This is a genomic window from Streptomyces phaeoluteigriseus, from assembly GCF_001896135.2.
GTDB classification, from domain to species: Bacteria; Actinomycetota; Actinomycetes; order Streptomycetales; family Streptomycetaceae; genus Streptomyces; species Streptomyces phaeoluteigriseus.
This window is the reverse complement of the sequence record NZ_MPOH02000005.1, coordinates 380,887-437,886: the sequence shown is the minus strand read 5'-3', so window position 1 is coordinate 437,886 and position 57,000 is coordinate 380,887. Positions and strand designations below refer to the sequence as shown.

The window sequence follows — 57,000 nt, the reverse complement described above, 5'->3', positions numbered from 1 at the left end:
TCCGCTGACGCTCACGGGGCCCACGCCCGTCACGGCCCGCCGACCGTCACGCCGGCCGCGGCCGGCGTGGGTGCCGTTCTGTCCAGGGCGTAGGTGCTGCGCGAGTCCGGATCGCCAAAGAAGAAGTAGACGTGAGGGCCGTGATGGTGGGCACCCGAAGAAGCCCGGCCGGTCGGCAACAGCGCCTCAGGGAAGTCGTCCGTCGCGGCCGGCCTGCGTGAGCGGTTCGGGCACGGCCTGGCCCTGGTCGGCCAGGACAACCTCCGCCGCGCCGGGAGTGCGACCGGCCCGGTGCCACGCACATCGGCCTGAACGCCCGCTACGCCCTGGACGCCGGATTCCACGTCGTGGTCGAAGGCATACTCGTGTCGTAGCGGCGGCCCCTGCGGAAGGCGAAGTCGTCGACACCGAGGATCTCCACCTGGCCGATCTCCGGCTCGGGCAGAGACCTGACCGGCCGCAACAGCGTGTCCTTACCTACGGTGAGGCCGACCGCGGCCGCCAGTCGGGCTCCTGCCCGGCCGGCCAGGGCCAGCCCGATTCCGGTCAACACCCCGCGCAGCAGCGGGGTGTGCCGATTGTGCGGGGTTGTCGGTCCCGAAAGCTGTTCGGCGAACGTCACCGCCGAGCAGGCAGGGTTCTCGCAGCGGAAGCGACGCACGCATAACTCGATCACGACACCGAGCCCGCCACAGCGACATCACGCAGCCTGCGTACGTACCGACCGTGCACCCGGGCCGAGCTCTGACCGCACAGACAGGACCCAGTCGCCGCCCGCACCCGCGTTCTCAGCACTACTTGGTCCGGTCGCCTCTCCACCTCGTCGATCAGCAACGCGGACAGGTACGGAAACAGCTCGAGGAGCACATCACGAGAGCACGCGATGCATGATCGCGAACAGACGGAGCAACGTGCCCAGCCGTCCGGATCACGAGATCGTCGACAGAACCAAGATCCGCGACGGTGCCGTGGCGAACCGGCCGATCTATGTGGCCCTCACCGTCACCGTCGAGAGCCGGCGGGACATCCTGGGCCTGTGGGCAGGCGACGGCGGAGAGGGCGCCAAGCACTGGATGCACATCCTCACCGAGATCAAGAACCGCGGCGTGAACGACGTCCTCATGCTCGTCTGCGACGGCCTCAAGGGCCTGCCCGACGCGGTGGAGACCGTCTGGCCGCGCACTACCGTCCAGACCTGCGTGGTCCACCTGTTGCGGAACTCCTTTTGCTATGCCGCCCGCCAGGACTGGGACAAGATCACCAAGCTCCTCAAGCCCGTCTACACCGCTGCGACCGAGGAGGCCGCACTCGAGCGGTTCGGTCGACGACCCGAACCTGCCGGTACCTAAGCGGGGGTTACCGGTTGCGGGCTCACGGAGGACGTTGAGTAAGGCGTTGAGGAGGGATTCGGTGAAGGTGGTGCCGCGGTGGTCGATGCTGGCGCCGGGAGTCAGGGCTGCTAGGTAGGCGTCGCGGTCGGCGTCGGTCAGGTGGGCGAGGCACGCGGTGTGGCCGGGGACGTGGATGCCGCGGCAACCAACGGGGTTGGCAGCAGGGTCTGCACCGTGTGCGCAGTGCGGCCAGAACGGCGGTTCGGATGTGCTCATGGTGCGGCGGCTCCACGGTGTCAGGTGCCCGTATGGACGCCCTAGGGACGGGAACGGTTCACGCTCGACGGTGACGGGCAGCATCGGGGATCGGCCTCCCACCTTGCGCACATGCCGTACGTGCCTGAACAACCTGCAGATATCTGTCAGGCACAGTGCACTGAGGGACACATGCCTGTCGCCCGCACTGCGCAATCGCGGTGCTCGTGCCGGGCGGGGGTGTGTTCAGCCGATCCGTCCCCCGCGAGGCGCTGACCTTCCGTGGTCGGGCCTGTGTCCGTCCTGTCTGCCAGTTCTCCGCAGCGTGGGGGGCGACGCCTGGATGGCTGGCCACGTCCACGGCGAGGACGGCTGCAGGGGATGGGACGCCCAGCCGCGCTGACGCTGGGCACGGCTGGGCGGTCCAGATGCGCTCGATCACCGAGGTGCACGCCCCGCGTGGTGAGGGCACAGCCTTCCCTCAGTGCCGTCACCCTTGCACGGAAGACCTCATCCGGGCCGCGCGCCGGCTGCCCCATCGCTGCGAGTGGTAGACCACGGCACACGCCCCCCGTCATGCAAGGTGATGTGTCCCGCACTGTGCGAAACCGGTACGGTCACCGCATGTCTGGGGATCACAGCACAGAAGGCGCTGCTCGCACGGGAGTTGGCGTGGGCGTGGTCGGCGCCGAACTGCCGGCACAGAGCGGACCGCCGCTGACGGAGTTCGAGCTCTCGGTCGGCGAGCGCAAGATCCTCCAGTTCAAGAGGAAGCCCCAGATCACGGCGGTCGCCGAACTGGTGTGGAACGCCGTGGACGCCAACGCCACCGAGGGCGACGTCGAACTACGTCGCTCCAGCATGCAGGCGATCACTGAGGTCGTGGTGACCGACAACGGTCATGGCATGACACCCGGGCGGGCGCGCACCGCCTTCCAGGCGTACGGCACTACCTGGAAGACGACCAGGACGCATACCGAGGGTGGGGAGCGCATCCTGCACGGCCGCAACGGTGAAGGCCGTCTCTTCGCCTTCGCCCTGGGCGACCAGCTCACCTGGGAGTCCGCTGCCTGGGAGTCCAACGATTTTGGGGAGCTACGACCCGAGCCAGGGTGATGGCGGCGCCGCTGGCCTGACCGGCAATGTCGGCCTCCGTAGATCTATCGGCGTTGTGTGTCGTCGCGATCACGCCGGATCGTGCACGAGAGCGTACGGCTGCGGATGGAGACCGACGCCGGGTACGCGAGGCGGATCCCGGACGAGGTGACCTGGACGGACAAGGAGTGGCTCACTCCGCATCCCCGCGCGAGGGCTGCGTGAGTGCGAGGGGACAGACGCGGCAGGGAGGGCTGCGTGAAGGGACGCGCGCGACGCAACGGCGTGTGCGCCCGCCTCACGTCTGGTTCTCGAAGTGCTCCAGAAGCGTCCGCTGAAGCGACTGAAGCACGAGCGTGTGCTGTTTGAGCATCGCCAGCCGGTTCGCCGCGGTGGCGGCGTAGGACGCGTCCGCCCGCCTGTGCGTCGTCGCCGCGGTGAGGAGGTAGCCGTTGAGGGCATCCATGGCCGACGCCTCGTCGACGACCTGTCCCCTCCGCATCAGATAGCGGTCCAGGGACGTTTCGTCGTCGGCGATCACGTTCGCGATGACGGACGGCTGCCAGTCGTCCGCGTTGGTCAGCGAGTAATGCGTGTCGAACCCTATGGTGACCAGTTCACCTTCGGTGATCTCCACCTCGTACCGGCCTTCCTCATCGGTGTAGGCCCGGTCGATCAGAGACAGATCACCGCGGTAGACACTGACCTTGATCATGAAGATCGGCTTCTTGTCGTCGATCGCTCTCACATGCCCGAACATGAAAGTCTCCTCTCGGCGGGATCCCTGGGCCGGTCGATGCTCGTCGGAGCGCGAGAAAGCGTCATTCACCCACCCTTCCTCCAGTCTGTCCGCGCCCAACTCCCACCGCCACTCGGCATGTTCTTGCTGTGACGCGTCGCGGTCCTACGGGCCCCGCGCTCGGTGGCACCGGTTTCGAGGCTGAGGGACCATGGTGCTGTGGCTCCGAGCTCTCGACTCCGGGAGCGTCATCAACGGATGCCTCCCCTCCTTCGGTTTCGCGCGACACGGACAGGAGACGGAAAATGCCCAATCCACTGCTCAGACAGGGCGACACCGGCCCATTCGTCACTCGCCTGCAAGAAGACCTCAAGATCCATGGGTACGACGTCGGCCAAGTAGACGGAATATTCGGCCCCAAGACCGACGCCGCCGTTCGTCAATTCCAGTCCGATCAGGGCCTGGTCGTCGACGGAATCGTGGGACCGGCCACCTGGGAAGCGCTCGAAGGACCTGTTCCGACCGAGGCCGTCAGCTTCGACCTGTCCGATTTCCCATCACTCGCGCACATGTTCCGCTGCGCTGGCGACAAGGACGTGGACGGCTACGTGGCGGAGTTCGGGATCGATCTTTCATGAACATTTACCAGGATTCGGGCCAACCCATAGACATGACAACCCGACAGGCATTCGGCATCCGTCGCTGAACGCAGCCGAGAAGGAGCGCCACCATGGCATGCGAAGTGCAGAAGGTCGCAGTAGCCGTCGCTTTCGGAAACGCCGTCGCCTCGACGCCGGGGGTCGCGTTCGGCGCTGTCGCACCCCCCTTGGAACCGTTGATCGCCGCCAAGATGTGGCTTTCCTGGGTCGGCGTAGTGGTCGCTCTCGGATTCCTCAGCAAGTGCCTCGACGAGGCCGGCCGGCATCAGGATGCCGAAACGCTGAGGCAGGAGATCAACAAGCTGAAGAGCGAGATGGAGTCCATCAAGAACAGCGTTCCCCACTGAGGCGGCGTTCCCCACTCAGGCGACCTCGCCCTCGCCGAAGCGGCCATGAGCCGACCTTGATACCGGCTGGCCCTAGGGTGATACGAGGGGGCTGGGGGGGCTTGCCCTCGGGTCAGGCTTGAGGGTGATACGAGGGCGGCTGGGGGCTTGCCCTCGGGTCAGGGCCGCCCGGCCTCCGCCCGCCCGGCCTCCGCCAGAACGGTGAGGACCCTGCGGGTCTTGCTCTCCGGGAGGTCCGCGATGACGACCCCGCGCTCCTTCACCGTCTCGTCCAGCCTCCGCTGCTTGCGCTCGGCCCGCGCCTTCAACTCCTCGGCGCTCTCTCCCTCCTTGGGATTCACCCGGAGCGAGACCTCCAGGAACTCCAGGCCGGCGACCCTCCATGCCTCCAGATCGACCTTCAGGTCGTCGATCTCGACGTCGTCGGCCTTCGTGGAGAGGACCGGACCGAGCGCGACCAGCCCGTCGAGCCGGATGTCGGGTGCGCAGACATCCAGGAACTGGTCCTGCACCGCGTCGATCCGCGCTGCGGGATCGCCTCCGGGCTGGACGGCGCCCAACAGCGCGCCCTGGGGATGGTCGTGGACCAGCGAGGCGGCCAGCATCCGGCGGTCCGCCGACCAGTCCTCCTCGATCCGGAACGTGAACGGCGTGGCGTCGAAGGGGTTTTCGAAGCGGCCGATCAACTGCTCCCGGGTGGACGGCCGCAACTTCACGGTCAAGTCGTCCGGGCCGCTGCCGATCCTGAACCGTACGATCACACCCCCGTCCAGCAGGGGCACCCGGCCCTCGGCGACACCGGCCCGGTCCTCGGCGAACCAGATCCGGCGCGTCATCAGCGCACCGCCCGTTCCGCGGAGGGCCGAGAGCGCCGCTGCGACGTCGCCCTCGACATTGACCTTGATCTCGATCGGCAGCAGGTCCATGGCATCGCTCCCGCTCGCTTCCCAATGGGGCCATTCCATGGTATGCACACCGCCCTGCGAGCCGCAGCGCGACTCCCGAGCAGCGTGTGCCTGTTCAACTACGGTCGCCATGTCACCGGTTGCAGGCCCATGCCGGCAGGTGTGTTCTGGAATCGCGGGAGTTGACAGCCCGTGCCCGAAGCCCGCACCGAAAGGAACCTTCTCATGATGAGCACACGCCGTCCGGCGGGGGCACTCGCCGCTGTACTGATCACAGCGGCGGCCACCTCGGTCCTCTCCACCCCCGCGCATTCCGCGCCGCCGGAGGCGACGTCGAAGCCTCCGGCGCGAGCGCCGGTGACGTGCTTCGCCACCACGTGTGACGGCCTCGATCCCATCGCGACCCATTGCGTCGACGACGCCGTGACGATCGACGACGCTACGGTCGACGGTCGCATCATCCGCCTGCGGTACAGCGCGGAGTGCAGGGCCGCCTGGGCACAGCTCTGGTTCGGGAAGCCGGGCGACAAGGCGTGGGTGCGGGCCGAGGACGACGACGGCAACACCGTCGCCAAACGGATCATCACGGTCAGGCCGGGGGACGAGAACAGCGTGTACACGCTGATGGTGAACGACAAGGACCTCAGGGCCCACGCGTGTGCGGAGCTGCCTCCCGACTCCAACACCGCGTGCACGTTCTACTACTGATGCCGAGGCCTACCACTGATGCCGAGGCGGAGGCGCCGACGGCGATCGTGTTGCGGCCCGCCGCACCCGTGACATGCTGGAATTCGGAGACGTGAGCAGATCGACGCACGCCGTCGGCGCCGTCACCGCCTCGCCTCCTGAGGCCGGGCACAGAGCTGTGACGCGGGTGCGACGACCGCGAGTGAAGAGCCACGACGTCGACTCCTGAACCCCGAATCCATGAGCCCGGACCCCATAGGTTCTTCCGGCACGCACGGAGGTCCAGGAACTCGCTCCGGACGGTCAGAGCCTCCAGGGAAAAGACATGGCCGAGATCAGAATCGACAGCAGTGGTCTCACCTTCACCAAGTTCTCCGTCTCAGGGCACAGTCCGGATCTCGTGGACGGGGCGACGGCTCCGGCGGTGTAGCTCGACCCGGGCATCTACGGAATCGAGCAGACCCCCGGCCGGCCGGCGAGTTTCGAATTCCGTGTTACGCAGAAGGGCTTGGTGGACTTCGGCGCGGCCCACGACGCCTTCCTCGGAGGGCGCGGAACTTCCTCACTCGTGTGTGGCGGATCGCGGGCCGGTCGCGGACTTCGCCGGGGCTGGCCCAGTAGGCGTCCAGCAGGGCGCGGGCGGTCTGCTCGGGCCGTTGCCAGGCCCACCGGGTGCGCGCCATGTCGGTGCCCAGGCGGGCCTTGCGCTCGGCAGTCGGGAACTGCTCGGGCCGAAGGTTCTTCCCGGCGTCCAGGGCGGCGCCGGCGTCGCCGAGTGCCCAGTGCACGCCTGTGAAGGATTTGGTGATGCGGTTGTCGTTCGGATGATCTAGGGTCGCGCTGCTCTCAGGGGAGGGGATGGCGCATGGGGCGTATGGGCCGGTGGACTGTTGTGTGTGCGGCTGCGGTACTGGTGATGGCGGGGTGCGGGCAGCGCCAGGCGCAGTACGGCCCTGACTTCACCAGCGCCGAGGAACTGCCGGAAAAGCTCAGTACGAACGGCACCACCATTACGGTCGGTGATCCCGACGCGCCGGTGACAGTGCACCTGTATGAGGACCCCCGCTGCCCGTACTGCGAGGAGTTCGAGACCACCGGCGGCGGCCCGCAACTGCGAGAAGCGATGCTCGACCGCTGGGCCAGAGTCGAGTACACCCTGGCCTCCTTCCTGGACGACCGGGTCGGCGGCACCGGGCCGAAGAAGGCCGTCAACGCGCTGCGCGCCGCGCTGGAGGAAGGCAAATTCGTGGAGTACCACGAGGTGCTCTACGCCAACCAGCCCGATGAGAGCGTCGACGGCTACACCGACGCCTACCTGCTGGAACTGGCCGGCCAGGTGGAAGGCCTGCGCGGTTCGGAGTTCGACGCAGCCGTGAGATCCATGAAATACCGCTCCTTCGTGACTTCCTCTCAGAAGGCCTACGAGAAGGCCGGGGGAACGCAGGAGCCCGAAGGCCCCGGTACGCCCACCGCGGTGATCAACAGCAAGCGGATCCCGTCGGAGTACAACGCCCTGCTCCAGGAGAGCGACGCTTTCGCCGAACTGCTGCAGGAGATCCACGACGAGCCCGGAGAGTGGCAGGACACCAAACTCTGAACCACCGGGCCAGGCGCCGCAAGCACGGTCGAACCCGCCCCGCGCCCGGAGGGCGACGAGGCGCCAGCGGCGCTGGTGACCCACCACTGCCGCCGCATCAGCGCCTACCTCACCCGCGCAAAGCACCTGAAGACCCTGCACGGCGACAGCACGAAGCGGTGGGAGCGCCTGGCCCTGCACGCCCTAACCGACGCACTTGCCCACGACCTTCCTGGTGGGCACCCTCGCCGCTTCTGCAGCGCCAGGACCTCGACGCCGTCCTGCAGCCTCCTGGTTCGGGCGACCCCGTACGCCCGGCACACCGTCGCAGCCGTCGCAGGCTGGATCCCTTGCTCGCGCTCGGGCGTACGTGTGCTGCTCAGCCTGATGTCTCCCAGACGGTGATGAACAGGGCTTATTCGAGCAGGTCGGGCGATGCGCCGGACGGCCAGCTGTCGCCGGCGCTGTGGCTGTTCGGCGAGGACTGGCACATGACCAGGAGCGAACTCGGACGCGAGGCTCGATGAGGTACAGGGCCCCCCTAATCGTTAGGCCGTTTCCTTCGGATCATCTGATCGTTGCTACCTGACAGGTCGTGGAAGCGGGGCGGGCGGTGGCATCGATCACCGACAGGTGATCGACGCGATCGCGGTCTGGATGGACCTGCCGAGCACTTCGGCTCGTGGCCGATCGGTGCCGGGGGCGTCGTATTCAACGACCGAGCGGCAGGCTTGAAGGCGGTCTGTGTGCGGCCGGGCTAGGACACGGAGCTGAGGTCGTGCGGTGGCAGGGGGGTGATGGTGCGGCGCAGCCCTTCGGCGAGCCTCGCGCGGGAGTACACGACCTTGACGGCGTCGTGGTCGGTGACATCGCTCGTGTCGAGGACGGTGACGTCGATGACGGCGTTGATGTTCCATGGGGCGGTGTAGTGGCGGTCGATCCGCTGTTCACCGCCCTGGTGGGGCTTGCCGTGTCCGGCGGTGGCCCTCAGCGCGTCTGGCCGGCCCAGGGTGCGAGCGCCGTCAGTGCGCTGCACGAGCACGGTTCACGACAGGCCTACGCGGTACTCCACCGGCGCGTTCCCGGGCTGGGGGCCTTCCTTCTTCACCAAGTTCCTGTACTTCGTCGGCAAGACAGTCTTGCCGGCAACCGGCCTCCAGCCGTTCGTCCTCGACCATGTCCCGGTCAGACGCCTGCGGCAGATGGCCACTGCAGTGGTCCGGGCCAGCGGGCACGACCCGGACGGCTCCTATGTTGGGGCCGCCGTCGTGCTCAATGTTGGCAGTGATCACCGTGGTGACGGGTTCGCCGTATGTGTTGCGCGTCCTGGCCACGTGTTTTCCGTGAAGCGGGATGATCGGCACGGCACAAGAGTGCCGCTTGGGGGTTCTTTCATCGGCTTCTCAGGAGGCGTCGGAATCCTTTTTCCTTTCCTTCGCTCACGGATTTCACCGACCAGGAACGCCGGCCAGAGGAGGACCGTGACGATGTGAGTGCGCATCGCCTGGGCTCAGCATTCCGTGCTGCGTGGCCTGCAGTTGGTCGGTATGGACACCGTCATCCAATGCCGGCCCACCACCGAAGGAATTCTGATCGCCTAGTCCGCGGCTCCGAGCAGCAGCAGTGTGTGCGGCCACAGGCTGTCCAGGACAGTGGGGTCGTTCTTGAGCTTGGCGAACATGACCAGACCTTCGAGGTGGGCGACCACGGCTCGCGCGGTGGCCGTTGTGGCCCGTTCGCGGGGGACGGTTCCTTCGTCGGCGGCGTCATTGAGGGTGGCGGTGACGAGTGCGATCTGCTCGTCGAAGATCTCTTCCAGCCGGGCCCGCACGGCGGGCTCCTGCGTGGCCAGCTCCAGTGTGAGGTTGCCCAGAAGGCAACCGTCCACCGTTCCCGAAGTCTCCTTTTTCCGGTGTTGCACCTGCGCCGTGGTGTCCAGAAGTCGCTGCAGGCGGTCGAGGGCAGGGGCGGTGGAGGACAGCTCGGTGGTCCAGCAGCTGCGCTCGGCGTTCCAGTAGGCGTTGACGGCCTCGACCGTCAGTGCCTGCTTGGATTCGAAGAAGTGGTAGAAGCTGCCCTTCTTCACCTCCGCCTTGGCGCAGATCTCGGCGACGCCGAGGCTGCTGTAGCCGCGGCTCTGCATGAGTTCACCGGTGGCGTCGAGAAGGCGGTCGCGTGCCGTGCTGGTACGTCCCATGCGAGGAGTATACGTCCGGTCAACTATGATTCCGAGTGGGGTGGTGAGTAGTTGACCAACCGTCTAGTGTCGGATTCGTCGATCCGCGCACCAACGCAACACAGACAACCAAGGGGACACTCATGTCCATGCCACTTTCCGTCGTCATTGCTCACTACAGCGGCTACGGCCACACCAGACGCCAGGCCGCCGCCGTCGCGGCCGGCGTCGATTCGGTCCCCGGTGTGCGCGCCGACCTGCGGGACGTCGCCGCTCTGGACGACACCCTCTGGGAGGCTCTCGAGGGCGCTGACGCGATCATCTTCGGCTCACCCACCTACATGGGGTCCACCTCCGCCGTCTTCCAGCAGTTTGCCGAGGCCAGCGGCAAGGTGTGGGCCGAGCAGGGCTGGCAGGGCAAGCTCGCGGCCGGTTTCACCAACTCCGCCGGCATCAACGGCAACAAGGACAACGCCCTGCTCTCCCTTGTCGTCCTCGCCGCGCAGCACGGTATGACCTGGGTCCCGCTCGGCCTGCTGCCCGGCTGGGCCTACACCTCCACCGGCAGCCCGGACGATCTCAACCGTCTTGGCGGTTTCGTCGGTGCCATGGCCCAGTCCTCCTCCGACCTCGGCCCCGAGCACGCCCCCACCGACTCGGACCTGCGCACCGCCCACCACCTCGGCGCCCGCGTCGCCCGCAGCGCGCTCCAGTTCGCCCACGGCCGCGAGGCCGCCGCCCCGGCGGTGACCGCGTGAGCGGCCCCGGCCGGCTCGGCGACCTGCTGGGCATCGACCACCCCATCGTCCAGGGCCCCTTCGGCGGCGGACTCTCCTCCGTGGCCCTCGCCGCCGCGGTCAGTGACGGCGGTGGCCTCGGCTCCTACGGCGCGCACATCCTCACCCCCGACGCGATCACCGGGCTCGTCACCGAACTGAAGGCCGCCACGACCCGGCCGTTCGCCGTGAACCTCTGGGTGCCGCTGGAGGGCGAGCGCTCCGCACTGCCGGACAACGCCGCGTTCACCGCCCACACCGAGCGGCTCCGCTCCTACTACGACGAACTCGGCGTCGCCGCCCCCGCCTACGAGGACGTCGAAGCCCTGCCTGCCTTCGACGACCAGATCGACGCGCTCCTCGCCGCCGCGCCGCCTGTCATCAGCTTCGTCATGGGCATCCCGCCCCGCCGCGTCGTCGACGAGGCACGCGGCCGGGGCATCGCCCTGATCGGTACGGCGACAACAGTGGACGAGGCCGTCGCCCTCGAGGACGCGGGCCTCGACGCGATCGTGGCCTCGGGCAGCGACGCGGGCGGGCACCGAGGGGCGTTCCTGGCGCCCGTACGGGAATCGCTGGTCGGCACCTTCTCGCTGGTGCCGCAGATCGCCGACGCCGTCACCGCGCCCGTCATCGCCGCGGGCGGCATCGCCGACGGCCGCGGCATCCGGGCCGCCCTCACCCTCGGCGCCGACGCCGTGCAGATCGGCACCGCGTTCCTCGCCACACGGGAATCCGGCGCGAGCGACACCCACAAGCGCCGGCTCGGAACCCCGGCGGCACGTACGACCGTCCTCACCCGACTCTTCTCCGGCCGCACCGCCCGCGGCATACCCAACAGGTTCGTGCACGAGATGGCGGCGTACGAGGACGCCGTGCCCCCCTACCCCGTCCAGAACGCCCTGATGCAGCCCATCCGCCGGGCCGCCGCCGCCCAGGGAAGGTCGGAGTACACGAATCTGTGGGCCGGACAGGCCGCGGCGCTGGCCGACGAGGGCCTGGCGGCAGGGGAGTACCTGGCCCACTTGGTCAAGGAACTCCCACGCCAGGAGGTTCCCTTCGGATCACGTGGCACCCACTGAACGCAGCCCACGTGGTGAGCGCGCCACGCGACCATGATCGAGTGCCGATGCTATGTCGCCAGCACTCGATCACGGCGTCGGCGCTACGCAATCTACTAGGGTCCGTCTGCAAAGATCATCGGTGGTGGATCATGGTGGCGTGATACGTCGCCATGAACTCACCGATCAGGAATGGGAGTTACTCGCTCCTCTCATACCGCGTCATACCGCGGGCCGCGACCGGCCGTCCGCGCGTGGAGGATCGGCAGGTCATCAACGCAATGGGGCGTCGCCCGGCTGCAACGCATAAGCAGCACCTGCGGCGCCTGCCGCAGGATGCGGCCTTGCCGCTCGGTGCCCCCATGCGCCCCTGATCACTTGCTCGACAGCCGGAGAACGGACCACGTCTCGCACCGGACACCGCCAGAGTCGAAGGTGATCTCCAGCGCGAGTCGCCCACTGTCCGGATCCCCTTCTTCGACGACTGCCAGGACCGTCTCTCCGAGGTGTCTGGCGAAAGGCGTCTCCGCCGGATCTGCCGGTCCGACCCGGGGACGCCATCACCAGGCAGGTGTGGTCGCAAATCATCCCTGGCCGGCGACGAGCCGTCTCCCGGACATGAAGATCACGTGCCATGGCTGGAGTGCTGCCTCTTCTGCGCCCTGCCCGTGCCCTCGACCCGTGTCAGGTCGTGTCGAGGCGGCGTCGATCAGCGGCGAGCCGAACAGGGGTGGGCGAGTGCCCGTTGCACGGGGTCGGCGTGCGTCCTCACCACTTGTGCCGACGCCCCCTGCCCGGTCAGGGAGGCACTGTCCGTGTTTCCCTGACCGGGGCTGCCTTGGTTCCATACGGTGTGACGCATGTCGGACAGTGGCGGGTGAACTTCAGAGCGTCATCTTGTCCAGGAGCCAGGTCATCACGGCGCGGGCGGCGCCACTGATGGCGGCGTGGAGCCCAGTGGCGGCCAGAGCGCACCAGATGCGTCGAGGCCGGCGAGGTGCGGGCATTGTCGTCTCCTTCCGGGAACGTGCGCCGGGGCTGTGGTGCCGACCGGCGGAACCGAGGATGGGTTCGGCGGACGACCAGCCGTGTGGATCAGGGACGATCCGGGACGCTTTCGGCATCAGTGCTGTTCCCGGCCTCGGGGTGAGGGGAGGTCGGGGACGATCGAGGAGACAAGCGACACGGAGGGGGGCGTCCGATGACGTCGGCGGCGCAGAAGGCCCGGGAACGATTCGCCGACGGGCTGCGGGAGGTGCGCCGGAATGCCGGGAGCCCTTCTTACAGCGCACTGGTGAAGCACAGCGGGAATCGGCGCAACACCACCGGCATCGGCAAGATGCTCAATGCCCAGTTCACCGCGCCTGGCGATCTGGATTTCGTCTATGCGTTCCTGAGCGCATGTGAGGCGTACGCCAAGGAGAAGAAGACGACCATCTTCGGCAAGCTGTTCGACCGCGAGTTGTGGAAGATGCGTCATTCGCAGTTGACCGAGGTGCTCGAACTGCTCGGTGAGGATCGGCCGGCGGCGACGCCCGCGTCGTTCCGAGTGGAACCCTTTCCGCTCACCGAGGGCTCAACAAGGCTCGAGGCGTGGCGCGACCAGCCCAGTCAATTGCTCCTGGCCCGGCACCAGGTTGTGCCGTTCACCGGGCGGGGGCAGGATCTGACTCGCCTGGAACGGTGGCGGGACGAAGGCGAACCCGCTGTTGCGGTCACCCTGTTGTACGGCCCTGGCGGCCGGGGCAAGACCCGCTTTGGGCCCTTGTGGAGTCCGGGTCCTGGATGGCGCTGCCCCGACTGCGGAGGACGAGCTCGCCATGGCCCTGAAACGGCCCATCGGGCGCGACGTAGCGACTCCCTGGCAGGTTGGGGACGGTTGTGAGGCGTACAGGGAGGCCTCGGCGTCTCTACGCAACCGCGGGTGCTGTTGGGGCCTCCGGCGAGCCCGTTGGAGCGTGTGAGTCCGGGGCCGACAGCCATGCTGCGCAGCCTCAGCCCTGCGACGTCGGCGCTTCGCTGCAGGGCGCGGAAATTGCCCCACTTGGCGAGCGCGTGGGCGAACGCCGCTCGGTAAAGGTGCTCAGTATCGAAGTTGGCCATGTTGGATCGGGGGGAGGGCGGCGGGAGCGCATGTGCCGAGGTGATCGATCCCAACTTGGGGCTCCAAGCCCTCGGTGGCCCGGGAGAACGGCACCACGGCGACGTCGGCCGTGGTTTTGCTAAGGGTTGGAGACATGACGTGGGTGATCTCCTGGTCAACAACGCCGAGGCACCGGTGGCGCCAACCAATCGCGCGACTGGTCCGGAATGGAATCCGGTGTCCAACTCATGCGCGGAACCTGACTGTTCGCCGAGCGATGACCGGTCAGGCGAGGGCCGTAGTCAACGCAGCATGAGGCTGTGTCGCCTGGGTCTCGCACCGAGGCTCGGGCGGTTGCCTGCGAGTCACCGGTCATGGAGCCCCAGTCCGTGGGCCAGGAGGGTCTGCGGCCCGACAGCGCAGCCTATTGCAACTCACCGGTGCGTAGGCGCACCTGGGTCTACCGCGACGGTGATGCGCGGCTCGCCGGGTCAGCGTGCCTCGGCGAGTTCCCCGATCTGGTGGGCGAGGCACAAGTCGGGGCGCTGTGCAGGGCCGCCTGATATGGATCTGCGTATGGGCGACCGGAGCCTGGCAAGTGAAGATCTGCTGACCGCGCGACTGTCACCGCGGCGTCCGACCCAAGCCGACAGCGAAGCGATTTTCGCGATTCACAGTGACCCCGCAACCTACCGGCACACCCCCTCCGACGCCCTCGCCTCGTTCGAAGAGGCCGGGGAGTTCTATCAACGCTGGAACAACCAATGGCAGCGCTACGGAATCGGGTACTGGGTTGTCCGACGCGACGACTCTGCCCTGCAACTGGGGTTCTGCGGGGCAAGCCCATGGAACTGAATGGCTTGAAGGTTCTCAACCTCTTCTACCGTTTCGCCACCACGGCATGGGGCCTGGGCTTCGCCGGCGAGGCCGCGATCGGCAGTCACCAACTGGGCGTCCCGACACGTTCCCGACCTCCCGCTGATCGCCCGAGTGCGGCCGGCCAATGTTGCCTTCCAGCGCGTGGCGGTACGTGCCGGTCTGACCCGGGCCGAGTACCTCGACGGCACCGGATACGACGGCTTCGATTGGATCTACGCAGCGAAGCTGCCGAACTGAGCACACTCCGAGCATGGAGCATGTGAACCCTCGCCGAAGGCGGTCCAGCGTCCGAGCCAGACGACGTACAGACGGAGCGCGCCTCGTCGCGCGGTTCGCCAAGACGACGACGCCGTCTCGAGGATGCGGTCCTTGAGCAGGGACGCGTACATCCCGTCGCCTCCTGGATTGCTGAGCTGGCTCCAACGGAACCTGGTCGGCATGCCCTCCTGAGCCGGACACCAGCAGGCCCGGCATGAAGACGCGCAGGGCACTGCCCGCCCAAGCCATGACCCTCGTCATGGCCATCGGCGGTGTGCCCTCCCGAGAGGGAGGCGGCGTCGTTACGCGCCCGCGCCCGCACAGTGGAGTCATCGACGTGGCGTCTTGGCCGCCAGTCAGCCGCTGCCGCCCGCCACCGGCCCAAGGGCGTACGCCTGCGGGTCAACTCCCGCCGCTTGCCTGCCGCCCGCGCCTCCTACCCGGACGACGTCACGTACCGGCGGCTTCCGGCCAACCTGATCGGCTCTGAGTACGCGTACTCAGGTCCGGGGACGATCACGCGGACAGACTGTGGCGTCCATGACGGATCAGCAAGGAGCGAGTGTGCACCGAACGAGAAAAGTGTTGACCATGACCGTGCTGACCGCCTGTGCCGTGGCAGGTGCTGGAGCGGGGCCCGCCGCCGCGGTCGGAGGTCCTCTGCTGCCCCACCCCGGTCCGGAGGGTCTGGTGTGGGTGGAGGAGCAGATCGGTGACGGCGGGGTCGCGTCGGGAGGCGCGTGGGCGGGGCTGCCGACCGTCCTCACGGTGGCGTGCGTGGGCGGCGGTGATGTGCGGGTGACGATGCAGTCGCAGGAGTCGGAGGTCGCGGCGTTGTCGGTCGACTGTCCGGCGGGGACCGCCGGAGTGGGCTCGGTGACGATGGGCGCCGGCGTGGTGCGGTCGGGCTCCTTCACTATCGGGGTCGACGCCTCGTCGGAGGAGATCCGGTGGTCGCTGACGGTGACGCAGCCGGAGTAGCGGAGGTTGTGCGGTATTGCTGAGCGCTCATCTCCGCTTGCTCTCTGCCACATGACTTGGGCACGCGGGGCTGAGCTGCTGCTGCGGGGGCGGCGTCAGATTCTGAGTGGTCGCGGCCCGCACGCACCGGGGACAAACTGCAACGACTACACAACAAGGAACACCGCATCTGGTAAGCGCCACTGTCGACTGTCCCAACCGCCCGCTACCTCGCGAATGGCCCGCCTGGCGCTTGACGCTTTCGTATCTGGCGCCGACCTGAGCGTCAGAATTGGCCGGGTGGCGTTTCCGGGGCCCGCGGCGGCGGTGGCGACGACGAACCCGACGGCCGAGAACGCCCCGGTGGCCAGGGCGGTCACCGCCCGGGCGACGAGGACGACCGTGAACGAGGCGCTCAGCGCGGCGACGATGTGCCCGAGCGAGAATACGACCGGACCCAGCACCAACGTCCGGCGCTGTGGCAGAGTCGCAGGGTGGCGATGGCCGGCCCGCCGATGATCACGCCGCTGGCGAACGCCGTGATCAGCAAACCGGCGTGCGAGACGCCGGTGTCGGGATCGCCGGCGGTCTTCCGGCAGCAGCCCGGCGATGACGAGCTCGGTGGTTCTCGTCAAGACGTGCCGGCGGCGAGCACGGCGGCAGCTACAGCCGACGCATGATCGCAGCAGAGCAGAGCAGAGCAGAGCAGAACGAGGGCGGCCCCGCTCTGGGCAGCTTCTACCTGTACAACCGCATCATCGAGAAGGACCGGTTCCTGATGTGGATCAAGTAGACCCGTAGCAACCGGAGCAAGGACAACGAGATGAGCCACGAGGTCGAAGTGCGCCATGATCGAGCACGGCCCCGGTTCTCGCGCAGCCAGCGGCGTCACCGGCGGTCGGCGCTGCGCTCGTTGGAGATTCGGATGCAGCAGCAGACCCACCGCCGCGGATCTCCCGATTGGCGAACGGCCGTCCAAGGGAGCGTCTTCCGCGTCGCCGACGGAGGAGGGGCAAGTCGCCTTCGCTGCATTCGAGCGTGTCGTTCTCGTCGCGCACCGGCGCTCGACCACGCCGGCAGCGTGGCCATGCGGACGGCCTACGACGATCTGATCGCTCCGTTCGAGCGCGCCCTGATGCCGCTGCGCCGGGACGGGGCCGACGCACTCGATCCGCGGGCGAAGGTCTGGAAGTGGGATGAGAACCTCCTGGTCGGCACGTTTGATCTGTGGCTGTGCAACGATCCGGACCGCCCACACACCTGGCTCGTCGTCACCGTCGGCCTGTGGACCGAGCCGCAGCTCTTCGACGAAGAGCCCGTTGCCCGCCTGGGCCACTTCGACTTCACCCCGCACCACCCCTTGCTGTTTCTGCCCCGCCCACCCGGTCCGGTGACCTTCACCGCCCGCGTGCCATCCGGCCCGCTCCCCGGCAGGAGCAGTTCCAGGACGAAGGCCCCCGACGCCATCGGGACAGCTCACCAGTGGACGGCCAACGACCCCGATGTCCTGGCCGAGCGGGTCACCCACGACCTCAAGCTGCTGTGGCCGCACCTCACCCGGCCCGAACGAGAGCTGACGATGGCCTCGTACGCGAAGGACCCGCGCTGCGCCGCCATGACCGAAGCCCTCGTACCCCTCCTGCGCCGCAACTGCCCGGAAGGCGCCGGCGGATACGGCGGCTACTACCAGGTGAACCTAGAGCGACTGTGCGGAGTGGGAGGGGGTGGCGGACGTGCGTGTACTCATGGCTCACCTCTCGGGTCGGAGGGGAAGGTACCGCTCCCGGTTCGTCTGGCTCCTGTGGCATGTGCGGTGAAGAAGCCCGTGGGACCGGCCGCGGGTCCTCGAAGGAGACGAGACCTGGCCATGAAGTGCCACGCGAAGTGCGAGTTCGGCCTGCGCTAGGGGTCCTTCCCGGTCCGTCGCAGGCGGACGCGACCGTCCGGGTGAGCATACGAAACGGAAGTTGACGCACGCCAGGCGTGCGCCCGCGCCTACCGGATTTCGGCGGACGATCTTCAAGGAGCCGTGCACGGCCGGAGGGAGGTGACTGCGGCGCCGGGCACGGCCAGGACCAGCCCGGAACCCCGGCCTGACGCTTCAGGGAGCCCCTGCATGCCCCCTGCGGCTCACCGCACTTGCGGCATATGCCGTCGTAAATATTCTGATTAGTGGCAATAGGGGTGGTTCGGCGTGTGGCTTCGCTGGACCACCCGTTTCTGTGCGACTGGAGGAGTTCCCAAGATGCAGCAGCCTCACCCGGCGGACCTGCGCGCGGTGGCGACCTACCGCGATGACGGTGATGTCAAGCTTGAAGGCATCTCACTCACCTGGCGGATCGGCGCAAACGCCCCCGACCAGGGCACCACAGAGCCGTCCGACTGGAACAACGGGCGCCCGGACTATCCCCACCACTATGAGGTGTGGTTGGACGGGCGTCCCGCGCAGACGGTGGACCTGTACTGGGCGAACTGGTACCCGCACTGGCAGTCGGCCAACCGGCACTGGGTGTCCCTCGGAGAGAGCCCCGCCCGCGAGTACCGGGTCAAGATCCGCGCCCGGCACGCCGACGGCGTCTGGGGGCCGTTCACGGATGAGGTCACGGTCGACATGTCCACGTCCACGCCCTACAACGCGCACATCCCCGCGCGCACCGAGGAGCGCGGAGGGGGCGGCCGGGAGAGGCACGGGAGTCTGGAGTTCCCGGCCAGCCGGGCAATCCGGGCGATCCGTGACGAGGACGACGCGCCGATCTGCCGGAAGGCGCGCGAGTTGAACACCTCGACCACCTGGCAGGAAGTGGTGCCTGCCGGCACAGCCGGCAACCCACCGTGGAACGAGGCCCGCGGGTACCTGGAATACCGCAAGTTCTTCCAGGGCGCCAACGTGGCATCAGCAGCGAATCCCGCCTTCAAAGGCCTGGACCTGGCCGGCGGAGACGGCCTGGGCGACTGGCCGACCAGCACGCTGGAGGCCGTCGACGGCCGGCACACCTTCACCTACAACTACCGGCAGAACCACATGGGCCCGAAGTGGACACACCAGTGGTTCATCACCACAGAGGGCTGGGACCCGGCCCAGGGAATCTCCTGGGACGTGCTGGAGCCGACGCCCTTCATGGTCGAGTACCACGGCAGCGGCACACACGCCGACCAGCAACTCCAGTACACCACCGAGCTACTGGCATCCCGGCAGGGACGACACGCCATCGTCAACATCTGGGGCGGCGGCGACGCCGGACACGACTTCAAGGGCGAGTTCTTCGTCAGCGTCTCCGACGTCGAATTCCGTTAGGCCTCCAAGCGCGGTGGCTACTGGCCGGGGTGAACAACCTGGACGCCGGTGCCCGCGTACGCCTTGGGCGTCAGCGTGAGCAGAAACCGCCCGGCCGGATGGGCGGCCGAGGGCCTGGAAGCTCGGATGGCATGGACGGCGGCCCAGGAGTGCCCGAAGCGCAGCAGTTCGGTGGCGCTGACCGCGGCGTCGGTGTCGAACGCCTCGATCCGGATGAACCGCAGCCTCTTGATGTAACTGAGCAGGCCGGGCCGCTCGGCGTCACCGGCGGTCAGGGACAGCACCGGCGCGTACAGGCTGCCCAGTCCGCCGGAGGCCTGGACATAGAACGCGGCGACCGCTTCGTTGAACGGGTCCTTCGGGTCGTACAGAGCGGTAGCGGTGGTGTGGTCAAAAACGACCGAGATCGCCGCCACTACGCGGCCGTCTGCGAGCCGTGCTGCGCCCCGCCCAGCCGCTCCAGCAGCGCACGGGCCTTCGCCTCCGCCTCCGGACTCGGCGCACTGCCGAGGGCGGAGGCCGGCTCATTCGGCCTGTGTCGGCGTGCTCTGCGCCAGCTCCAAGGGTTCGGCCGGTGGTTGGCCCTGTGCTGCGGGATCCGGTGCCGGTGCGGAGGGTTACGCGGCGACGGTCTGTCGGACGCGGGCGATGTGGTCCCGGTCGACTCGGTAGCGGTCGTGTCGGTCCCACATGGCGCGGGGTGCGGGCGGTGATGAGCGTGCTGATGCCCGAGGCGATGACGGGAAGCGCCGGGAGTCGGAAGACGAACGTGATCCAGCATGGGGAGTCGGCGAGGGTGCCATCCACAAACACATCCGCAGCATCTTCGCCAAGCTCGACCTGTCCCCCTACCGACCAAGGTGGACCGACGGGTCGCTGCCGTCCTGCACTACTTGGAGCAGGAACGGCGTCTGGCCTGACTGCGGGGCACGGCAGAGAGGCTTCGTTGGTGTCGCCCCATCGATGGGCGAGCAGTGGCAGGTGTTCGTCCTCGATGTCGGCGCGTCGCGATCCACTCGTCGGGCAGTTACTGACGGAACAAACCGCTCCCCAGAAAGACGTCCCCCCGGCCTTACCTCTCCTCGCGGCCACAACCTCTCGTCGCCTGCGGCGGAGTGTGCACGTCTGGCCTCGGCTTGCCCGTGCAGGAAGATCGCCTTCAGGGGCAGATCGGTTCACGAGCAGCGGCCGGTTCGAGGCCGGACGGGACTACTCCTGCTTCGGCCGAGCGCGGTTCAGCTGTTGGCGACTTGTTCGGGGTGCCTGTCCGTGGCGAAGCGCGCTTGCACGTCGGGGCTGTCGAGGAGCCTGGCCGGGTAGCCGGGTCCCGTCCGCACCGCGACGTCTTGGCGGTCAAGTGGCTCGCCGCAGGAGGAGCAGACGACCTCGGCCTGGGTGTCGTGGCCGCAAGCGGTGTGGTGCATGACCACGGGAACACCGTCGTCATCGGCCAGCCACCGGTCGCCCCAGGTGTTGATGGCGGCGAGGACGCCGAAGAAGTCGCGGCCCTTGTCTGTCAGCAGGTACTCGTGGCGGACCGGCTCGCTCTGATACGGGCGTCGCCGCAACAGGCCCGCGTTCTCCAGGCGCCGGAGCCGGTCGGTGAGGGTGTTGCGCGCGATGCCGAGCGAGTCGATGAAGCCGTCGAAACGTGACTCGCCGTAGAAGATCTCGCGCAGGACCAGCAAGGTCCAGCCGTCGCCCAGGATGTCCACGGTGCGGGCGATCGAGCATGGCCAGCTGTCGAAGGAGGTCCGTCTCATGCCAACGAGCTTATCAGTTTCATGATGAGATTCACTTGCCCTCGGCGACTCGGTCCCGCTAGCGTCCAGTGAGTCTCAGTATGCAACTTACGAGGAGGAGTGAGTGATGAGCTCCATGCCTGCGAGCACATCCACGGTCACCGTGGAACGGGACGGCCACGTGCTGCTGATGGGCCTGAACCGGCCCGCCAAGCGCAACGCCTTCACCAAGCAGATGCTCAGCGAGCTGTCGGCCGCCTATGGACTACTGGAAGCCGACGACGACCTTCGGTGCGGGGTCCTGTTCGCCCATGGCGACCACTTCACCGGCGGCCTGGACATGCTTGACGTCGGCGCCGAGCTCACGTCGGGGAAGTTCGACGCCCCCAAGGGCGGGCGCGATCCCTGGCGTCTGGACGGACCGTGGTCGAAGCCCGTCGTAGCGGCCGCACACGGCTGGGTGATGACGCTCGGCATCGAACTGCTCCTGGCCGCTGACATCCGCGTGGCCGCCCAGGACACACAGTTTGCCCAGTACGAGATCCGCCGCGGCATCTACCCCTTCGGCGGGGCCACCTTCCGCTTCCCCCAGCAGGCCGGATGGGGCAACGCCATGCGCTGGATCCTGACCGGCGAGGAGTTCGACGCGGCCGAAGCCCACCGCATCGGCCTGGTGCAGGAACTCGCCGCCGACTGGCCGTCCGCCATCGACCGCGCCACCGAGATCGCCACCCTCATCGCCGAAAAGTCCGCCCCCCTGGGGGTGCGCACCGTATTCGCCTCCGCCCAGCTGGCCCACGAGTACGGCGAGAGCGCCGCGATCGAGCGACTGCGCCCGGACATCGCACGGCTGCTCTCGACCGCCGACGGCGCCGAGGGAATCCAGTCGTTCATCGAGCGCCGCGACGCCGTCTTCACCGGCCGCTGACCAGAGCGCCCCGCCACCCCGTCAGGAGCTTTCCTATGGCCACTACGAAGACGCCTTCCCTCTTCGACCTGCCGCCCGAGATTGCCGAGGCCCGTGAGTGGGCCCACGGCTTTGCCGAGAAGTACGTACGCCCGGTGGCCGCCGAGTACGACGAGCGGGAGGAGATGCCCTGGGCGGTGATCGAGGAAGCCGCCAACGTCGGCCTGTACACCCCGGAGTTCGCGCTGCAGATGATCGCCGACCCCACCGGGCTGTTGCAGCCTGGGGTCGCCGAGGAGATCTTCTGGGGTGACGGCGGCATGGGCCAGGCCCTGCTGGGCACCTTGCTTCCCGCTGCGGCCCTGTTCGGCGCCGCCACCAAGAAGCAGATCGACACCTGGCTGCCCGCCTTCTTCGGCACCCCCGGCGACCTGGCCGTCGCCGCCCCGTGCGCCAGCGAACCGGACGCCGGCAGCGACGCCGCCGCAATCCGCCCAGAGTGGCGTGCACTCGGTGGGCATGCCGTCTTCAATGCAGGCGACCGGATTCACGTACACATTGGGAACGTCGAGATCATGACCGCTCTGGCTGCCTTCTCCGGAGTGACAGTGACGGCAGCGGTCCTACCGTTCCTGCCATCCATCGCCGCTCAGGCCGGGCAGCAAGCGTTCGAAGTCGCCCGGGCAACCACTCGCGTTCGGCCGTTGCTCCCGCCTGGCGGGACGTGCCGCTGATCGGGATTTTGTTGCAGGTCAGAGCCGTGTGGCGTGGTCTGCATGACAGTGGATATCAGGGTGATCCGGGCCGGTCAGATGTACCGGTACTACCTGCGCGAGACGGTTGTCGGTGACGGTCGGCGCCTGGCCCGTACGCCGCTGCTCGAAGTCCAGAAGCAAGCCGGTGTCCCGGTCGGGCGATGGATGGGGCGCGGCCTGGCCGTGCTCGGGTCGAGTGGTGCTGGTCAGTGGGCTGTGTGGGTGAGGAAGGCCTGGAGGGGATCGTTTCGCGTTGAGGGGAGGGCGGGGCAGTCCGAGTCGGTGGGCGATGAGGTTGAGGGCCTTGCCGGTGTCGCGGTGTGGCCGGTCGGGGGGGCGAGTGCGCGGGCGAGGATGACGCGTCATGTGGGGGAGTGGGATGCGTGTGAGGGTGGCGAGGTGGCGAGGTGGCGGGCGGCGGTGTGGCGCTGGCCGAGCCGCAGCCCAGCCGCCCGCTCACCGCTGGGGAGCCCTGGCCGGAACAGCGGTGTCAGCGAACGTGGAACACGGGCTTGATCGGCAGGCCTCTTCTCCATGGCCAGGCTGACGGTCCACCGTAGTGTTCTCGCACATCACCCTGTGATCAACTCCGTCTATTTCATTGACATTTAATGCAGAAGCCCTACCGTTGGGAGCGCTCCCATGACTGCTTCGCAACTGGAAGGAGTTCCCCCCACATGCGCAATCAGAGTCCCTTAACCGGGCATTCTCGGTCGACCCCCCGCCGGCCTCTCCAAGCGCTCGTCATGCTGTTCGCCGTGGTTGCCGGCGCACTGACCTGGTCGACCCCCGCCCAGGCTCACGGCACCGTCATCGGCCCCGCCACCCGCGCCTACCAGTGCTGGAAGACGTGGGGCAGCAACCACACGAACCCGGCCATGCAAACCCAAGACCCCATGTGTTGGCAGGCCTTCCAGGCCAACCCCGACACTATGTGGAACTGGATGAGCGCGCTCCGCGACGGCCTCGGTGGCCAGTTCCAGGCGCGGACCCCCGACGGGACGCTCTGCAGCAACAACCTCTCGAGGAACGCCAGCCTGGACAAGCCCGGGCAGTGGAAGACCACCACCGTCGGCAACAACTTCTCGGTCCACCTGTACGACCAGGCGTCCCACGGTGCCGACTACTTCAAGGTCTACGTGAGCAAACAGGGCTTCGACCCCAAGACCCAGACCCTGGGCTGGGGCAACCTCGACTTCATCACGCAGACCGGCCGCTTCGCCCCGGCGCAAAACATCACGTTCCCCGTTCAGACCTCCGGCTACACCGGACACCACATCGTGTTCGTGATCTGGCAGGCCTCGCACCTCGACCAGGCCTACATGTGGTGCAGCGACGTGAACTTCGGCTGAGCCGGAGAGTGCCGCACACGGCACCGGCCGCGCCGCGCCGGTAACCCGCCGCCCGGCCGACGGAGTTCCGCCGGGCAGGGGGCGTATTCGGTCACCCTGCCCCGACAGGGCTTCCTGCGCTCCTGGGGCCAGTCCGGTCGGTCTCGGGTTGTGGGAGGCTGAGTTCACCTGCCCTTGTTGAGGCGACGGCTGGGCCAGGGACAAGCTGCAAGAGGTTCTGTACATGCCTCCGCCAAGGGCCGCTGCCGAGCTCCGGGTGCGGGTGGAGCGCCTGGACGCGGTGCTCCTCGGGCGAACGCATCACGAGCCGACGACAGAACCGTAGTTGGCTTGGCGGCATCGCAGATGCTGACCCACAGCCAGACGATGCCGGCGACGACGTTGGAGACGAATGGTGAAACTCAGATAGATTCCGCGCAGCGTCGGCCAGAGGAGAAACACACCGGAGTGGTCCCGGCGCACCGCGGGGAACTTCTTTCCGCTGTCGATCGCCGTGAAGTCGGCCAGCAGCTGAAAATCTGCCGACGCCGGGTCGATGCCGGGCCGACGAAGTCCGGGGTCGCCGAGGACGTCGTGGCGCCCGAGCACCTCGGGCTCCGTCCCACCGTAGTAGGTGTTGTAGTCGTACCGTACGTCGGTGTTCCCGTACATGCTGTTGGTGGCTTTTCCGGGACGGGCCACGGAGATGTTGTTGAGCACCCGCACGTCCTCGCTGGCCATGCCCCGAAATTGGGGTTGTTGATCTCCCGGGCTGCGTGAGTTGAGGTACGCGGTGTTGTTCACGATGTCGACATGGCTGCTGCTGTAGGCGTGGATTCCCGTCCCGCCGTTGTTGTACGAGATGTTGTTGGCGACGAGGGTCCGGCCCCGGTAGGGCTCGCCGTTTTCCTCCTGCGCGTGCAGAGTGCTGTCGACGATGATGCCGTTGCCGTCCGAGATGCAGTCGCACTCCCACCACTCGATCTTGTTCTCGTCGTCGTAGGTGACGTTGTTTCGAATGCAGTTCTTGTAGCCGGTCTCGTTGTCCACGTCCACCGGCGACAGAATGAAAATCCCACTGTTGCCCAGGATGCATACCAGGAATTGGAGTGCACGAGGAAGTTCTCGATGGTGAAGTGGTCGCCGAACATCGCGGCAATGCCGGCTCCTGGGCACTTGTGTCGTACGGTCTGCCGCTGCCTGAATGGTGCGGAAGGGGCTCTGCGGTGACGTGCCGTCGTTGCCATCGGATCCCGTACCGCTGACGAAGTAGTCCGTGCCCGTGTCTTCCCTGTCCGGTGCGGTATGCGCTGGAGAGATGGCGCCCACCAAGGCGAGCAGCGTCGAAGAGGTCGCGATCAGGGTCCGGTTGAGGCGCACGGGTACTCCATCCGCTTGTTTCGGGCAAGGGGGAACCAGGGACGCGCACAGGTTTTTCGAGATCTTGGGGGAGGTGAAACCGGAGGTACACGGCGAACCTGATGGCTGTTCGCCGAACACCCAGATGGAACCGCTCTTCGGTTGCCCGGTCATCCTGTGGGCACGTCGGAACTTCCTGGATCCTCAGATAACGGGAAACACGGAGGTCCGGTCCATCTCACGGAAGTACGGCGGCCGTGGGCTGCTCCGCCCGGATGCCGGGGCCTTGAGGTGACGTTCGCCGAGGCTCGTCAGAAGTGCGCGAGTTCAGTGATGCCGTGGGCACAGCTGCGCCGCGTCGTCGGCCCTCTCACTCGTGACCAGCGCGGGCCGGACCCCGTCGTCCACGAGGGCGAAGAAGCGGTCGGCGACGTGGAGCCCCAGCTCCGGGGAGTCCGGCAGGACCAGTGCCACGGAGCGGGTGGCGGGCCGGACCGGTGCGTTGCGCAGTTCCTTGATCAGCTCCTGGAGCCGGGCTCCCGTCGCCTTGATCTCGTTGTCGACGGTGAGCAGGCCCAGGTCGAACTGGTACTCGACGAAGCCGGTGAAACGGCGGTCGATGTCGTGGATCCCCACCATGTGCAGCCCCACATGCCGCCCGAGGAGGGGGTGTTGCGGACGAAGGAAGCGTTGTGGGATCGACTCGGCCGGCCGTTCCACTGGGGAGGCGCCGAACTCCTGAAGCCACTTCGGCCGCCCGCGGACGGGGGAGAAGGCCTCGGCGAGCTCGGCCATGTACGCGCCCAGGTGCAGGACGCCGGTGCCGTCGGGCCCTTAGCGCTTGATCGCGCCGGTCCAGTGCGGGTAGGTGTGCAGGACGCTGGCACTGCCTTGGGTGGCCCACGCGGCCGGGCTGAACGTGCGTGCCTCGAACCAGGGTTGGTCATCGATGGCGTTGACGTGCATGCCTGTCGCCGTGCCTCTGGGCATCGGTGCGGTCGTCCTCGTGCTCGGCGGTGGCGTGTGGTGGTTCAGAAGCCGCCGGAGCGGATCTGCCTTGAGGCCCTCTGCCCGGCCGGGGCACGCCCCCTGCGGGAGCGGATGAGAGAATTGAGGCTGGGGGGTGTGCGCTTGAATCAGGGTGGGAGCGAGCACAGGCGCCAGCGGGGAAACCAGCGACGCGTTCTCATCGTCGCCTACGACGACGCGCAGCGCGCGCTGCAGTTGCTCGCTGCATCACAGGTATAGGGGACGGGCGCTTGTGCGCATGAGCCGACGAACGGGCACTGCCGATCCCGTACCCCAGCATCAGATCGTCCAGCCGGCACACATCGGAAGGGGTCTGGCTCCCACCCTGCGTCTGCACCCGTGACCAGGACAGCAGCTCCGCGTACGCGGCACGCGGGGATCTCCGTACGTGACCACGCTGCAACCGCGAGCAGCTCGGGCGCGGGCGGCTGGACCTGTCCTGCTGCACCACCCGGAGCGCGCCCACCCGGCGACCGCCTGGCCCTGCACCGCGCGATGCGGGAGGCGTTCGTCGTCCTCGCACCTGCTGGGCAGAGGGCGCGTGGACTCCGGACAACAGCATGGGTCTGCGTCATCGATGCCGGACGGTTCGTCAGACAGATGGCCGGTGCGAGGCACCGGGCGTCTGCCGTGTGCCCGCCCACCCGCCGTTTCGGCTGCTCCGGTGCTCGACGTGCGTGCTCCGCCGTTCGGGCTGATCCTGAAAGCCGGGCTTGATCCCGCCGCCGCGACTTGGGGAGATGCCGTGTCCCAGACCAGTCCTGTCATCGACGAGTTGCTGGCTTCCGCGCACCAGGTGTCCGGGGAGTTGGTGACCCGGTTGCTGGAGAGCGACGACGCCCCTACGGTTCGGCTTGGTAAGGCGATCCGGTCCTTACAGAGCCCCCCGCTCAAACCCCCGGAGACTGGTGCCTACGACGGGGCGGGCGTGGGGGATCCGGTGACCCATGACCCCGCGTGGTGAGTGCCTGCGGGAAGGGGGCGACTGTCTCCAAGGTGCTGGTCGCCGATCTGGACGACACCCTGCTGGGCGGAAGCCCGCACGACCGGCAGCAGCTCCTTGATGTCTTGAACCGGGAACCGGACATCACCATCGTCTTCGCAACCGGCCGCAGCCTTACTTCCGTGCAATCCCTTCTTCGCGAGGACTCACTGCTGCCGCGTCCGCGCTGGATCATCGCTGACGTCGGCTCCAGCGTCGTCGATGCCGAGCGCATGGCGCACGACCACGCCCTGGAGGCGCGGCTGCGCGCCGGATGGCCCGGTGCCGCGCGGGTCCGGGCCGCACTGGATCGATTCCCCTACCTGCGCTACCAGGAGCACGTAGCCCAGGAAGGCCGCTGCTCGTTCTACCTGGCCCCCGAAGACCTGTCTGATGAGTTGATCAGGGCAGTGGGAGCGCTGGGATGCTCCTGGTCCTACGCCTCCGATCAGTACTTCGACGTCCTGCCGCCCGGGGCGGACAAGGGAACTGCGCTGCGCCTGCTCGCCCGTACGCTCCGCTGGCCCCACCAGGCGATGCTCGCGGCCGGAGACTCCCTCAACGACCTCTCGCTGTTCCGCCTGGGCACGCACGCGGTCGTGGTAGCCAACGCGGAACCTGCCCTGATCAAGCAGGCCCCAGCTGATGCCCGCGTCCACCACTCGGCCCTGGCCGGCGCAGCCGCCGTGCTCGAAGGACTGGAGCGCCTCGGCTGGCATACGAGACGCTCGGTGGTGATCGGCTATCACCGTCCACCCGTACGCTGGGCCGACGGCGCCTGGCAGGCACCCTCCAGTCCCAACGGCATCCTGCCGACCCTGCAAGCAGCCCTGACCGACAAGCACCTGGGCGCCGTGTGGGCCGCCGCCCACATCGGCGAAGTACCGCCGCCGCCCCGGCCAGCCGCCGGCCCGGCCCTCTCCCTCCTACCGCTGCCACCCGACCGGTGGGCCGGCTACTTTCACCACACGTGCAAAGAGACTCTCTGGCCGGCCCTGATGTCCCAACTCGGCCTCATCCGGCACCAGCCCGCGCACTGGGCCGACTACGAGGCCGTCAACGCCGATTTCGCCCGCCACATCGCCTCCCTCGCGAGACAGGGCGCCACGGTCTGGCTCCACGACTACAACCTCTGGCTCGTACCCGCCCTCCTCAAGGCCGACCGCCCCGACCTGACCATCGGGCTCTTCCACCACACCCCCTTCCCCCACCCCGACGTCTTCCAGCGCATCCCGGCGGCTGACCAGCTGCGCGACTCCCTCGCCCGCCTGGACTGGGCCGGCTTCCACACTCCCGACTGCGCCGACAATTTCCGCCGGCTCCTCGCCGGCACAGCGGTGCCTGGCCCGCACATCGGCGTGCACCCCCTGGGCATCGACCGCCGCGCCGTCACCCACCTCGCCCGCGCCCGGGCTGCGGCCCTGCCACACCGCCAGGACGACGGACCCCAACTGGTGCTCTCCGTGGAACGCCTCGACTACGCCAAGGCCCCCGTCCACAAGATCCGCGCGCTGGACACCCTCCTCACCACTGAGCCCGCACTCCGGCAACAGATCCGCTACCGCTTGATCTGCCCCCCGCCTGAACCCGGCATCCACGCCTACGACACAACCCGCACCGCACTTGAGAACGCCATTGCCCGCATCAACCGCCGATGGAGTACGAAAGACTGGAAGCCTGTCGAATACATCCCCCGCAGCCTCGACTTCCCCGAAGTCGTCGACCACTACCTCGCAGCTGACGTGTTCTGGGTGGCCTCGCTCGCCGACGGCATGAACCTCACAGCCCAGGAATACATCACCACCCGCCACGCTACCCGCCGCCCCGGTGTCCTGGTTCTCTCCCGCCACGCGGGAATCGCCCAGTGCTTGGGCACCGCGGCCCTGCTGACCGACCCCCTGCATCCGCACGACCTGGTGGATACCCTGCGTGCCGCGCTGACCATGCCAGAGATCGAACGTGCCGCACACGTCACCCGTCTGGCGGCCCTGCTGGACAACCCCAACCCCACCGACTGGGCGCGCACAGTCATCTCCGCCATCCGCGCCAGCGCTGCCCCGCGGACAAGTACACGCTCAAGGGGCGTCCCGTGGGGACAGCGAGCATCGCCCCACCCTGACACGAACACCTGACGCCTCGGCGGCCAAGTCCGCCGCTGCATCAACCGCTTTTCCCCAAGCGACGTCAGCGCCGGATTGGACTGGGAGGGATAGGGGCGCGCTCCGGAGAGGTTCGACGTCGCCACGCTTTGCGCCTACTCGCTGCTCCAGGAGGACGTGGCCGACCGCGTCCGCGTCGCCTTCCCCGTCCTGAGCAGCGGCCGGCCTCGCCGCCGAAGCGACCGTGTGCGCCGACCGAGCCGGGGCGACCCCACGGACCTGACCATGAGGCCGACCCGCCTCCCGCCCGCACCGCACGCGGCCCGACCTCGGCTGGTCAGCGCAGTGCGAGGTTCTTCCCTCCCGGCACCTCCACCCGACCGAGTAGGGTCCGGCACACGGCGACCATCGGGGCCGGCAGCGGGAGCTCTACCCGCCACGACAACGGGCCCAAGCAGCTTTTTCAGATGGACAACTTGGCGTAGTTTCACTCATCCGCATCCAACCCGCACCGCCCTCCTCGGCAGTGCGGGTTTCGGCTTGCCACGGCTGTCGGGGCCGGGGTGATCAGCGCTCCCACGGCTGTCCATTCGTCACCCCTCTGACCGGCCGCATCGGGGCAGTACCGGCTCCCGGCGGCCCATGCAGCCTGGCCGCCGTCGCCGCGGCGTCCTGTACGTCCCGGGCCCTGCATCGTGTCCATGCCCTCTGCCGCAGCACCTCTGGTTTCAGCGGGCCAGGTGCAGTCGGGTGTGGAAGTAGCCCGCCGACTCCTTCCCCGCCGGGTCCTCTCCCAGGGCGGCGACGGTGGCCACTGCCCGCTGCTGCTCCTGGGGGTCGGTGAAGCGCCGCTGCCGGTGGGTGCCGGCGTCCCGATGCACGGTGAGGCCGTACGAGTGCAGGCAGGCGGAGATCGCCCCGTAGTCGTGAGTACGCAGGACGAAGGCTGCCACCGGCACGGGGTGGCCGATGGCGCTGAACAGTCGGGCAAAGGTGCGCTCGGTCAAGAAGCTCGTGCCGCCGGTGATCGTGATCAGGCCCGTCCCGGTGAGCGAGCGGCGCAGCCTTTCCGTCGGTTCATTGCATTCCAGATCCATGCAGTGCCCCTCGTCGAGGAGCCCGACGGCCACCGCGTATTCCAGGGCCGGCCCTGACACATCGATGCCGATGGTACGTACGGCGTTGGGACGGCGGCGGGCTGAGTAGAAGTCACGGTCGAGGCCGACGAGTTCAGCGGTGGTCAGTTCGGCCACCCCGGCCGAGGTGTAATGCGCGAAGAGCTCGTCGAGGGTGACGTCGTGGTTGAGGAGGGCGGCGTTGATTCCGTAGGAGCAGCACACGTCGAGGACCGTGCGCCGACCCGGCCCGAGGTCGGCGGCGAGCGCGCGGAAGGCCGGCTGGGCGTGGCCGGGGGTCTGGTAGGCGTACGCCGCGAGGGCGGCAAAGTACCCACGGGGGTCGGGGAGGGCGTAGACGCCCTCGAAGCTGGTCATGCCGACTGAATTCATCAGGGCGCGCCTCCAGGGCGATCGGCGGACATTCGGGCGGAGTTCGATGCCCAGGCGTACCCGGCCATGACCTGGCCCCGAAAGGCCGCCGATCCGGCCACTTTCGTCGTGTCTGGGGCGGATGTACGGTGCCCCGCGCCGGTGCCCGGGTCGGTGTGGGCCGTGGTGTGCGGCCCTGGTCCTGCGATGTTGAACCACTTCACGGCGCCAGTGGCCATGTCGCTCGTGCGTGGTGACCCCGCGCCGGAGGAGCGGGGTCGTGCGGACCACATCGCGCAATGTGACAGAGAGAGTGACAGAGAGTACTGGTTCGGTCGCGTGGCCCTGTCGGTGAGGTTCTCGGGTTAGGCAGAAGGGACTGCTCGAGGGCATTCGTGCTGCTCTGCGGTCGGCGCTGCTGGCGATCTTGACGCAAGCCGGTCATTCCGCGCAGGTCGACAGGTCGACAGGTCGACAGGGCGAGCGGCGAGGTGCGGGTCAGGCTTCTTGCGTGACCTTGCGCAATGTCAGGTGACACGCCTGGGCCGGTCAGCCGGCTCGTCACGGGAACGCAGCGGCAGAGGCTTCTGGTCCAGAGTGGGCCGAACGGGGGAACACCGTATGCCCAGCGCGAAACCGTTGGGCCGTTCGGGTGCCATCTTGCGGATGAGGGCTCAATCATTCGTTGAGCGCTGCGTGGATGTTCGTGATGGCGTCGCGGAGCGCTCTTCGGCCCTGCTGGAAGAGGACCAGTTGCCGCCCGCGTCCGGGGATGGGAGCGATGTGGTCGTGTGTGGGCGCGGGAGATGGCCGCTGGTGTGGTGGGAGGGGCGGGCCGTGATGGTCGGTGTGGCGGTGATCACGGTGATCGTCGCGATGGCGGCTGCTGTGATGCGTGACCTTTCCGGGTGAGCGCTGACGTGTCTGCGAAACTCGAGGCCGTCGTATCCGCTTTCGTCGAGGTGCTCTGCTCGGCTCAGGCCAGCGCGCACTGCCCACGCGTTGCGAGGCGATGTTGGCCGGCCGGACGCGGGCGATCAGCGGGAGGTCGGGAACGCGGCGGGATGCCCAGGCAGTGACCGTCGCTGCGGCCTCGCTGGCGAAGCCCAGGCCCCGGGCCGAGGTGGCGAAGCGGTAGAAGAGGTTGAAACTTTCATGCCGTGCAGCTCCAATGCCGCGCACCCGATGCTGTGGTGCGCAACCGACGGGGCCGGCATCCACTTCACTGAGTGGAGTCCACGGCCGGGAGTGGACGACATCGTGGGGGGAGTGCGTGGGCACTGTCACGTGGGCCGACCGCGAGCGCGCACGTCCGTGGGTCACGGGCTTCTTCCGCAAGCTTGTGGACCGGCCGCTCGGCGGCGCCTCCTGAGCGGTGACGCTGAGGGCGTTCGGTAGGGTTCCAGGGTGGGCGTGACCAGCGCGCCGATGGTCGTGCACCGGCCCACCCACTCGGGCGGCCGGAGAGTCCCGTGCACAGCAGCGGCCGGGACGAGATCCTCGGCACCGCCTACAGCGACATGGTTCGTCGGAAGGATCGATCAGCGGACCGACGCGGGCGACCACGTCGGCTTCGTCCTGGACCCCGTGCAGTGCGGTGAGCACAAGGACTCCGCCGACCGGCCACGGCTACGGCTCCCCGACGCCCTCTTCATCGACCCGGGGCATCCGGTGGACTGAAAAGGGCTCCAGGCTGCCCCCTGACCGCCCGCATTGCCGCCTGCGCCCACGAGGGGTACCGAGATCGCGAGCCGGCCAAGGCTCGGTTGCCCCTTTGCTGCTCAGGGGCGGATTCGAACCGGATGCAGTCACATTGATCGACCGGGCAAGTCCTGGGGACGGCCTGGCGATCACGTGTGAACGGCCATGGCGCAGGCGCCGGAGGCACGATGCGGTGTATCCAGAACATATGGTTCCTGGTCATCCTTCATCAGGGCAGCCACGTCATGTGCTGCTGGCGGTACCCATCGCGCTGATCGTGATTGTCACGGTGGTCGACATCCTGGCCCCGCCCAGCGTCCACCTCGGGCCGTTCCTGGTCGCCGCACCCGCTGTCACAGCCTCGTTCGCCGGCCCTCGGACGACCGCCTGCGTCGGCGCGCTCGCCGTCCTGGCCCAGGCCGTGGTCGCAGAGGTGCGCACCAGCATCGTTGACCTGAATCACAGCTTCCAGCTGATCACTTTGATCTTGATGTCGGCGTTCGTGACCTCGTTTGCCGCCCGGCGAGAGCGCCATGAAAGGGAGCTGACCCAGTTGCGCTCGGTGGCGACGGCCGCACAGGAGGTGGTGCTGAAGCCGCTACCCCAGCGGATCGGTCCGTTGCGTATCGCCTCGGTGTACCTGGCCGCCGAAACCGAGGCGGAGATCGGCGGCGACCTGTATGCCGCCGCCCGCACGGAGCAGGGAACCCGGATCGTCATCGGCGATGTCAGGGGCAAGGGTCTGGAGGCTGTCGGGGACGCCGCCCTCCTTCTCGGCGCGTTCCGGGGCGCGGCACACAGGCAGGCCGATCTGTCCGCGCTGGTCAACTTCCTGGAGGGAACCGTCTCCTCGGACCTGGACGACCCCGCGGCGCCCAAAGACGCGACCGAGGATCGCGGCGAGGCATTCATCACCGCGGCCGTGATGGACATCCCGGACGACGAACCGATGCTTCATCTGATCAACTGCGGGCACCCCCCGCCCCTGCTGCTGCGTCGCGGCCACGTCAGCCTCCTCGAAGTGCGCCACCCGGCCCCGCCTCTGGGGCTCACCGAGTTCGTCGAGATCGACCTGTCCGCGGAGGCGTTCGCCTTTGAGTACGGCGACATCGCCCTTCTGTACACGGACGGTGTCATCGAGGCCCGCAACAAGGACGGCACGTTCTACCCGCTTGCGGAACGGGTGGCTGACGAGGCAGACAAGGCCATCAAAGGCCCCGACGCTCTGCTGGCCCACCTGCGCAAGGACCTGATGCGGCACGTCGGCGGCCAGCTGGGCGATGACGCCGCCATGGTGGCGATCGAGCGGATGCCGCGCCCATCCTGACAGCCGCGGCCCGGTATGCCGTGGTGGCGTCCCGGGCCGTCTCGGTGACCTGGCTGCGTTACCTCACCACAGCCAGGTACGACCAGGTTCTCTGGAGGTTCGCAGGTCGCTGGTTGACGTCGCATGGCTCCTCTCGTTGGGGCTACGGCAACGGGTCTCAGGGGGCGTGGCTCTGCGGCAGATCTTTGCGATCGAGCCATGGAGGCATACATGCAAGTGCGGGCATTCCGTGTGGTGCTGCCATCGGACACCCGGTACTGGACTGTTCGACGAGAACTTGGAGGTGGTCAACGAGGCCGATCAGCTACTGCGTGAGATCGGGTTGGCAAGGGGGCGCACGGAGACGACAACAGACGTCGGGAGCCGTTCGGCCGCCTCGACCCCGCGCCGACCGCGGTGGCCGACGACGGCCGCCCCGGCCCGCTCCGACCGCTCGTCCCCCAGCCGACCCCGGGAAATCCACATGACCGGGTTCATGTGCACGACCCAGTGGGGTGGTCCAGCGTGGGCCGGATCACCGCCGAACTGCCGGAGTACGTGCTGGTCGCGACCGACGACGACACGGGCGAGGTCGTGGGGAACGGGTTTGGCGTCCCGTTCGCCCTCGGCGTCGACAGCCGGCGTGAGCTGCTGGCCCGTGGGTGGGACTCGCTCCTGCTGTGGGCGTTCTCCGACCTGCGGCACGGCCGGGAGCCCGACACCGTGAGCGCCATCGAGATCACCATCACCCCGAGCCGCCTCGGACAGGGGCTCTCCGGCCGGATGCTCGCCGCGATGCAGGACAACCCGCGCCGCCGCGGCTTCGGCGAACTGGTCGCTCCGCTGCGGCCGAACGGCAAGCACCTGGAGCCGGACACACCGATCGACACGTACATGCGCAAAGTGGGGGGACGGCTGCCCCGTGGCTGCGGGTGCACGTCCGCGCGGGCGGGGTGATCGAGAAGGTCGCGCCCGCGTCGATGACCGTCGCCGCCGACACCGAGGAGTGGCGCGCCTGGACCGGCCTGCCGTTCGACACGGCCGGTCCGGTCGCGGTGCCGGGCGCGCTCGTACCGGTGCAGTGCGAACCGGAGCGCGGCTACGCGGTGAACGTCGAGCCCAACATCTGGGTCCGGCACGAGCTTGGCTGACCTGCCTGCCCCGCTGCGGGACCGGCGGCCCACCGTGGTGATCCGCGCCATGGACGTCCCGCCGTGCGCCAGGACGACGGCCCCGGTCGCCGCCTCCCGGCGCGGCATGGTCGTCCAGGCCGTCCGACGCGTCGGCAAGTGCCACCGCGGTGTCCCGCGAGGTCCGCTGGAACAATCCCCCCATGACCACCAACGGGGTACGCATCCGGGCGGGACGGCCGGAGGAAGCCGACGTGCTCAGCGCGCTGGCGCTGCGCTCCAAGGCGCACTGGGGCTACGACGACGCGTACCTCGCGGCCTGCGCGGACGAACTCCTGCTGAGGCCCGCGGACATGGCGGACCGCCGGGTACGGGTCGCCGAGGCGGGCGGCCGGATACTCGGGATGGCCACCCTGGACGGCGGACCACCCCGTGCGGAGCTCGGCATGCTCTTCGTCGATCCGCCGTCCATCGGCCGCGGGGTCGGCCGGCTCCTGTACCGGCATGTGCTCGCGGAGGCCGGGCGGATAGGGTGCGACGCCGTCACCATCGCTGCCGACCCGCACGCCGAGCCGTTCTACCTCGCGGTGGGCGCGCGGCGCGCCGATCCCCTCCCGTCCAGGGGAGGGCTCGTCCTGATGGAGGCATGGCCCGCCGGGGCCGAGCCCTCCTGGGTGCGGGCCTGGACCGGGGACGGGCGGGCCGTGCACCTCGGCAACGTGGGGGAGTTTCACGCCCAGTTCCCCGGCGCCGCGCCTTCGCACAACCCCCCGCACTACGCCTGCCTCGCGGCCTTCGCTGGCCCGCACCCCGCGCTGGTGGTCCTCCCGCTCACGGTCGAACCGGCCTGGATGCGCGGTCTCGTCCGGCAGTTGGCCTGGAGCGAGGTGGAGGTGCACTGCGTGGACGCCCCGGGCGGCGCCCTCTCTCAGGCGGTCCTGGACCGGCCGGCGCTGGCCCGGCGGATCCGGAGCGCCGGTCTGCCGGTGCTGGCCTGGGGCCGCACGGAGGTGTCCCGGCGACTGACCTCGGGCCCGCCGATCCGCCTCGCCCACGAGTCCAAAGCCGCCTCGCACGAACTCTTCCGCCGGCTCGCCCCCGCTCACCCGGACGTCCGGGTGCCCGCCCAGGAAGCCGTCCGTTCCCGGCGCCGGCTGGCCCGTACGCTCAAGGCCCGCGCCTCGGCAGGGCGGACGAGCGTGGTCAAGGGCGAGTACGGAGTGGGCGGTTCGGCCACCTTCGTGCTCACTCCCGAGGCCGTGCTGACGGGCGGCGCCCGGGCCGCCGCCCGGCGGCTCTCCGGCGAGCGACTGCTGGTGGAGGAGTACGTGCCGGGCGCCGACCTGTACCGGAACCCCACGTTCGACGGCGTGGTCGCGGAGGACGGGACCGTCCACGTCGTCGGCACCGGCCTGATGGAGGTCACCGGCACCGCCTACCAAGGGGTCACCGTCGGCCCGGGCGTCCTGCCCGCGGACCTGGCGGCGACCGCCACGGCGTTCGGCACGGCGGTAGGTGAGGCCCTGGCGGCGGAGGGCTACCGGGGCTGGTACGACGTCGACTTCGTCACCGACCCCGCCGGACGGCCCGCCCCCACCGAGATCAACCTGCGCCTCACCGGCCCCGCCGTCGCCTTCGTCCTCCAGGCCCGCCTCGACCGCGTGCGGGGCGGCCACCACTGGGTCCGCACCCTGGACTGCCTCCCGCTGGGCGCGCGTCTCCCCGCGCCCGCCCTGCTGCAGCACCTCGACGGGCTGTCCCGCCGGTGCCGAGCCCTGGGGGCGACCCTGCTGCCCACCATCCCCACGGCGGGCCTCGACCCCGTGCCGTACGTCGGTGTCGCCCTCGCCGCGCGGTCGCGTCAGGCGCTCGACGAGGCCGAGGCCCTGGTGCGGTTCGGGAACGGCGCACTGGGCGGCATGTTCACCGGCCCAGCTTCCGCCGCCACTTGGGCGTCACCGCGGCGAACGCGGCGACCACGGCCGCGGCGACCATGAGCGACACGTTGAAGGTGTAGACGAGGAAGGTTTGTTCCGCCCAGTCCGTCTTGGCGGCGAGCCGGTAGAGGTTGTCCTGCGGCCACCAGGCGACCAGCAGCCAGACCACGGACAGGTGAGCCAGCGTCGTGAACCAGCTTGGGTGTCCGGCCCGGGACATGCCCGGACGTCCCATCAGCAGGAAGGCCATGCCGACGCCGAAGGACACGTTCTCGAAGAGGTAAAGGAGCCGGAAGTAGCCCGCGTAGGGGCTGGGCACCGCCGAAACGTCCGTCGAGGAGGGCCACAGGAGGTCGGTGAACAACCAGGCCAGCAGGGCGAAGAACGCGACGAGGAGCAGGGCGCCGGCCACCAGGCACCCCGTCGCGCTGGCCGGCGCGGCGTGGCCGCCGGCACCGCCCTTACGGCCGAGCGCCGTGCCCACCGCCACAGGCAGGGGCAGGTTCGTACGGTCCACCTTGTCGGCCCGGGTGCGCGGCAGCGAGGGCACGGGCACCACCGTGTGCGGCTGCGCGTCCGAGAGCAGGGCGTGGCACACGTGCCGGTGGACGTCCACCACGTCCAGGGTGCGGCCCTCGGCGGCGACCGCGTAAGCCACGACCTTGACGCCCTTCGAGTGCTCGGTCTCCACCTCGGTCACCAGACCCTCGCGCACGTCGGCATGGCCGTGGAGCGCGCGCTCGGCGGCGGCGTAGGTGCCGTGACGGCCCAGGAACTCCAGCAGGCCGTCGTCCCGCAGCCGTCCGTCGTCGCCGGTGTGGACGCCGTTCAGGACGATGGGCCCCCGAAAGCGGGGACGGTCGCCCCGGACGGTGAGGTAGGTCCCGGGCAGCGGGACGCCGATCAGCGAGACCGGTTCCCGCCCGTCCTCCGACGGATGCCGACCGTCCGGCAGCTCGAAGTACGTGCCGGCACCGAACGCCTCGGTGACGGTGTAGGCGTTGACCACGCGCACCGCGTCGCCCAGCGCGTCCTTGAGGGCCCGCTGTTCGTCGAGGTACCAGGTGTCCCCGGTGACGGTCACCAGGCGCAGCCGGGTCCCGCCGGGCGGGCCCGAGCCGCCCAACCGCTCGCCGGGCAGCCCCTGTGCCGTCAGCAGCCGCGCGGTCGGCACACCGCAGGCCAGCACCGTCGCCTCTTCGTCGCGACGAGCCGGCCCAGAGCCGTGGCACGGGCGCCGGGGTCGTGGGGCTCGTCGCCGTCGGGGAGGATCAGGGCCCCGCCGGAGCCCAGCGCCCGCACCCACCCGGCCGTGAACTCCGCCGACTCGGGCGGGGCGGTGTGCACGTGCCGGTCCCGGGCGTCGAAGCCGTAGACCTGCTGCCACGCGTTCCGGGCCGCGGTCAGGTCCTGGTGGCTCACCGGGACGAGACCGGCCGGGCCGGTCGTCCCGGCGGTCAGGAGCAGACACGCGGCGGCGCCACGGCCGGCCGGCGCGCCCCGGCCCGTCTCCTCCGCGGGGTCCGCTTCGGCGTCCACGCACACCACCCGCCGGTCCGGCCGGTCCTCGGCGGCCACCCGGTACAGCTCCCGGGTCAGCACGACGTACGGATCGGCGTCCCCGAGGACGCGGTGCAACTCCGCCCTGGGCATGGCCGGATCGAGCGGCAGGTACGCGCCTCCGGCCCTGAGCACGCCCAGCATGACGGCCAGCGCGGCGACGGGCCGGTCCAGGGCGACGCCGACCAGCCCGCCCGGCGGCAGGCCCATCGAGCCCAGCCGGCCCGCCTCGGTCTCCACGAGACGGCCCAGCTCCCCGTAGGTGATCCGCTCGACACCGCAAACGATCGCCTCGGCCGACGGCGTCGTCTCCGCCCACCCCGCCACCAGCTCGTCCACCTGCTGTCCGGCGGCCGGCACCTGTTCCACCGACATCGGTTCCCCTTGCCCGCAGTCTTGTTGGGAGCAGTATGCCGACGATCGGGCCGAGCCGAGGGTGATCGGCCTACGCGGTGGCTCGACAGCGAGGCCGTGTCATCAGTCCTGCCAGTAGATCAACAGGGTCCCCCACGTCGAGCGGATCGCGACCGCCGAAGTAGGAGACGCAGCGGCCATCAGCGGCGGATGGACTCCACTGCGAATTCGCCCGTGTCATGGTCGGTCCCGAGTGGATTTCCCGACACCCGGGCTGTGTCGGTCTGAGCGCAGTTCAGTACAGGGCACGCAACCCGAGCACGTCTCCGCGCCCCAGGCTGCGGGCGCTCGTGCTGCACGCAAACGAGTTCGTGAACATGGTCTGCCCCTCGTGGCCGGAGCCGACGTGGGCAAGACCGAATACATGGCCCGCCTCGTGGGTGGCGACGCTGCTGATGTCGTACGTGTTCTTGCAGCCACCGGTGGGATTGTTCGTGAAGGTGTAGTGGCGGGTGTTGAAGCGGACGTCGGCCTCCTTCAGCCAGTCCGGGCCGCCGCCCTTCACCGAGCGGCTCCACGAGCAGGTCGTCGCGACGACACCGGAATTGAGGGCCCCGGCGTCCCAGACGCTCACGTGGTCCCGGGCCGTGCAGCGGGCCTGCTGGTCGATGTCGGCCTCGTGGTGGGTCCGTCCGTGGTACTTGGAGCGCGCCCCGACCACGTCACCGAACCCGCACTTGTTGCGGGTGCCGGTGATGGTCCCGATGGCGCCGTCGAAGGTGCGGCGGGCCTCGGCGACGGAGAGATTGCCGGGCAGGGCGTCGTCGCCGAGCCACCAGTCGTAGGTGCCGTACTCCTTGTGGCCGGAGAGGGCGTAGGCGCCGTCGGCGCACGCGGCACGGGAGGTAGTGGCAGGGCCGGCGGCGTGGGCATGCTCCTCCGATCCGGCATCGTCCGGCAGATCGTAGGAGACCGTACCGTCGGCACCGACCTCAAGGCTGAAGCCGTGCCGGGAGCCGTCCACCGCCAGCGAGTCGACGGTGACCTTCCTGCCCGGCTCGGGGACCGTGACGCCGGCGCCCTGGTGGGTGAGGAGGCGTCCCACGGCCGCGCAGTCGAGCACGGACGATCCGGCAGGCAGGTCGTCCACGGTCAGCGCACCGCGCGCTAGCACACACGTTTCGCCCGCGTGTGTGAGTACCTCGCCACCCACCGTCGCCCACGAGATCCCCAGCACCGCCGCCGCGACGAGGACCCTGCCCAGCACTCCAGGCCCGTGACGACCCGCCACTTACCCTCCGTCCTTCGCCCTAAGATCCGCCCTCCGGACGGAACGTGATCGATTCTCGGAGAGGTTAACCGCCCTCTGCAGGCTGAAAACCATTTCTCATGCCACCCGTTCGAGTGGAAAATCGTATGTGCGGCAATTCGGAATATTGAGCGATTGCTCGAAATGCGGAGATGCCGACTGCGGTCACGTGCGGACCGACAGCTCGGCGGAGTCCGGTGGTGCGCGAACAGACCGAAGGCGGCGGTGCCTCGCCAGGCTGATCGACCTCACCAACCGCTCGGCAGCGCCATGAGCGACGGCTGCCAGCACGCCGATGGCCTGCGAGAGACGGTGACGTCCAGTCAGGCGGCAGAGACCTGCGCGCGGCCAGACGGCCTACGTTGGGCTGGAACCTGCGCGCCGACGGCGGTGATGAGGGCCACGGCACCCCGCGTGCCGGCCGAGAGCCGTGGCTTGCTGTCGACCCCAAGGGATACGTGGGAGATCCCGCCTACGACGGCGGCACACTGCTGAAGTCCCGCGCGCTGGCGTTCCTCCTGCGCAAGGCTGTCCACCGCGTCTTGGACGTCTTCGCAGAGGCCGCGGAGCTCGACCGCCGACGCGTCCAGCGGTGGGCCCAGTTCTTGGACGGAACTGCCCGCGGTCCTGAGAGAGGACCCACGCGTCGTGGCGGTGCCGCTGCCCCGAGCCGTGGGCGCGGGCGCCGCACGGAACTTCGCGTTGAACGAGGTCACCACTCTCTGGTGCACCACGGCCGATGACGACGACTTCTTGCCGGAGGGATCATTGTCCGTTCGGCTCGAGGACGCGCGCCGCCCGACGGTCTGGGATGGTGTGCCGGCCGGTCCGCTGACCTTCACCCGCACGGTTCGACGACCACCTGCCCGAAGGACCTGACAAGCAAGGCCAGCACCTTCCTGATCACCGGCTTCGCCGTCGGTAATCTCTCCGCTGCCCAGGTCTGCGCCCCCGGCGGTCCAGCACTTCGGTCGGAGGGCCCTGTTCATCCTCCGCCTCCCTTCCTGCCGATCTCAGTGGCCCTCTACGTCTGCAAGACCGCGCCCGAGAGAATTTGAGTGGGAGGCCGCGAGAGAGGAGACCGGCCCGCACCGCACTTTGTCGGTCCTTGCCCTGTTCGGCAGGAGAAGGTTGCCGTCGCGAGACGGCGGCAGGGAACTTCGCCTCGACGAGCGTGAGCGAGCGGCGGCCGGGCGCTTCGGCGTGGCACCCGGCCGCCGTCACCGGCCCGATCTCGCGGCCGGTTTCGTCGGCGCCGCCTTCCGCGGTGCCGACGAAGTCATGAGGGTCACTCAGCTGGGGAGAACCCACTTCTGGTTGGCGCCGGTGTGGCAGGTCCACAGGTGGAGCTTGGTGCCGTCGGCAGAGGAGACACCGGCCGCGTCCAGGCACTTGCCCGACTGCGGGTTCCTCAGCGTGCCGTCGGTCTGTGGCACCCACTTCTGGGCGCCGGTGCTGTTGCAGCCGTAGAGCTGCACCTTGGTGCCGTCGGTCGTGCCGCTGCCGCTGATGTCCATGCACTTGCCCAGGGCGCGCAGTGTGTCGTCCGTGCCGACCGTCCACTTCTGGGCGGCTGTCTGGTTGCACGTCCACAACTGGATCTGCGTGCCGTCGGCGCTCACCCCGTCGGCGACGTCGACACACTTGCCTCCTATGCCGCTCACAGCGCCTTCCCGGTGCCCGGGCGCGCCTGCTAGTTCCTTGATCCGGATGTTGCGGAAGGAGACGTCGTCGCCGTCGCCGTGGTTCTGCAGGCCGATGTGGCCCTGCTGGAGGCTGCGGGCGGGGTCGGTGTTGGTGAAGTCGTTGATCTTGCGGCCGTTGAGGAAGAGCTGGAGGCGCTCGCCCTCGACCCGGATCTCGTAGGTGTTCCACTCTCCCGGCGGGTTCAGCGCCGCGTCGCGGGCGGCGAGGTCGGCGGACTTGTAGCCGTAGACGGCGCCGGTGGTGCGGTCCGGAGCGTCCGTGGCGTCGATCTGGATCTCGTACCCGTTGTTGACGGCCGACCACGGGTCGTCGGAGGCCGGGAAGCCCACGAAGACACCGGAGTTGTCGTCACCGGCCTGGCGCCAGTCGAGCTTCAGCGAGTAGGACTTGTACTCCTTCGCCTGGTACCAGAACAGGCCGAGGCCTCCCCGGGAGGTCAGGGTGTTGTCGGCGTTGGCGAAGGAGCCCGGACCGGCCTGCTTCCAGCCAGTGGTCCCGGAGGTGCCGAACAGGGTGGTGTAGCCGGTCTCCGGGCGGCAGTCGGCCTCCGTCATCTCCGCGGCCCAGCGGATGCCGCCGAGCAGATGGCGGCGGAAGACGGGGTCGGCGTAGGAGTCCTCGGTGTGGCCGCCGCCGGTGTAGAAGGCGCGCCCTCCTTCGTAGTCCTTGCACCAGGCGATGGGGTGGTCGCCGCTCATGGTGCCGCCGCTGTAGGTGGACTCGTCGAGCGAGGCCAGGACGTGGGCCGAACTGCGGGGGTTGGTGCGGTAGTCGTACCACTCGTCGGTCCGCTGCCAGATCGGACCGAGGTGGGCGGTGGCGTCGTGTGCGCGGTCCTCCACCTTGACGGTGGCCGGCTGGATGTGCGGGTGGGACTTGAAGAGGGCGCCGGCCAGGCCGTTGTACCAGGTCCAGTCGTACTCGGTGTCGGCCGCCGCGTGGACGCCGACGTAGCCGCCGCCGGCCCCGATGTATCCCTCGAAGGCGGTCTGCTGGGCGGTGTTGAGGATGTCGCCGGTGGTGGAGAGGAAGACCACGGCGTCGTAACCGCTGAGGTTGCCGGGGGTGAAGGCGGCGGCGTCCTCGGTCGCGGTGACGGTGAAGTTGTTGGCGGTGCCCAGCTGGCGCAGGGCGGTGATGCCTTCGTCGATGGAGGAGTGGCGGAATCCGGCGGTCTTGGAGAAGACCAGCACGTCGTACGCCGGGTCGGCGGCGGCCGCCGCGCGGGCGGGGGTGGCCGCCGACGCGCGGGCGGGGGCTGTCGGGCCCGGTTCGGAGGCCGTGGAGACCGCCGTGGGCAGGGCTGCGGCGCCGAGCAGTCCGCAGACGGCCCAGCAGGCGAGACGGGTGAGTCGTCGGCTCATGACAGGGTCCACTTCTGGTTGGCGCCGGTGTGGCAGGTCCACAGCTGGAGCTTGGTGCCGTCCGCCGAGGAGGCTCCGGAGGCGTCCAGGCACTTGCCGGACGCCGGGTTCTTCAACGTTCCGTCGGCCTGAGCCACCCACTTCTGGGCGCCCGTGCCGTTGCACCCGTACAGCTGGATCTTGGTGCCGTCGGCCGTGCCCGCGCCGCTGATGTCCAGGCACTTGCCGAGCGCCCGCAGCGTGTCGTCCGTGCTGGGCGTCCATTTCTGGGCGGCCGTCCGGTTACACGTCCACAACTGGATCTGTGTCCCGTCGGTGCTCGCTCCGCCGGCAGCCTCCGCGCACTTGCCGCCGATCCCCTTGAGCTCACCGCCGGGCGCGGTGGCCCCGCTGGTGGTGAAGGTGAAGTCGTCGAGGTCGAAGAGGGAGCCGCTGCCGCCCTTGAAGACGAGGTACAGGGTGGTGGTGGAGGCCGGACGGTTGGTCAGGTCCGCGCTCACGTCCCGGAAGGTGTCCCAGCCTCCGGTGACGGGGACCGCAGCCGAGCCGAGCAGGGTGCCGGTGGGCGAGCCGGCCCGTACCTCCAGTGTGCCTCCCGCACCGCCGGAGGAGACCCGAGCGGTCACTTTGGTGGCGTTGCCGAGGATGTACGGGGTGAAGGAGATCCAGTCGTTGTTGTCGATGTAGCCGACGGTCTTGCCACCGTTCGCCGTGGCCTTGTCGACGATCGTGACGCCGACGGAACCGCTGAAGTGCTCGGCCTGCCGCTTGCTGCCCTGGCTGATGTTCTGGTCGTGCGTGGTCAGGGCGGGCTGGCCGCCTGCTCCCTTGTCGGTGTACTCGGCGTCCCAGACGCCGAAGATGTTCGCGTTGGGGTCGTGCTCTCCGTCGGCGATGGTCTGTACGGTGCCGGAGCAGCCGGTGGCGGAGGTCTGCGGGTGGCCGTGGCTGTCGTGACCGATGATGAAGGTGACCTTCACCTTGGAGCAGTCGATCGTGCCGTCCTCGGGGTCGGTGACGGTGACCGTGAAGGGTACGGCGGCGCCCGGGTCGATGATGGAGCCGTCGGCGGGCAGGTTGAGGGTGACGGTGGGCGCGGTGTTGCCGACGGTGATGATGACGGAGGCGGTGGCGGTGTTGCCGGTGCCGTCGGAGACGGTCAGTTCGGCGGTGTGGCGGCCGTTGGCGGTGTAGGTGTGCGAGGGGTTCGCGGCTGTGGATGTGCCCCCGTCGCCGAACTTCCAGGCGTAGGTGAGGGGGTCGCCGTCGGGGTCGGAGGTCCCGGCCGAGGAGAACGCCACCGCGAGCGGGGCCTGGCCGGAGGTGCGGTTCGCGGTGGCCTTGGCGAGCGGGGCGCGTCCGTCGGTGACGTACTCGATACGGTAGACCGCGCTGTTGGCGTCTCCGTTGTAGTAGCCGGTGCCGTAGTCGAGGACGTACAGCGCGCCGTCCGGGCCGAAGGCCATGTCCATGACCTGGGTGCCCTGCCAGGGGAAGGCGTTGATCGCCTGTACGGTGCCGTCGCCGGACTGCTCGATACGTTTGATCCACTGGCGGCCGAACTCGCCGGCGAAGTAGTCGCCGTCGAAGCTCTCCGGGAACTTGACCGTGGAGGTCGAGGCCGCGTCGTAGCGGTAGACGGGCCCGCCCATCGGTGACTCCGAGCCGCCGCCGAATTCGGGGATGGAGCCTCCGTCGTACGGTATCCAGGCGGGCTGGGCCGGGGGGAGGTCGGTCAGGCCGGTGTTGTTCGGCGATGTGTTCTTGGGGGCGGTGCAGGAGAAGGTGGCGCCGGACGTCGAGGTGGCGAAGTTGTAGTCCACGTAGGCGCTGTTGTCGCCGGTGCAGTAGGGCCAGCCGTAGTTGCCGGCCTTGGTGATCCGGTTGAATTCGACCTGCCCGGCGGGTCCGCGTCCCGCGTTCGCCGTGCCCGCGTCGGGGCCGTAGTCGCCGAGGTAGACGGTGCCGGTGGGTTTGTCGACGCTCATTCGGAAGGGGTTGCGGAAGCCCATGGCGTAGATCTCCGGCCTGGTCTTCGCGGTTCCGGGCGCGAAGAGGTTGCCGGGCGGGATGGTGTAGCTCCCGTCGGCGGCGACCTTGATCCGTAGCACCTTGCCGCGCAGGTCGTTGGTGTTGCCGGAGGAGCGCTGGGCGTCGTACGCGGGGTTGCGGCTGGTGCGCTCGTCGATGGGGGTGTAGCCATCGGATGCGAAGGGGTTGCTGTCGTCACCGGTGGAGAGGTACAGGTTGCCCTGGGCGTCGAAGGCGATGTCACCGCCGACATGGCAGCACAGTCCGCGGCTCGCGGGGACGTCGAGGACCTTCTTCTCGCTGGCGATGTCGAGTGAGCCGTCGGCTCCGAGGACGAAACGCGACAGCCGATTGACGCCGTCGAAGGGAGCGAAGTCCGCTGCGGACCCGTTCGCGGGCGCGTCGCCGGAAGGGGTCGTCAGCTTCGGCGCGTAGTAGAGGTAGATGAAGCGGTTCGTGGTGAAGCCCGGATCCACGCCGATGCCTTGCAGGCCCTCTTCGTCGTGCGAGTAGACGTCCAGCTTTCCGGCGACCTTGGTGGCGCCTGCGGCGTCGGTGAGGCGGAGAGTGCCGTCCCGTGAGGTGTGCAGCACGGACCTGTTGGGCAGGACGGCGAGCGTCATGGGCTCACCGGTCTCCGCCACTCCCTTGGCGAGGGTGACTTGTTGGAACTCGTCGGCTGCGGCGGCCGCCAAGAGTGCCGGTGTCGCGTCGGGGGGTCTCTGCTGGGCGGTGAGAGCGCCCGCGGCGGCGAGCAAGGCGCAGGCCAGCGCCGCGAGAGGTCGAGTGAGTCTCCTGTGCACGCGCATCCTCCGTGTGCTGACGGGGTGGGGGTCTGGAGCACAGGCGCACGCCGTCGCGCCGAGGGACTTGGGTGCCCCGGAGGGAGGGCGTTCCGCCTTTGTCGTTCGGTACAGGGCAGGAAGCTATTCGCTTTTTCACGCACCAGAAACCCCTTTGACGTACACGGCCGTAACTTTTTCCAGCAAGGGGACAAAGCAGCTGGATGGGACCCCGGGGTGATGATCTCCATCTGCCTCTTCGATCCCAAGTCGGCTCCGTAGAGGAGGACTTCATGGAATCTGCCGAGGACTTTGTGCACGCTCGTGACAAAGCATGGACGCGCCCGGGGGAAGTCCCTACTGTGTGCAACGCGGCGGTGAGGCGACGGACGTGACCCAAGCGTCACCGTCCACATCTCCGCAACTCTCCGTATCCGGAACGACGGCGCGCTCCGGCAGCGGTGGATTCTGCACTTTGCCCCATTGACGTCCCCCGCCCTCGGGGGACCTACAGGAGGTCATGTGTATCCACGGCTGTTCTCCCACCGACTCGGCAGACGTCTGGCCGTAACGCTCACCGTCCCGTTAGTGGCCCTCGGCCTGTCGGTCCCCGCGATCGCGGCCGCCCCCGAGGCCGTACCTCTTCCCCCGCAGGAACCCGGTGTCACGCTCCGCGTCTTCGACGTGCAGACGTCGCTGAAAGAGATCTGCACCCTCAAGCCCGGACAGACCCCGAACATCGACAAGAAGATGTCGGTGATCAACTGGACCTCCGACGCAGACTTCGGGCTTGCGTCCAACTTCGTCACCCAGGTCACCGGGAACCTCGACGTCGCCGCGGCCGGCAGCCACACCTTCCGCCTGGCCAGCGATGACGGCTCCCGCCTCTACGTCGACGACAAGCTGGTCATCGACCACGACGGACTGCACGGCTCCGACCTGCCCAAGGACGGCACGGTTTCGCTGACGGCCGGTTACCACTCCCTGCGCATCGAGCACTTCGAGGCGGGCGGCGCCCAGCAGATCACGCTCTCCTGGAAGCCCCCGGGCGCCACCGGCTTCAGCCTTGTACCGAACTCGGTGCTGAGCACCGACGCCGGCGTCGTACGCGTCACATCGCCGGGCCGGAAAGAGTGCGAAGGCGCCCTCGACACGCCCGGTGACGGACTGCCCCTGACCGAGGTCCACCCGAACTACACCCTGACGAACCTGCGGCCAAGCGGCTTCGAACCGCAGGTCTCCGCCATGGACTGGCTGCCCGACGGCCGCCTCGCGGTGACCACCTGGGGCGGCACGGACAACAGCACGGGCGAGGTGTACCTGCTGAGCAACGTCACCGGGGCCACCGGACCCGACAAGGTGACGTACAAGAAGATCGCGAGCGGCCTGAAGGAGCCGATGGGCGTCAAGTACGTGGACGGCAAGCTCTATGTCTCCCAGAAGCACGAACTGACCGAACTGAACGACACCAACGGCGACGACGTCACCGACCAGTACAAGCGGATCGCCACCTGGCCGTTCGGCAACAACTTCCACGAGTTCGCTTTCGGCCTGCTGTACAAGGACGGGTTCTTCTATCTGAACCTGTCGGTGTCGATCAACTACGGCGGCGCCACCACGGACCCGCAGCCGGCACCGAACCGCGGCACCACGATCAAGGTGAACAAGGCGAGCGGAGCCGTCAGTTACGTCGCCGGTGGTCTGCGCACCCCCAACGGCATCGGGTGGGGCCCGGACGGCGACATGTTCGTCACCGACAACCAGGGCGGCTGGTTGCCCTCGTCGAAGTTGGTGCACATCAAGCAAGACCGCTTCTTCAACCACTACATGAACCCGGACGGGCCCTTCGACTCCCAGCCGGTGACCAAACCGGTGCTGTGGCTCCCGCAGAACGAGATAGCCAACTCGCCCAGCACGCCTCTGCAGTTGAAAGACGGTCCCTTCGCCGGCCAGATGCTGTTCGGCGACGTGACCTACGGTGGCATCCAGCGTGCGTTCCTGGAGAAGGTCGGCGGTGAGTACCAGGGGGCGGTCTTCCGCCTCACGCAAGGGCTGGAAGCCGGTGTCACCCGGATCAGCGTCGGCCCGGACGGTGCCCTCTACGCAGGCGGGCTGGGTGCGGGCGGCAACTGGGGCCAGGAGGGCAAGCTCAGCCACGGTCTGCAGAAGCTGACGCCGAACGGCACCGACGCCTTCGACATCCGCGCCATGCGCGCCGTCCCGGGCGGTTTCGAGCTGGAGTACACCCAGCCGGTGTCGACGGAGACCGCGGCCAACCTGGCCGGACGCTACAAGATCAAGCAGTGGCGCTACGTGCCGACCGCGGCGTACGGCGGCCCCAAGGTCGACGAGGAGAGCCTCACCGCCCAGTCGGCCACCCTGTCCGCCGACCGCAAGACGGTCACGCTGACGATCCCCGGACTCAAGGCCGACCGAGTCGTCCATGTGCGCTCGGCCCGTCCTTTCAGTGCGACAGACGGCAAACAGCTCTGGAGCACCGAAGCCTGGTACACGATGAACCAGCTGCCCGGAGCGACTTCCCGGACCGGCGAGGTGAAGGGGGTCAACGGCAAGTGCCTGGACGTGGACAACAGCGGCACCGCCGACGGCACAAAGATCCAACTGTGGAACTGCAACGGCACCGCGGCCCAGAAGTGGACGGTTTCCGGTGACGGAACCGTGCGCGCCCTGGGCAAGTGCCTGGACATCGACAACGCCGGCACTGCCGACGGCACGAAGGTGCAGCTCTACGGCTGCAACGCCAGTGCGGCCCAGACCTGGCAGCCCCAGGCCGACGGCACTGTACGCAACCCGCAGTCCGGCAAGTGCCTCGACGCGTCCGGGGGAGCCTGGAACGACGGCACACCGGTCCATCTATGGGCCTGCCACACCGGTCCCAACCAGAAGTGGGCACTGCCGTAGCACAGCGGGCCGACACATCAAACGGTGAGACGCCACCTCGGGGGGCGAGGGCCGGGGTGCACATCTCCGGCCCTCGCTTCGGACGGCGCCCCCGGCCGTCCTGGACGAGCGCGGCCGCGCCCGCGGACACGGCAAGCGCCCAGAGGGCGATCGAGACGAGGACGACCCACAGCAATCCGGCGGCCGTGTACACGACCAGGACGACCAGGGGTGCGGCGACCTCACCGACATCCGCGAGTTCTTCCGCAAAGCAGACTGAAAGGGAGATCCGAACCCTCGGCGAGCCGGTTCACGCGGGCGGCGGCGAGCGCGGCGCGGGGCTCGCACACTACTCACCTGTCTCACAAGTGACCGAAACCGACCATTACGTCAACGTCATCGACCGGAGTTGGTGCGTCGCAGAGGCACGCGTCAGCGACCCCCGCGCAACAGCACGAGCCGGTTCGGTCTCCGGCGGGTCGTTGCCTGACCCGGTCGGCGACTCCGCGGCCATACGGTTGCGAACGGGCCGCAGCCGAGCGGCTCACCCCCGCAGTAGAGGAAGTTGCGCAAGGGCTACCGCCCGGCCGCCGCCGACCGCTGGACACAGGGAGCACGACACCTGCTTCCAGTGACAACCGCCAGGGACGTCCGCATTGAACGTCACCACCGCGACGCCGCCAGCCTGGCGAACTGGTGGGGCGGTGCGACGAGCGCACCGCGGGGCATGGGAGACATGACCAATCAGTACGCGGCCCTGCCGAGTCTGTACGTCGGCTGGGCGCTGTGGTGCGGCGTGATGCTCTGGCGGTTCGGGCAACGCGCCTGACACGGACGGCCGCTGTCGTCCATCCCCTGCTGACGACGGTCGTGGTGATAGGCACGGCGAACCACTGCTTCGTGGACGCGGTCGCAGGTTCCGCCGTCATGGGCGTCGGCCTGCTGATGGCTCCGCGCATGATGCGGCAGACGGACCGGGTCAAGGCGCGGTTCCCGTCCACACTTGTGATGGTCTTCCGCGGCAAGGCTCAGGAACGGCAGGTTGCGGGATGTGAGAGGTCCGTGGGTGATCGGCTTCCGGGGCAGCGCCGGGACGAGCCGCGCGGCTTCATCGATGTCTAGCCAGTGTCCGGTGCTCGCGTGACGTCGACAGATTCCGCAGACGCACGGCGAGACGAGGAATGCCGATCGGTGGGAAGTTCCTGTCATCCGAGTCGGGGACGTGAACAACTCTTGTGTGAGGCGCTGAAGTTGCAGGACCGGATCGGGACGCCGGGCTGCAGCGGGTGGGCGTAGCGCCGCACGTTGCCGGCACGGCTCGGAGGTGCCTCACGTGCGGCTGCACCGCCCTCAGGAGCGTACTCCCCATCAGCCGGCCCTCAGGTCCTCGTGTCTCTCCCCTTGACACACGGGGTGCGCCCGCGAGCGCTGGAGGGTCGGCACCGGATCACTCGGAGCACCAGGGAGATGAGCGACATCATGGAACGACGGACGTTCTTGGGAGCCGCGGCCGGCGCGGGGCTGGCCGCGGCACTGCAGGCGGCCTTGCCGACTTCAGCACACGCGGCGGGCCGGGCTCCGCGCATTCTGCTGCGGTCGTCCTGGCAGACCGTGAACATCGGCGACGTGGCGCACACTCCCGGGATATTGGCCCTGCTGGAGAAGCATCTTCCGCAGGCGGAAGTGCAGCTGTGGCCGTCGTCGGTCGGGAACGGCGTGAAGGAGATGCTCACCGCGCGTTTCCCCAGGCTCCGGGTGATCGACAGGTCTCCGGCGGGCGTGCGGGCGGCTCTGGAGCACAACGACTTCCTCCTGCACGGCTCCGGGCCCATGCTCCTGGGTATAGAGGAAGTCGACCGTTGGCGGCGGGAGACCGGCAAGCCCTATGGGGTCTACGGCATCACACAAGGGACTCCGGACAGGCGCACCCTGCCGCTTCTCAATGGGGCGAGCTTCGTGTACCTGCGCGACTCGGTGTCACTGGCGGCGGTACGCGCGGCCGGGGTGAGCGCGCCGATCGTGGAGTTTGGCCCTGACGCGGCCTTCGCGACGGACCTGCGGGACGACGCGGCGGCCGATGCGTATCTGCGCGACCATGGGCTTGCCGAAGGGAAGTTCTTGTGCGTCCTCGGCAGGCTGCGCAAGACGCCCTACTGGGAGATCTACGGCCGGGAAATGACCGAGCAGGACAAGATCGACCATGCCTACAACGAGAGGATGAAGGAGCATGACCATGCTCCGTTGCGTAAGGCGATCACAGAGGCGGTGCGCAAAACGGACATGAAGGTGCTCCTCTGTCCGGAGGACGAGTCACAGGTGGAGGTCAACCGGGAGAACCTCTACGCTCCACTGCCCGCCGATGTGAAGGAGCGTGTCGTCCTGCGTCGTACCTTCTGGCTGCCAAGTGAGGCGGTGAGTACGTACGCACGCTCTGCCGGCCTCGTCAGCAATGAGATGCACTCACCGATCCTGGCGGTCGGGCATGACGTTCCGGCGATCGTGTGTCGATGGAAGGAGCAGACGAGCAAGGGATTCATGTGGGCGGACATCGGTCTGGGTGACTGGCTGTTCGACATGGACGACAGCGACGACCTCCACCGCATCGCTCCTGCCGCTCTGTGGATCGCCAAGAACCCCGCGAGTGCCAAGGCGAGGGCACGCAGAGCACGCAAGTACGCGGCGAATCTGCACCGGCAGAGCATGGTCGGCCTGAAGCAGCAACTCGACAGGACACGTCGGTCCTCGTCCTGAGTTCGCCTTACACGGGCCGGCGTAAGGAGGGCTGACGCGTCCCTCCCGAGCGGGCACGGAACCTCCTTGCAATTCCGTGATGGGCCGTCGACGGAGTCGGCGGCCCATTTCGTTGTGCGTGACACGCAGTCCGGCGGTCACGCCCGACAAAGATCCGGACGGCCATGAGTACACGCCGCTGTCAGCCCGGCCCCGCCCCTGCCGCCGTGCCCCCGACACCCGAGTAGACGACACCTCGCCGCGGCGGCCCTCGCCCCGCAGACCGGCCGGAAGGCGGTGACCGTTCTGTGAGCCACGCCCCCGACCGGTACCGGAAGGACGACGACAAGTCGACCTCCGACGGCACCGCCACCCTCGCCGAAGCGGCAGCCAGAGTCTCTGGCCTCACCGTCGCCGCCCCCGACGGCCGGGTCATCCTCCAGGACGCCGCACTCGCCCTCCACCCGGGCCGGGTCGTCGCCCTGACCGGCCCCTCCGGCTCCGGCAAGACCACGCTGCTGCGAGCCCTCACCGGGCTGCTGCCAGCCGGCACGCGACGCACCGCCGGCCGGGTCGAAGTCCTCGGCCATGACGTGTTCACCTTGCCCGAACGGGAGTTGCGCGCCCTGCGCCGCGAGCGGCTCGCCTATGTCGGCCAGGACCCCGGCTCCGGACTGAACCCCCGTATGCGCGTCCGCTCCCTGCTCCGCGAACTCGCCGACGACCGGTCCCCGAAGGCGATACGGGCGCTCCTGGCCGAGGTACGGCTCCCGGACGACGGCGTCCTCGCCGCCCGCCGCCCCGCCGCCCTGTCCGGCGGACAGCAGCGCCGAGTGGCCCTCGCCCGCGCCCTGGCCCGCCGCCCCAACGTCCTGCTCCTGGACGAGCCGACCGCCGGACTGCACCCCGAACTCCGCGACGAAATCGGTGAGCTGCTACGGCACCTGGCCGCTGAGCACCGCCTCGCCGTCGCGCTCTCCTGCCACGACCCCGAACTCCTCGAACGGATCACGGACGAGGTGGTGGAACTCGGCACGTCCGCCAGCACGTATACCGGCACCTACGGGGGGACCGCCGCAGCCCGTACGGCCGAGGAACCGCCCGAGCGTCCAGCGCCCGCGGCCGTGATCGGAGCCGTGCTCGACGTCCGCGACCTCCGTGTCACCTTCGACCGCCGCTCGGACGCCCCGGCCCTGGACGGCGTCGCCCTCGCCGTCGCGCCCGGCTCGTCGACCGGGATCGTCGGTGCCTCGGGTTCCGGCAAAACCACGCTGGTCCGGGCCGTGGTCGGCCTGCAGCCCGTCATCGCCGGCACGATCAGCCTCGACGGGGTGCCGCTGAGCACTGGTCTGCGCGGCCGGAGCCGCGAACAGCGGCGCCGAATCCAGCTGGTCACACAGAACCCGCTCGGTGCGCTCAATCCCAGCCGCACAGTCGGCGACACGGTCGGCAGGCCGATGCGACTGCACCGACGCTGCAGAGCGGGCGACGTGGCCGCACGCGTAGTGGAGCTGCTCGAACAGGTGGGTCTGCCGCCCGAGTTCGCCGACCGCTATCCGCACGAACTGTCCGGCGGGCAACGTCAGCGCGTGGCCATAGCCCGGGCACTCGCCGCCGATCCAGACGTCCTGATCTGCGACGAGATCACCTCAGCGCTGGACTCCGCCACCGCCGAGGCGATCATGGACCTGCTGGTCCGGCTGCGAGAGGAGCGCGGCACGGCCCTCGTCCTCATCAGCCACGACCTCCTGCTCATCGCGGATCGCACCGATACGGTCACCGTCCTCGACGCGGGTCGCACCGCCGAGTCCGGTCCCACGGCAGCCGTCTTCACCGCCCCAGGCCATGCGGCGACCCGAGCTCTCCTGCGGACACCGGCGGAGATCACGTGACGTTACTGACGTCGGCTCGTCAGGGTGACGCTGGTTCGTCGAGTGTCAGGCCGGTGCCTGCCATGTGCAGGCGATGCCCGAGTGCCAGGAGCAGGACCCGGCCGTGCCTGAGCAGAAGGCGGTGGTCGGTTCTCGCGCCTGCGCACCTAACCCGGCAAGCATCGAGCCGCCGACGCGGGCAAGCCAGGGCACGGAGGTGACCCTCGCTCTTGCCCGAGCAGAAGGTCGGCTACTGGCGTGTACCTGGACTCGGCGCGCTTCCTTGTCTCACGCAGCTCTGTCCGGCGCATTGGGTGGATGAGTATGGAAGGCAACGTCATCAAAGGGGGTGACGGATGGGTGACCGCCGCAGCCGGTCACGATGTTCGTGTACGGCGGGAGGGTTCGACGGCGCCTTTGGCCGTGCACCGCTCGGTGGCGGCGCAACTTCGGCCCGCGACGGAGTCGTACTGATCAACGTCGACTACCGTCTGGGCCTTCCCGGAAGCCATCGGCGTACCGGATCGGATCGGTGGGCTGTGCCGAGGCGACGGCTGCCATCTCTTCAGGTGTGCGTGGGCCGTCGGTGGCGTCGCTCAACAGTCCGTGCGCACGTAGCAGTCCGGCCACCGCGATGCCCCAGGGCAGCCGCAGCCCCGCCTGTCGCAGGAGATCTGTGCGGGCCAGCATCGCGGGCGCGGGCCCTGTGCGCACTCCGGACGGGGTCAGGAGCGCGACGTCGTCGGCCCAGCGCAGGGCGAGGTCGACGTCGTGGGTGGCCATCAGTACGGTGGTGCCGCGCGCGCTGAGCCCGTCCAGGGTGGCCAGCAGCCGTTCCTGGCCGTCCGGGTCGAGTCCCGCGGTCGGCTCGTCGAGGATCAGCACGCGAGGTCGCATCGCGACCGCACCCGCGATCGCGGTCCGCTTGCGTTGCCCGTACGACAGCAGGTGGGTGGGCCGGTCGGCTAGGGCGGTGATGTCCAGGGCGGCGAGCGCCTCGTCGACCCGCGCCCGTACCTGGGTGTCGGGCAGGCCGAGGTTCAGGGGTCCGAAGGAGACGTCCTGGGCGACGGACGCGGCGAAAAGCTGGTCGTCGGGGTTCTGGACGACCAGCTGGACGGTCGTCCGAAGCCGGGTCAGCCCCTTGCGGTTGTACGTCACCGCCTGCCCCTCAAGGGTCAACCGGCCCTCGCCGGGCCGGAGTCCGCCGCTGAGCAGCCGCATCAGCGTGGTCTTTCCGCTGCCGTTGCGGCCGAGCAGGGCGAGCGCGCGCCCCTCGTGCACGTCGAAATCGAGGCCGCTGAGCACGGCGGGGCCGTCCTCGTAGGCGTAGGACGCGCCCCGCAGGGCAACCAGGGCGGTGGGCTCGCTCATGGCAACGCCCTTTCCAGTACGAGGGTGAGTGCAGCCACCGCTGCGAGGAGCGCGCAGCTCGCGGCCGTGAAGCGGACGGAGATACGGGCCTCGGGCACCAGGACGCGCAGCGTGCCGTCGTAGCCGCGTCCCGCGAGCCCGGCCTGAAGCCGGGTGGCATGGTCGAAGGCGCGGACGAACGCGGTGGCCCCGAGCCCGGCCAGGGAGCGCCAGGTGGCGGCCCGGGAGGTGTGCCCGAGCCGGGCGGCCTGAGCATCCCGGATACGGCGCACGGAGTCCAGGAGCAGAAAGCTCATGCGGTACGTCACCAGGGCGACATCCACGACCGGCGCGGGCACCCCGGCCCGCACCAGGCGGGGCAGCAGATCCGACATCGGGGTGGTGAAGGCGAACAACAGCACGCCGAGGGAGCGGCCGAGGTGCGCAGCAGCAGTTCCCCGGCCCGCAGCGGACCGTCGCCGACGAAGGACACGAAGCCCTGCGGCCCACCGACCTGGACGAGCAGGGGCGCCGCGCCGGTCACGCAGAAGCCCAGCGGTACCCGGTAGGCACGCCACAGTCTGCGACCGGGCACACCCGCCGGGCCCAGCAGTACGGCAAGGGCGACGACGAGGACGAGTGCGGCGCCAGGCCAGGGCGGCAGCGAGATCGCGAGCACGGTGAGTCCAACCCCGAGCACGGCCTTGTCCACGGGATGGCGGCGGCGCCAGCGACTGCTGTGCGCCGCTGCATCGATCGGCAGCACGAGCGGTCAGGACCCGTCGAGGGCGGGCTCTCCGGCGGCCTCACCGGGCGCGCCGGCGGCGGCGCGCTGTTCCCGCGCCCGCAGCTCACCCTGACGCCGCCCCCGGCGCACACCGAAGTAGTAGGCCAGGACCCCCGCACCGAGGGCGGCCTGAAGGGCGAACAGCGCCGACTCGACCTCCCCGGACGGCGGCTCGTACAGCGGGGAGAACCAAGGCTCGTAGTCCGGGTCTATCTCGGTGATCGTGGTCTCCGCCTCAGCGTCAGCGCCGGCGAACGGCTCCTCCTTGTGGTCACCGAGGCCAAGGGCGAGTGGAAGTACGGCGAGCGCGGCCACGACGAGCAGCAACAGGGCGTTGATCTTCGCGTTCTTGCTCATCAGGCCACCGCCTCAGTCGTCGTGGTCTCGGTCCGCTTGCCGGCCACCAGTACACCCAGTCGGGTCAGCTCGCCCTTGCTGGACTGCACCAGCAGCCGCATCACGAGCACCGTGAGCAGACCCTCGCTCACCGCCAGCGGGACCTGGGTGACGGCGAAGATGGAGCCGAACTTGCCCAGTGCGCCGAGGTATCCGCTGCTGGGGTCCGGGAAGGCGAGCGCCAGCTGCATGCTGGTCACGCAGTACGTCGACAGGTCGGCGACGAACGCGCCGAAGAAGACGGCCACCATCAGCGGCACTTCACATCGCCGTAGCAGTCTGTAAAGCACATATCCGGCCCAGGGACCGACGATCGCCATCGAGAAGACGTTTGCGCCCAGTGTCGTCAGGCCGCCGTGAGCGAGCAACAGGGCCTGGAAGAGCAGGGTGATGGTGCCCAGCACGGCCATGATCGGCGGCCGGAAGAGGATGGCGCCCAATCCGGTGCCGGTGGGGTGTGAGCAGCTCCCGGTCACGGAGGGCAGCTTCAGGGCGGACAGGACGAACGTGAAGGCCCCGGAGGCGCCGAGCAGCAGAGTGCTCTCGGGATGCTCTTTGACCTCACGCGTGAGGGAGCGGACTCCGTGGACGACGAACGGCGCGGCCGCGACGCTCCAGGCGACGGCGTGCGCGGGGGGCAGAAAACCCTCGGCTATGTGCATGGCGTGGCAGACCCTTCCCAGCACCTCGTGGATGGTTGACGCGCCTTGGTCGGTCTCCTGGCTGACGGGTACCACCGCCCGTGCTCCGCCTTCCCAGGTCACTAGGACCCAGTGGCTGCCTGTTGAGGGCTGGAGCCGGACTTCCCGATCACAGTGGCGAGGGCCGCACCGGCATCACACCGGATTTCCCGTTCACCAAGGCGTGGTGACAGTAGTGCCCGCACCGGACCGATGACAAGCGCGCCTCAGGGGCGTGAAGGGCGCCTTTAAGAGGTCCTAACAGAAGTTGTTGATCAAGTGACTTTCGGCTGGGGTGGTCGTTGGTCGGGTCGTGGGGAAGCGTCAG

General features: G+C 68.8%; 48 protein-coding genes, 9 pseudogenes and 1 riboswitch (1 of these 58 only partly in view). Of the genes and pseudogenes, 34 read left to right on the top strand and 23 right to left on the bottom strand.

All coding sequences use genetic code 11. The features are described from left to right. Both BM536_RS05175 and BM536_RS42350 read left to right on the top strand, forming a co-directional pair. Nucleotides 1-8: the 3' portion of a CAP domain-containing protein gene (locus tag BM536_RS05175; protein ID WP_094102584.1), read on the top strand. The gene continues 832 nt to the left of window position 1, outside the view; 8 of the gene's 840 nt are visible here — the last part of the coding sequence; its start codon lies off the left edge, out of view; it ends in the stop codon at nt 6-8. Between the two features lie 135 nt (nt 9-143). After that, nucleotides 144-365, top strand: a pseudogene (locus tag BM536_RS42350) (P-loop NTPase family protein); the annotation flags it as partial. Here the strand turns inward: BM536_RS42350 and BM536_RS40200 are convergent. Beyond that, nucleotides 320-676 (bottom strand): hypothetical protein, encoded by a 357-nt coding sequence (locus BM536_RS40200; RefSeq protein WP_211362823.1) that lies wholly within the window; start codon nt 674-676, stop codon nt 320-322. The pseudogene BM536_RS42350 and the gene BM536_RS40200 sit on opposite strands and share 46 nt — an antisense overlap. Before the next feature lie 274 nt (nt 677-950). Here BM536_RS40200 and BM536_RS05165 point away from each other — a divergent pair. The 3 genes and pseudogenes from BM536_RS05165 to BM536_RS40705 all read left to right on the top strand — a co-directional run. Continuing rightward, nucleotides 951-1,319, top strand: a pseudogene (locus BM536_RS05165) (transposase); the annotation flags it as partial. Between the two features lie 939 nt (nt 1,320-2,258). Beyond that, nucleotides 2,259-2,702, top strand: a complete 444-nt coding sequence (locus BM536_RS05155) for an ATP-binding protein (protein ID WP_245873266.1) — start codon at nt 2,259-2,261, stop codon at nt 2,700-2,702. A 57-nt stretch (nt 2,703-2,759) separates the two neighbouring features. After that, nucleotides 2,760-2,906, top strand: coding sequence for a hypothetical protein (locus BM536_RS40705; RefSeq protein ID WP_158086494.1), 147 nt, complete (start codon nt 2,760-2,762; stop codon nt 2,904-2,906). A 73-nt stretch (nt 2,907-2,979) separates the two neighbouring features. Here BM536_RS40705 and BM536_RS05150 read toward each other — a convergent pair whose 3' ends face one another. Then, nucleotides 2,980-3,441 (bottom strand): hypothetical protein, encoded by a 462-nt coding sequence (locus tag BM536_RS05150; RefSeq protein WP_073491783.1) that lies wholly within the window; start codon nt 3,439-3,441, stop codon nt 2,980-2,982. Nucleotides 3,442-3,725: 284 nt separating this feature from the next. Between BM536_RS05150 and BM536_RS05145 the strand changes: the two genes are divergently transcribed. Next, entirely contained in the window at nt 3,726-4,058 is a 333-nt protein-coding gene (locus tag BM536_RS05145; RefSeq protein WP_073491784.1) for a peptidoglycan-binding domain-containing protein, read from the top strand. Between the two features lie 92 nt (nt 4,059-4,150). Next, nucleotides 4,151-4,426: a hypothetical protein gene (locus BM536_RS05140; RefSeq protein ID WP_143650790.1), complete on the top strand. Its 276-nt coding sequence runs from the start codon at nt 4,151-4,153 to the stop codon at nt 4,424-4,426. A 158-nt stretch (nt 4,427-4,584) separates the two neighbouring features. Here BM536_RS05140 and BM536_RS05135 read toward each other — a convergent pair whose 3' ends face one another. Then, a complete protein-coding gene (locus BM536_RS05135; RefSeq protein WP_073491786.1) occupies nt 4,585-5,352 on the bottom strand; it encodes a hypothetical protein in 768 nt (255 codons plus the stop codon). Between the two features lie 204 nt (nt 5,353-5,556). Here BM536_RS05135 and BM536_RS05130 point away from each other — a divergent pair, with 204 nt between their 5' ends. Further along, the gene (locus tag BM536_RS05130) at nt 5,557-6,039 is read left to right on the top strand and encodes a YjfA family protein (RefSeq protein WP_094102583.1); all 483 of its coding nucleotides are present in this window, start codon (nt 5,557-5,559) and stop codon (nt 6,037-6,039) included. Nucleotides 6,040-6,512: 473 nt separating this feature from the next. Here BM536_RS05130 and BM536_RS05125 read toward each other — a convergent pair. After that, nucleotides 6,513-6,809 (bottom strand): annotated as a pseudogene (locus BM536_RS05125) (transcriptional regulator); the annotation flags it as partial. A gap of 125 nt (nt 6,810-6,934) precedes the next feature. Between BM536_RS05125 and BM536_RS05120 the strand changes: the two are divergent. Then, the gene (locus BM536_RS05120; protein ID WP_245873265.1) at nt 6,935-7,615 is read left to right on the top strand and encodes a DsbA family protein; all 681 of its coding nucleotides are present in this window, start codon (nt 6,935-6,937) and stop codon (nt 7,613-7,615) included. A gap of 736 nt (nt 7,616-8,351) precedes the next feature. On the opposite strand, the gene BM536_RS05115 is transcribed toward BM536_RS05120, so the two are convergent. Next, nucleotides 8,352-8,630: a hypothetical protein gene (locus BM536_RS05115; RefSeq protein ID WP_143650788.1), complete on the bottom strand. Its 279-nt coding sequence runs from the start codon at nt 8,628-8,630 to the stop codon at nt 8,352-8,354. Here BM536_RS05115 and BM536_RS44720 point away from each other — a divergent pair. Then, nucleotides 8,575-9,087, top strand: a complete 513-nt coding sequence (locus BM536_RS44720; RefSeq protein ID WP_425444604.1) for an 8-oxoguanine DNA glycosylase OGG fold protein — start codon at nt 8,575-8,577, stop codon at nt 9,085-9,087. The genes BM536_RS05115 and BM536_RS44720 overlap by 56 nt on opposite strands. A 104-nt stretch (nt 9,088-9,191) precedes the next feature. Here BM536_RS44720 and BM536_RS05110 read toward each other — a convergent pair whose 3' ends face one another. Beyond that, complete coding sequence (locus tag BM536_RS05110; RefSeq protein ID WP_073491789.1) at nt 9,192-9,791, bottom strand: TetR/AcrR family transcriptional regulator; 600 nt, start codon at nt 9,789-9,791, stop codon at nt 9,192-9,194. Nucleotides 9,792-9,913: 122 nt separating this feature from the next. Here BM536_RS05110 and BM536_RS05105 point away from each other — a divergent pair, with 122 nt between their 5' ends. Then, nucleotides 9,914-10,528 carry a flavodoxin family protein gene (locus tag BM536_RS05105; protein WP_094102582.1) on the top strand — a complete coding sequence of 205 codons (615 nt, stop codon included), beginning with the start codon at nt 9,914-9,916 and terminating at the stop codon, nt 10,526-10,528. Continuing rightward, on the top strand, nt 10,525-11,628 hold the full coding sequence (locus BM536_RS05100; protein WP_094102581.1) for an NAD(P)H-dependent flavin oxidoreductase: 1,104 nt from the start codon (nt 10,525-10,527) through the stop codon (nt 11,626-11,628). Before BM536_RS05105 ends, BM536_RS05100 begins: the two co-directional genes overlap by 4 nt. Nucleotides 11,629-12,491: 863 nt before the next feature. Here the strand turns inward: BM536_RS05100 and BM536_RS43855 are convergent. Next, a complete protein-coding gene (locus BM536_RS43855; protein ID WP_281258537.1) occupies nt 12,492-12,614 on the bottom strand; it encodes a hypothetical protein in 123 nt (40 codons plus the stop codon). Between the two features lie 194 nt (nt 12,615-12,808). Between BM536_RS43855 and BM536_RS05095 the strand changes: the two genes are divergently transcribed. The 6 genes from BM536_RS05095 (at nt 12,809) to BM536_RS05065 (ending at nt 19,082) form a co-directional block, all read left to right on the top strand. After that, nucleotides 12,809-13,492 (top strand): hypothetical protein, encoded by a 684-nt coding sequence (locus BM536_RS05095; protein ID WP_073491790.1) that lies wholly within the window; start codon nt 12,809-12,811, stop codon nt 13,490-13,492. A gap of 774 nt (nt 13,493-14,266) precedes the next feature. Further along, nucleotides 14,267-14,545, top strand: a complete 279-nt coding sequence (locus BM536_RS42345) for a GNAT family N-acetyltransferase (protein ID WP_245873264.1) — start codon at nt 14,267-14,269, stop codon at nt 14,543-14,545. A gap of 873 nt (nt 14,546-15,418) precedes the next feature. Further along, a complete protein-coding gene (locus BM536_RS05080; protein ID WP_211362822.1) occupies nt 15,419-15,808 on the top strand; it encodes a hypothetical protein in 390 nt (129 codons plus the stop codon). Between the two features lie 473 nt (nt 15,809-16,281). Next, the gene (locus tag BM536_RS41655) at nt 16,282-16,467 is read left to right on the top strand and encodes a hypothetical protein (RefSeq protein ID WP_158086493.1); all 186 of its coding nucleotides are present in this window, start codon (nt 16,282-16,284) and stop codon (nt 16,465-16,467) included. A gap of 401 nt (nt 16,468-16,868) precedes the next feature. After that, nucleotides 16,869-17,693, top strand: coding sequence for a hypothetical protein (locus BM536_RS05070; RefSeq protein ID WP_094102580.1), 825 nt, complete (start codon nt 16,869-16,871; stop codon nt 17,691-17,693). Between the two features lie 339 nt (nt 17,694-18,032). Further along, the gene (locus BM536_RS05065) at nt 18,033-19,082 is read left to right on the top strand and encodes a lytic polysaccharide monooxygenase auxiliary activity family 9 protein (protein ID WP_073491793.1); all 1,050 of its coding nucleotides are present in this window, start codon (nt 18,033-18,035) and stop codon (nt 19,080-19,082) included. 17 nt (nt 19,083-19,099) lie between these two features. On the opposite strand, the gene BM536_RS05060 is transcribed toward BM536_RS05065, so the two are convergent. Next, the gene (locus BM536_RS05060; protein WP_073491794.1) at nt 19,100-19,498 is read right to left on the bottom strand and encodes a PIN domain-containing protein; all 399 of its coding nucleotides are present in this window, start codon (nt 19,496-19,498) and stop codon (nt 19,100-19,102) included. A gap of 370 nt (nt 19,499-19,868) precedes the next feature. Here BM536_RS05060 and BM536_RS42340 point away from each other — a divergent pair. After that, nucleotides 19,869-20,002: pseudogene (locus BM536_RS42340) on the top strand (DNA-binding response regulator); the annotation flags it as partial. Nucleotides 20,003-20,317: 315 nt separating this feature from the next. On the opposite strand, the gene BM536_RS05055 reads toward BM536_RS42340, so the two are convergent. After that, complete coding sequence (locus BM536_RS05055) at nt 20,318-20,845, bottom strand: winged helix-turn-helix transcriptional regulator (protein ID WP_073491795.1); 528 nt, start codon at nt 20,843-20,845, stop codon at nt 20,318-20,320. A gap of 106 nt (nt 20,846-20,951) precedes the next feature. On the opposite strand from BM536_RS05055, the gene BM536_RS05050 reads away from it, so the two are divergent. The 3 genes from BM536_RS05050 (at nt 20,952) to BM536_RS05040 (ending at nt 23,838) form a co-directional block, all read left to right on the top strand. Next, on the top strand, nt 20,952-21,752 hold the full coding sequence (locus BM536_RS05050) for a crotonase/enoyl-CoA hydratase family protein (protein WP_073491796.1): 801 nt from the start codon (nt 20,952-20,954) through the stop codon (nt 21,750-21,752). A gap of 35 nt (nt 21,753-21,787) precedes the next feature. Continuing rightward, complete coding sequence (locus tag BM536_RS05045; protein ID WP_073491797.1) at nt 21,788-22,465, top strand: acyl-CoA dehydrogenase family protein; 678 nt, start codon at nt 21,788-21,790, stop codon at nt 22,463-22,465. Nucleotides 22,466-23,163: 698 nt separating this feature from the next. Further along, nucleotides 23,164-23,838 (top strand): lytic polysaccharide monooxygenase auxiliary activity family 9 protein, encoded by a 675-nt coding sequence (locus BM536_RS05040; RefSeq protein ID WP_483883506.1) that lies wholly within the window; start codon nt 23,164-23,166, stop codon nt 23,836-23,838. A 300-nt stretch (nt 23,839-24,138) separates the two neighbouring features. Here the strand turns inward: BM536_RS05040 and BM536_RS05035 are convergent, their stop codons facing one another. The 3 genes from BM536_RS05035 to BM536_RS40695 form a co-directional block, all read right to left on the bottom strand. After that, on the bottom strand, nt 24,139-25,197 hold the full coding sequence (locus BM536_RS05035) for a right-handed parallel beta-helix repeat-containing protein (RefSeq protein ID WP_143650786.1): 1,059 nt from the start codon (nt 25,195-25,197) through the stop codon (nt 24,139-24,141). 306 nt (nt 25,198-25,503) lie between these two features. Further along, complete coding sequence (locus BM536_RS05030) at nt 25,504-25,971, bottom strand: hypothetical protein (RefSeq protein ID WP_073491800.1); 468 nt, start codon at nt 25,969-25,971, stop codon at nt 25,504-25,506. Nucleotides 25,972-26,010: 39 nt separating this feature from the next. Next, nucleotides 26,011-26,166 (bottom strand): hypothetical protein, encoded by a 156-nt coding sequence (locus BM536_RS40695; protein ID WP_158086492.1) that lies wholly within the window; start codon nt 26,164-26,166, stop codon nt 26,011-26,013. A gap of 1,035 nt (nt 26,167-27,201) precedes the next feature. On the opposite strand from BM536_RS40695, the gene BM536_RS05020 reads away from it, so the two are divergent. Further along, nucleotides 27,202-29,319: a trehalose-6-phosphate synthase gene (locus tag BM536_RS05020; RefSeq protein WP_245873263.1), complete on the top strand. Its 2,118-nt coding sequence runs from the start codon at nt 27,202-27,204 to the stop codon at nt 29,317-29,319. Between the two features lie 695 nt (nt 29,320-30,014). Here the strand turns inward: BM536_RS05020 and BM536_RS05015 are convergent. Further along, the gene (locus tag BM536_RS05015) at nt 30,015-30,779 is read right to left on the bottom strand and encodes a hypothetical protein (protein ID WP_073491803.1); all 765 of its coding nucleotides are present in this window, start codon (nt 30,777-30,779) and stop codon (nt 30,015-30,017) included. Nucleotides 30,780-31,394: 615 nt separating this feature from the next. Between BM536_RS05015 and BM536_RS42335 the strand changes: the two genes are divergently transcribed. Continuing rightward, nucleotides 31,395-31,685 carry a hypothetical protein gene (locus BM536_RS42335; protein WP_245873281.1) on the top strand — a complete coding sequence of 97 codons (291 nt, stop codon included), beginning with the start codon at nt 31,395-31,397 and terminating at the stop codon, nt 31,683-31,685. A gap of 144 nt (nt 31,686-31,829) precedes the next feature. On the opposite strand, the pseudogene BM536_RS42330 reads toward BM536_RS42335, so the two are convergent. Continuing rightward, nucleotides 31,830-31,955, bottom strand: a pseudogene (locus tag BM536_RS42330) (hypothetical protein); the annotation flags it as partial. A 225-nt stretch (nt 31,956-32,180) separates the two neighbouring features. On the opposite strand from BM536_RS42330, the gene BM536_RS44250 reads away from it, so the two are divergent. The 4 genes and pseudogenes from BM536_RS44250 (at nt 32,181) to BM536_RS43850 (ending at nt 36,907) form a co-directional block, all read left to right on the top strand. After that, nucleotides 32,181-32,453, top strand: a complete 273-nt coding sequence (locus BM536_RS44250; protein WP_211362821.1) for a hypothetical protein — start codon at nt 32,181-32,183, stop codon at nt 32,451-32,453. A 229-nt stretch (nt 32,454-32,682) separates the two neighbouring features. Then, the gene (locus BM536_RS05000) at nt 32,683-33,801 is read left to right on the top strand and encodes a PP2C family protein-serine/threonine phosphatase (RefSeq protein ID WP_073491804.1); all 1,119 of its coding nucleotides are present in this window, start codon (nt 32,683-32,685) and stop codon (nt 33,799-33,801) included. A gap of 396 nt (nt 33,802-34,197) precedes the next feature. After that, nucleotides 34,198-34,931 (top strand): annotated as a pseudogene (locus BM536_RS04995) (N-acetyltransferase). Between the two features lie 182 nt (nt 34,932-35,113). Beyond that, nucleotides 35,114-36,907: a GNAT family N-acetyltransferase gene (locus tag BM536_RS43850; RefSeq protein ID WP_094102579.1), complete on the top strand. Its 1,794-nt coding sequence runs from the start codon at nt 35,114-35,116 to the stop codon at nt 36,905-36,907. Here BM536_RS43850 and BM536_RS04985 read toward each other — a convergent pair. The 3 genes from BM536_RS04985 to BM536_RS43845 all read right to left on the bottom strand — a co-directional run bounded on the left by BM536_RS04985 (nt 36,834) and on the right by BM536_RS43845 (nt 39,911). Further along, complete coding sequence (locus BM536_RS04985; protein WP_158086491.1) at nt 36,834-38,021, bottom strand: AMP-binding enzyme; 1,188 nt, start codon at nt 38,019-38,021, stop codon at nt 36,834-36,836. The genes BM536_RS43850 and BM536_RS04985 overlap by 74 nt on opposite strands. Further along, nucleotides 38,000-38,782, bottom strand: coding sequence for an AMP-binding protein (locus BM536_RS04980; RefSeq protein WP_094102577.1), 783 nt, complete (start codon nt 38,780-38,782; stop codon nt 38,000-38,002). The genes BM536_RS04985 and BM536_RS04980 overlap by 22 nt, the downstream gene beginning before the upstream one ends. 274 nt (nt 38,783-39,056) lie before the next feature. Beyond that, a complete protein-coding gene (locus BM536_RS43845) occupies nt 39,057-39,911 on the bottom strand; it encodes a matrixin family metalloprotease (RefSeq protein ID WP_281258536.1) in 855 nt (284 codons plus the stop codon). A 572-nt stretch (nt 39,912-40,483) separates the two neighbouring features. Here BM536_RS43845 and BM536_RS04970 point away from each other — a divergent pair. Continuing rightward, a pseudogene (locus tag BM536_RS04970) lies at nt 40,484-40,675 on the top strand (aminoglycoside phosphotransferase family protein); the annotation flags it as partial. A 43-nt stretch (nt 40,676-40,718) separates the two neighbouring features. After that, complete coding sequence (locus tag BM536_RS44715) at nt 40,719-40,949, top strand: glycosyltransferase (RefSeq protein ID WP_073491809.1); 231 nt, start codon at nt 40,719-40,721, stop codon at nt 40,947-40,949. Nucleotides 40,950-41,362: 413 nt separating this feature from the next. Here BM536_RS44715 and BM536_RS04960 read toward each other — a convergent pair whose 3' ends face one another. Together BM536_RS04960 and BM536_RS04955 are read right to left on the bottom strand one after the other, a co-directional pair. Continuing rightward, on the bottom strand, nt 41,363-43,141 hold the full coding sequence (locus tag BM536_RS04960; protein WP_073491810.1) for a ThuA domain-containing protein: 1,779 nt from the start codon (nt 43,139-43,141) through the stop codon (nt 41,363-41,365). Beyond that, a complete protein-coding gene (locus tag BM536_RS04955) occupies nt 43,138-45,975 on the bottom strand; it encodes a PQQ-dependent sugar dehydrogenase (protein WP_073491817.1) in 2,838 nt (945 codons plus the stop codon). Before BM536_RS04955 ends, BM536_RS04960 begins: the two co-directional genes overlap by 4 nt. Nucleotides 45,976-46,476: 501 nt before the next feature. Between BM536_RS04955 and BM536_RS04950 the strand changes: the two genes are divergently transcribed. From BM536_RS04950 to BM536_RS04935, 4 genes and pseudogenes are all read left to right on the top strand, one after another. Then, nucleotides 46,477-48,876: a ricin-type beta-trefoil lectin domain protein gene (locus BM536_RS04950; RefSeq protein ID WP_073491811.1), complete on the top strand. Its 2,400-nt coding sequence runs from the start codon at nt 46,477-46,479 to the stop codon at nt 48,874-48,876. A gap of 661 nt (nt 48,877-49,537) precedes the next feature. Then, nucleotides 49,538-49,977, top strand: a pseudogene (locus BM536_RS04945) (phosphatase PAP2 family protein); the annotation flags it as partial. A 345-nt stretch (nt 49,978-50,322) separates the two neighbouring features. Continuing rightward, the gene (locus tag BM536_RS04940) at nt 50,323-51,606 is read left to right on the top strand and encodes a polysaccharide pyruvyl transferase family protein (RefSeq protein WP_079274911.1); all 1,284 of its coding nucleotides are present in this window, start codon (nt 50,323-50,325) and stop codon (nt 51,604-51,606) included. A gap of 287 nt (nt 51,607-51,893) precedes the next feature. Further along, a complete protein-coding gene (locus tag BM536_RS04935; protein WP_094102576.1) occupies nt 51,894-53,477 on the top strand; it encodes an ABC transporter ATP-binding protein in 1,584 nt (527 codons plus the stop codon). Nucleotides 53,478-53,930: 453 nt separating this feature from the next. Here BM536_RS04935 and BM536_RS04930 read toward each other — a convergent pair whose 3' ends face one another. From BM536_RS04930 to BM536_RS04915, 4 genes and pseudogenes are all read right to left on the bottom strand, one after another. Then, complete coding sequence (locus BM536_RS04930; RefSeq protein ID WP_094102575.1) at nt 53,931-54,830, bottom strand: energy-coupling factor ABC transporter ATP-binding protein; 900 nt, start codon at nt 54,828-54,830, stop codon at nt 53,931-53,933. Beyond that, nucleotides 54,827-55,575, bottom strand: a pseudogene (gene cbiQ / locus BM536_RS04925) (cobalt ECF transporter T component CbiQ). Before cbiQ ends, BM536_RS04930 begins: the two are co-directional and overlap by 4 nt. Before the next feature lie 6 nt (nt 55,576-55,581). Continuing rightward, entirely contained in the window at nt 55,582-55,953 is a 372-nt protein-coding gene (locus tag BM536_RS04920; protein WP_073491813.1) for an energy-coupling factor ABC transporter substrate-binding protein, read from the bottom strand. Continuing rightward, entirely contained in the window at nt 55,953-56,654 is a 702-nt protein-coding gene (locus BM536_RS04915) for an energy-coupling factor ABC transporter permease (protein WP_073491814.1), read from the bottom strand. Before BM536_RS04915 ends, BM536_RS04920 begins: the two co-directional genes overlap by 1 nt. 30 nt (nt 56,655-56,684) lie before the next feature. Beyond that, a riboswitch (cobalamin riboswitch) is annotated at nt 56,685-56,869 on the bottom strand. Between the last annotated feature and the right edge of the window lie 131 nt (nt 56,870-57,000).

Coding starts and splice junctions, on each gene's coding strand:
- BM536_RS04940 (WP_079274911.1), top strand. CDS start 50,323: ATGAGCGACATCATGGAACGACGGACGTTCTTGGGAGCCGCGGCCGGC.
- BM536_RS05045 (WP_073491797.1), top strand. CDS start 21,788: ATGGCCACTACGAAGACGCCTTCCCTCTTCGACCTGCCGCCCGAGATT.
- BM536_RS05105 (WP_094102582.1), top strand. CDS start 9,914: ATGTCCATGCCACTTTCCGTCGTCATTGCTCACTACAGCGGCTACGGC.
- BM536_RS05095 (WP_073491790.1), top strand. CDS start 12,809: ATGACGTCGGCGGCGCAGAAGGCCCGGGAACGATTCGCCGACGGGCTG.
- BM536_RS04915 (WP_073491814.1), bottom strand. CDS start 56,654: ATGCACATAGCCGAGGGTTTTCTGCCCCCCGCGCACGCCGTCGCCTGG.
- BM536_RS05150 (WP_073491783.1), bottom strand. CDS start 3,441: ATGTTCGGGCATGTGAGAGCGATCGACGACAAGAAGCCGATCTTCATG.
- BM536_RS05050 (WP_073491796.1), top strand. CDS start 20,952: ATGAGCTCCATGCCTGCGAGCACATCCACGGTCACCGTGGAACGGGAC.
- BM536_RS05130 (WP_094102583.1), top strand. CDS start 5,557: ATGATGAGCACACGCCGTCCGGCGGGGGCACTCGCCGCTGTACTGATC.
- BM536_RS04920 (WP_073491813.1), bottom strand. CDS start 55,953: ATGAGCAAGAACGCGAAGATCAACGCCCTGTTGCTGCTCGTCGTGGCC.
- BM536_RS43850 (WP_094102579.1), top strand. CDS start 35,114: ATGACCACCAACGGGGTACGCATCCGGGCGGGACGGCCGGAGGAAGCC.
- BM536_RS05065 (WP_073491793.1), top strand. CDS start 18,033: ATGCAGCAGCCTCACCCGGCGGACCTGCGCGCGGTGGCGACCTACCGC.
- BM536_RS05055 (WP_073491795.1), bottom strand. CDS start 20,845: ATGAGACGGACCTCCTTCGACAGCTGGCCATGCTCGATCGCCCGCACC.
- BM536_RS05040 (WP_483883506.1), top strand. CDS start 23,164: ATGCGCAATCAGAGTCCCTTAACCGGGCATTCTCGGTCGACCCCCCGC.
- BM536_RS05140 (WP_143650790.1), top strand. CDS start 4,151: ATGGCATGCGAAGTGCAGAAGGTCGCAGTAGCCGTCGCTTTCGGAAAC.
- BM536_RS42335 (WP_245873281.1), top strand. CDS start 31,395: ATGCCCAGCGCGAAACCGTTGGGCCGTTCGGGTGCCATCTTGCGGATG.
- BM536_RS04960 (WP_073491810.1), bottom strand. CDS start 43,141: ATGAGCCGACGACTCACCCGTCTCGCCTGCTGGGCCGTCTGCGGACTG.
- BM536_RS43855 (WP_281258537.1), bottom strand. CDS start 12,614: ATGCCCGCACCTCGCCGGCCTCGACGCATCTGGTGCGCTCTGGCCGCC.
- BM536_RS05015 (WP_073491803.1), bottom strand. CDS start 30,779: ATGACCAGCTTCGAGGGCGTCTACGCCCTCCCCGACCCCCGTGGGTAC.
- BM536_RS05110 (WP_073491789.1), bottom strand. CDS start 9,791: ATGGGACGTACCAGCACGGCACGCGACCGCCTTCTCGACGCCACCGGT.
- BM536_RS05000 (WP_073491804.1), top strand. CDS start 32,683: ATGGTTCCTGGTCATCCTTCATCAGGGCAGCCACGTCATGTGCTGCTG.
- BM536_RS04930 (WP_094102575.1), bottom strand. CDS start 54,830: ATGAGCGAGCCCACCGCCCTGGTTGCCCTGCGGGGCGCGTCCTACGCC.
- BM536_RS05080 (WP_211362822.1), top strand. CDS start 15,419: ATGACCGTGCTGACCGCCTGTGCCGTGGCAGGTGCTGGAGCGGGGCCC.
- BM536_RS05120 (WP_245873265.1), top strand. CDS start 6,935: ATGGCGGGGTGCGGGCAGCGCCAGGCGCAGTACGGCCCTGACTTCACC.
- BM536_RS42345 (WP_245873264.1), top strand. CDS start 14,267: ATGGGCGACCGGAGCCTGGCAAGTGAAGATCTGCTGACCGCGCGACTG.
- BM536_RS05145 (WP_073491784.1), top strand. CDS start 3,726: ATGCCCAATCCACTGCTCAGACAGGGCGACACCGGCCCATTCGTCACT.
- BM536_RS40695 (WP_158086492.1), bottom strand. CDS start 26,166: ATGCCCAGAGGCACGGCGACAGGCATGCACGTCAACGCCATCGATGAC.
- BM536_RS04980 (WP_094102577.1), bottom strand. CDS start 38,782: ATGTCGGTGGAACAGGTGCCGGCCGCCGGACAGCAGGTGGACGAGCTG.
- BM536_RS05030 (WP_073491800.1), bottom strand. CDS start 25,971: ATGGCCGAGCTCGCCGAGGCCTTCTCCCCCGTCCGCGGGCGGCCGAAG.
- BM536_RS05135 (WP_073491786.1), bottom strand. CDS start 5,352: ATGGACCTGCTGCCGATCGAGATCAAGGTCAATGTCGAGGGCGACGTC.